The sequence below is a fragment of the Collinsella aerofaciens genome (genome assembly GCF_009876115.1).
Lineage (GTDB): Bacteria > Actinomycetota > Coriobacteriia > Coriobacteriales > Coriobacteriaceae > Collinsella > Collinsella aerofaciens_N.
The window spans coordinates 1-41,944 of sequence record NZ_WWSY01000018.1 but is presented as its reverse complement, the minus strand read 5'-3'; the positions used below and the strand labels follow the sequence as shown (position 1 = coordinate 41,944).

Sequence of the window (41,944 nt, the reverse complement as noted above, 5' to 3'; positions counted from 1 at the left end):
CGGATTCGCGCCTCAGGACTCAGCGCAACGCGTTGCGCTGAGTCCTGAGGCTGTTGCAATGAAGATGAGAATCAAGGCCATGTCCTCACCGCGCGTTCCATTTAGGGAGTCCTCGAGAAGTCGATCTCTCTGTGCGATAATCGAGCTATTGAGTCTCGCGAGTTTAGAGCTGGTGATATGCATTGAAAATCAAGATGAAAAACATCGGCAGGGTCGCTGAGGCCGATATCGAGATTAATGGTATTGCCGTGATCGCCGGGGAGAACGGGACGGGGAAAAGCACGGTTGGAAAAGCGCTTTATGCGGCCTTCAACAGCATGTCCGATTCGGAGAACAAAATCGACCGCATGAGGCGCAATAGTGTTGAGCGCGCCATCAGGAAGGCATATGTGGGAAGCCCTCTCGACTCCACGTCTCGCCACAGGCGAACTGCTGGAAGAATGAATAGTTTCATCGACAGGGTTTTTTCGGGCGAGTGCACGAGGGACGAGCTTATTGATGAGATAAAGGAGTATTACGGGGAGGAGATCTCCCGTGAGATCGAATCCGATTTCACGAATGGCGTAGCAGGAGTTGCCGATCAGATTATCGAGATCATGGATATCTCCGATGATGAGGTATTTCGTGCGATTGCGACAAACAGGTTCCGAAGCGAGTTCAACGGCCAGATCAATTCGGTTTTCGGCGAAGAGCCCGGGAAGGTCGAACTCCAGATAAAGGACGCATCTACGGTTTTCTCGGTTGCAAGTGACGAGGTGGCGGAGGTGCACGATAGGAGGGTTTTGCGATTCAGGGCGCATTATCTGGACGACCCGTTCCTGATCGATTCTCTCGGAGGACCCTACGGCCCCGCTTTTCGGTTCAAGCCCCTCCTTGGACACCAGGAGGAGCTGCGGCAAGATTTGATTCAGGCGACCATCCGTAACGATGACAGCGAGTCCTCGCTGTTCGAAGAGATCGCGAAGGAGCGACACCTGAAGGTTCTCATGGACAAGGTTTCCTCCTTATGTCCGGGGCATTTCGAGAGGAGCGAAAGTCGCGGTCACCTTACGTATCTCGAAGAGGGCTTCGCTCGGGGGTTGGAGCCTGGGAACCTTTCTGCTGGCTTGAAGACGTTCGCCATCATGAAGGTGCTCTTGAAGTCCGGCGCGCTAGATGCCGGAGGGACTATTATCCTCGATGAACCCGAGATTCATCTTCATCCTGCATGGCAGCTGGCCTTCGCCGAGATAATCGTGCTGCTCCAGAAAGAGCTCGGGATGCACGTCTTAATGAGCACCCATAGTCCATATTTCCTGAATGCGATCGAAGTGTATTCTAAGAAGCACGCTGTTGATGGATTGTGCTCATATTATCTTGCGGAGACCTGCACTGATGGACGCTCTCGCTTTGCCGATATAACCGGCTCGACTGAGGTCGCCTACGAGAAGCTGGCGGCTCCTTTTGATACGCTTGAGAGGGAGGAGTACGGCCTTGAGTAGCGACCTGTGCGCCTCCTGCCCTCATCCGAACTCTCCCGCGGTGCCAGATGGCAGCGATGGTTGCTCCCGTTGCAGGACCTGTATCCTAAGGGACTGCACGTCGACCATCTCCAAAACATCCAGAGACGGGAGCGTCTCTCTTGTGGATGACGATTTCCCTGTTGTCAATTTTGACTCTGTTAAAGAATGCTACTGCAAAAAGGTCAATAGGTGGATGCAACTCCCGCGCTCCGCCGATGCGCTGTATTGCGACCGGGAAACGTTATATCTAGTCGAATTTAAGAACGGCAGTCTGAAGGAGACGCTGGGGAAGAGGCTCAATCCCAAGGATGACGAAGAGCTTGGTATCAATCTTGGCCAAAGGGACGCCCTCATCGAGAAGTGCAAGGACAGCGTTTTGATCTGCTCGGACCTGTGGGGAAAGAGGACGAGATGGTTTCGCGAGCACTGCGTCTTTGTTTTGGTATACAACGAGGACAAGAACAAGACCGCGTTGAAGCGAGTTGCCAGTTCGATTAGGAGAAAAGCACGCTTTGGGCTTCCTGACAAATTGAAAGGGTTTTGCGTGAAGGATGTCTTGACGCTAACCGAAAAGGAGTTTTCGACATCGCTCCTTTCAACTTGGCGAGACGCAGAAGAAATCGCGGAGGTCGACGCGTAGGAGACCGAAAAGCATCCGGTGGCTATCTGCTCCCGATTTCAATCGTTCGTCTACAGTCGGTTTTCTTTCCGCTGCGACCGCCAGTTTGCGATGAGTCGCGCACCGTGTGAAGCTCAACACGGATGAAATACAAATAAAATCCCCCTTGCACTGTGTTGATAAATATTACTCGTCGAACTCATCTGAGCTGGGCCTTCTTGCATAGAACTGCCTGAACCTGAGCGTTTTCGGGTATCGCATTGCCCGATCGAGCACCATCGCGACCTTCTCAAGCTTGTCCTCGGGCGGACTCATAGCCACAGCCCTGCATGTCGTCCCGGTTGGAGCCGGGGTGAACCCTCAGGAAGCTCTGCATGAAGTAGCGCATCCGGTTCACGGGCCCCAGCGGGTTCTGGCCGTCGGGAACGCACTTGAGCAGCTTCGCGTTGTAGCGCTGGCTCTTCAGTGACAGCTTGTTGACAAGCGTCATGTGCGCGCCCTCCATGTCGTGGATGAGCGTGGAGCCGGGCGTCACACGGCCCTCGAACGTCGCCAAGGTCTTCGCCCTGCTCGTCTTGCCAAGGCCCTCCCGGATGAAGATTGAATGCCTGGTTCGTCGCAGCCGAGTGCGACACGGCCTCTACCCGAGACCATCATCTCTACACATAGCCCATCATTCGACAAGAACGCGCAGTTCGTCCTGCATAGGCGCATGGTGTCCCCCTCCGCCGCAAGAGGGGAGCAAAAGAAAGGTCCCTTTGTCACTACCGGACAAAGGGACCCCCCCCTGGGCAAACACGCTATAAAACCTTCTTGCCGAGCGGCTGAGTCTCAGGACACCGACGGCGCACCCGTAGACCTACCCATAATCCACGCCATTTCGAGCTTCTTGGTCTTCAACGTCACAATCCGATAATCATCCAGGCATCGAAATGACCTCGTCACAGGCGGCAAGCATCTCCTCGTCATGAGTGACAACGATTACAATATGGTCTCTCTTAACTTCGTGAAGCAATTTGATCAGCGCGCCTCGACTCTTCGCATCAAGTGCTGAGGTCGGTTCATCAAAAAGCATAACGTCCGGCGATTTCAACAGCTGTCTCACAATTGCAATCTTTTGCTTCTCCCCGCCGGACACCCCTCCTTTCCCGCCGTCAAGCATCGCCGCTGCCCCGTTCTCCACAGAGGCAATCATTTCGTCTAGCCCCAATATGGCAAGCATCCGATTCAGCTTATCCATCTCGTAATCATCAGAAAGCAGCGTAAGATTATCGAGAATCGTCCCCTCAACGATAGGGGGTTCTTGCTCCGTAATGCTGACTCGACACCGCCGCAATGCGTATCGGTCGATGCAACGCTGTGACACCCCGTCGTAGCGAACGGCCCCTTCTGTGTCATCTGGATATAACCCCAATATCACTGACAGCAGCGAGCTCTTCCCCGAACCATTCGGCCCCGAGATTCCATATAGCCGACCCCTGGAAAACACGAGCCCCTCAATGCTTAAAGCGACCCTTTCCGCCCCTGGATAACGTAGCTTGATGTTCTCAAGACGGATTTCCTCAATCGGATCAAGCGCCAATTTGCCATTCGCTTCAACCGGGACATCCCAAATTCTTTTCAGCCGCTCATAGCATACGCGATTAGTCTGGTAATCCCTCCCCCAGCCCAACAAATACTGTACCGCTGAGCTTAAGTTCGAATAATATCCGACGGCAGTCACGAGAAAACCCGGCAACAGTCTCCCGCCCATCACTTCAGCCGCGCCCACAACAAGAAGACATCCTTGAGCGGTGGAAGCGACCAACGCGTTGCCAAAGGTAAATCTAGACCCTACTTCCTGATTTGCTCTCATCGTTGGATAGAGCCCATTAAAAGCTTCGACCAGTACAGCGCGGAACTTATCGAACAAAGCATGTTTGCGAATGAAATCAACTTTCTCCAACTGATCTTGTAGACAGGAAAAAAACCTCGCGCTCTGCTCTTGTACGTCAAAACTTCTCTCAAACAGCCTCGCGCGTGAAACCGCATAAAAAGCGGCACTCGCTGCCGCAAGAACAAGGCAGACCACACTCAGTTTAATATTCAGGCTACCGAGAACAAACAGGGCGAACAAAAGGGTGACAACGTTGCTTGAAACCCCCACAACCGAGTTGATTACGAAGATGACAAGGTCATTAGCGTCGTGATTGATTTGCTGGTTATAATACGACGCATTGAAGCCCTCGAAGAATGCCTGGGGAAGGTGCTTCACGTGCTCAAGCGTATCCGCATTTAAGCCGAACCCCGCATGCGACTGAAGGTTGATGTACAGCATCTCTGAGCAATACACTAGTCCCGCTCGAACCGCCTGGACCGCAACCAAAATAAGGCAACAAACGAGAACGGCGGCAAAATCGGCGCTGGCCGGCATCGCCAGTTGGTTTACTACCATGCCGGTAAGAAAGGGACCCGCAAGCGCAAGCAGCCCGACCAAAACTGTTACGACAAGATAGGCGTAGAATCGACCGCCCAGTATATATTTCCTACAGAGATTAAGCATCCGCCTCATTTTGCCTCGCACCCCGTTTTGCCGCATTCATCATCTGGGAGAGCAACATTTTTTGCTCGGCATCATACCGGAAGGAAACGCAACGTTTCCCCTCACCGTTTAAGGCGTGGTTGGGGCATCCTCCCATGCACATGGGAAAAGCGAAGCACTCTTGGCATTCCGGGTCATCCGGCTCATATGCCATCCACTTAATCATGTTCTTGCTCAACATTGGCGGCTCGAAAATAGTTCCGACCCTCCGCTCCTTCATTCCAATGTCATCCCAGCACTTATACAAATCGCCGACAGGGTCAACCACGTACGAATTGATTCCAACGGCGCAACATATCCCGAAATTCGTCCCACCAAAAGGTTGAACTTTGAAGCCCCGCGCAATTGCCCTTTTATAAAACTCAGTCTCCTCATACGAGAACTCTTTTACAGTAAAGCAGTGGCTGTCGTTCGCACATACCTGATTGATATCGTCAACAGGGGCTAAATAGAAGTGAACCTTATTCATCAGGCCATTTAGCTCGAGATAATCCAATAGCTCTTGAGCGGCCTCGATGTTGGTCTTGTCGACGTTGCTCCTTATCGAAATATCGATGATGTCGGCACACTCTTTGACGTTCTTGAGAATACGTTCGTATGTAGGGCTTCCGTCGTGAAGAATCCTTCTCGAATCGTGATCCGACTTCGATCCATCTATAGTCACTTGCGCGCTCGTCACACCACATGCCGCGAGCCTCCTTGCAACATCAGGCGTCAGCAGATAGCCATTTGTCACTATCGATGCGGAATATTCACACGTTGGCCCCACGACATCTTTCAGATCCGACGTAATCCGTTCGATCATCTTCATTCCGAGCAGAGGCTCGCCGCCGTACCATCCAACTGAGAGACTTGCGATACCAGGATAGTAATCTTTCACGAACTTGGAGAGCTGTGTCAAAACCTCCTCGCCATCGTCGTGTACGCCTGTCCCTTTTCATAGCAGTAGGGACAGCAAAAGTTGCAAGCCATCGTTGGCGCAATGGTAAGGGACAGAGCAGTATTCGCAAAGCGCGCGGCGCGACTTTGCAACCTGATCTCCCCAAGCTCGTCCCTCTCCTCATTGACTAGGATGCCTCCCCTTATCAGCTCCGCGACAAGATCATCGGCATCCCGAACGTCCCCTTCTTGAATCCTTTTGAATTTCTGCGCGTATTCCGGATTTAACGACAGGATGCCGCCGGTTCGCGCATTCATGATAAGAAGACTTCCGTTATGTTCATGCACCACATTAAATTGCGACAGTTTCACTTCGCACCATCTCCATTTCCAATCAAATCCATATCGACCCTCAGACGCTGCGCATACGCCAGCGCACTACCTTCTTCGATAAAAACTGCACGAAAGCAGCAATAGACATGCGAGCGACACGATGACCGCATGGCCGCATGCAGCCATCAGGACCGTCCCGCCGGCAGCCCCGCACGCCCTCATCCAATAAGCCATGTGAACCGGGGGTAAAACGGTTGGGAAACTCATCGCGATAACAAGGCCCGCGAACGTTGCGACCAGCAAGGCTCCCGACACAAGAGATCTGATCCTGAACACCTCATATGCAACCGCAACCATCAGCGTATAAGCGGCGTCTATAACGATATTCGACAGGAGTGCCGAGGTCACATTACCAACCGTAAGGCTGTCTAGACCGCTTCCGGAGCACACGGCAAAGACCGCAGCGACACCGAGAGTAAACACGATGTAGGGGCACAGCGTATACACTTCGCAAGCCAATGTCTTTGCCGCAAACAGCTGCCAGCTGCGGAAGCCCCGAGCAATCGAAACTCCCCTTGCCGACACGCTCGTCGCATCACCGAATAGCGTCCCCGCCACAACAACAGAGACGATTGGGAAGAACACCGTATGCGCCATGGAGACGACACTTAGCCAGGAAGAGATACCCGTTGGCCCAACCCCTATCGAGAAAAGATAGCCCGGATCGGCGGAAAAGCCAAAGAACTGGCCCTCTCCCCCTGCGGAGACCCATGCGCCGGACCCGGCAAACACATAAATCCCCGCGATGCCCAAATACATCAGCGCTATTATCACGGCGAGTTTCATTCTCCTTGCGCGGAACAGTTCCGCCCTGACCGACATCCCAAGATTCATCGAACCGCCGTCCTTACAAATAGCGAGACGAGCGCAACTCCAACCGACACAAGCACAGTGCCGCCCGCATACAGCAAAACCTGAATTACACCAACATTCTGCATACTCAGGGAACACAGGTTCATCAGGTAATACACGGGCGAGAGCATGAGCAGCAAGCTGGGCTGACCGCTTCCGTATGTACTTGGGAACCACACCATCACAAATGTCGAAACCGCTATTGCAACGACGCTGCTCGCCACCACACTCCTCGTGAGCAAATACAGGGCGAAGGTAGCGGCGTACATCGAAATGAGCAGCAGCGCGATCATCAGCGCAATCGATACAAATTGGGCAAACCCTGAGCACGAGGCCCCAACGTCCCATTGGGCCATCTTGGTTAAATACAGCGCAGTCGTAGAAAGAAGATACACGGCACCGACCAGAGTGCAGTTCACCAACAGCTTCGTGATCACAATCGCCGCCTGCGACACCCCTCGCGATCTCGATACGGCGTAAGCCACGGATTCAAAGTCTCTCGACGTAGCGTAAACCGCGTAGAGAATCGTCACCGGAATCCAGACCACTGTAGACGCAAAAGACGTCCGGGCAACAGAGCCCAAAACGTCCCCTGCATCCACTAGGTTTCCAATAAAACCTATAGCCCCTCCAAGCGTATACGGGTCATCACCGGCGACCATGATCAGCACCTCAGACGAAGTCGCAGCCGCAACCACATACAGCACAGCCGCAAGCGCAATCATCAGAGCGGTCGCCGGGTGCCTGGCGAGCAACCATACCTCGCTCCGAAAAGCTGAGATGAACTCGCGTTTCATCACAGCTCGCTCTCTCGACCGATGAGCTCCGAATAAAACTCCTCAAGGCTCTTCCTATGAGAATACGCCTCCGCAACCCTCACACCTGCGGTCGAGAGCGCTTCGATTGCAATGCCCCGCCCTTCCTTTTTCTCCTCATAGCGCATAAGGACGCTGCCGTCCGGCAGAAAAGAATGTGAGGTCTCATCTCCGAGAACCGATCTCGTTCGCTCCAGATCGTCCACATGCAACACGAAACCACCGCGGCATGACTTTTCCAGCTGAGGTGCGGTCATCCTTCGAATGAGGCGACCATGACTTATGAAGAGGTAATCAGTTGCCAGCTTGTGCATCTCCTCAAGATTGTGGCTGGATACGAGAATCGTTTTACCTTGATCTTTGTTAAGATGCGTAAGGATTTTTCTTACTTCGACTATCCCCATCGGATCCAGGCCGTTTGTCGGCTCGTCCAGGATCAACAGCTCCGGATCGCCCAGCAACGCTATGGCCAGATCGAGACGCCTCCTCATTCCCATTGAGAAGTTCTTCACTTTCTTCCCGCCGGCCTCCCCCAAACCGACGGTTGATAACACACCGTCGATGGAACGATTGGTGGGAAGCCCCCACTCAATACAGCGAACGACCAAGTTGTCTCGCGCGGTCAGATTAGGATACGAAGCATTGAGGTCGGACATATAACCCAGCCTTTCCCTGCAGCTCCGTATTTCACGTCTCCCGGTTTGCCCAAACATCGAGATCGTTCCTGACGATGGCTCCGAAAGCCCCGTGATCAATCGAATTAACGTGCTCTTGCCGGCACCATTCTCCCCAATGAGTGCACACAGCTCGCCTTCCATTAAAGAGAACGAGACTGATTTAACCGCTTCAAACCCGCCATATCTCTTGGATATGGCACGCAATTCAACTGGGACTTCCCGCATGGACGACATCCTCCCCGTCAATAAAAAGGGACGACATGGCAATTGTGCGGGGTTATAGGTAACGTCGGTTCGCCCCCCATATTGCAATGCCACATCGCCCCTCAGGCGCTGCTGGCCAAAATATCTTTGAACAGTCTGTGCACGCCGTACGGCGTGCACTATCCGCTAAAAGCGGATAGTGCACTCCTGTGAAGAACACTTGGTGCTGCAGCTGCCGTGCGCGTAAAAGAAGCAATTGTTGCACATGGGCTCAGCCCCGGCTGACGGCTCGGTAATCCATTCCATTTCATTCCCCTCCTTTCGCGGTAGAAAGCCAGTTCATCTCTGCCCCCTAGAAACGGAACGTGCAGGACTGATTGGGGCACCTCTTCGTGCATCCCCCGTGCGCGTAGAAGAAGCAGTTGCCGCACGCGGGTGCAACGCCTTCCTCCGGCTCGTTAATCCAATCCATCTCTCCCTCCTTTCCTTGCATACCGAATTGATAATGTTATTCTAATTCGATATGTATCATATTTCAATATAAGCTTATTTATATATTACACAAGGTAAGCACCCCCCTGCATCCAGCACAGGAAATGACTCTCTCGTTCCCCAGTGACGCGGCGAGAAATACAGGCCACTGCAGGACGTTGAATGAACAGCCCGTGAAAACCGTTGTTTTCACGGGCTGCACCTGCTCAATACTTTTTTATTCTCCAGCCTCAGTCGTCTCTAAGATCGACCACGTAAACATGATCTGACTCCAGGACCGGGTCATCACCCGTCGCGGTCGCCCTGCTCAGCGCGTTGCGGGCGCGCCGCGTCGCCAGTTCCTCAAGTTCTCTTTCGTTGACGCGCTTAATAAGATCGCCAGGCTGGCAATCAAGCTCTACGCAAATATCCAGCAATGTCTTTAACCTAATTGCCTTCACCTTGCCATTTCGTATTTTTGAGATACTTGCCGGTGTGTGCCCGGTCGCCCGAATGATATCCGTACTCGTCTTTCCGCGTCGAAGCAATAAGCTTTCAAGCTCAATAATCAGATAGTCCATGCCGCCCCTCACACCAAATCCTCGGTCTGGTCTTGAAGCAGAGCTCCGTAGCGCCATATCGCAGAAATCGAGAAGCAGCAAACGGCCCCCAGCACAGCACCAATATCTATGGGCAGGGCCAGGTTTTCAAACATCGAATAGGCGTTCCCCAGCAAGTCGAAGGGGCCAATCACTATCGAAAGAAACCCCGGAGAAAACAAGAGGTCACCTATTGCTGCTGCAACAAACAGCCACCCGATAATCGAGATTCTTCGAGCATGCGAAAGGGTAAAGGGCGATTCGCCATGAGCCATGTCCATGCTGATTCCCCGCAGGGTCCATGTGGCCCCTCCGGAAATCAGAAGATACATCAAAGGAACCACTACGGAAACCGTCTTTGATGGATCATATAGGTTTCCTTGAGCAGCCATAAGCCCAATGGAAATAACCACCACCACCGAACAGCAACACACCGCTATAAACAGCGCCGTAAACAGAATCCCAAGCCTTCTTCCGAGAGTCATCATCTTCTGGATGGACTTATCGATCTTCTGGGCGCTATTCACCACAGCTCCTCCTAAAGCAATCAGAGGTCTTCTTACTTACTGTTTTTCCTACATTGTAACGAACTCGATAAGAAGAGGGTCGCTTCACGCCGCGCAATCCCGAACTCCAAGCGTTTCTCATCAGCATTGCCCATCTTTCGAGTCGAAATTCAAATCCAGTTTCTTATCGCATGCCAAAATCAAATCCTGATCGTGGCTTACAACAAGAATTAGCTGATTAAAGGGGTTTCGAGAGACATACTCCGTGAACTCCCGACGGCTTTCTTCGTCTAAATCATTCGTCGGCTCGTCAAACACAAGCACTTCCGGTTGCCTGCAAAGTGCTGAGATTATCCTTAGCTTCCGATACTCTCCACCAGAAAGGTCCCTACAATTCTTACCTTTTAACGATTCGACGGTTCGGCAGAAACTCGGCACAAGCTCGCAGAGATGCTCGCCCGTTCCCCGAATCGATGCCCTCTCAAGATAGTGTTCCACCGTTTCATTCGGAATAAAGAGCTTTTGCGGGCACACCGCAAACAGGTCATGTCGGATCGTCTCCATATCGAGCTCTTCATATGGCACCGACCCCAAAGCCCGATGTCCCCCAGCAGAATATAGTCCAAGAAGCACCTTCAGAAACGTGCTTTTGCCGCATCCGTTCGGCCCGGTAATGGCATAGGTTTCCCCCTCTCGACGTCCACGGAGAGATCGCGGTACAAGTAGGGCTTTCCCGCGTATCGGTACGCGATGTTGGACAACGATATGCTCTCCACGTGCCCAACCGTGAGGGTGCCGCGGTCCTCGGCGTCCTCCGTCAGAGCCCCCAATCGGTCGAACGAGGCCCTTGCGTCCTGATACGATTTGAAATAATTCAAATAATATTTGAAGCATCCGAACGCCATCGAGTAATACGAGTTCACCATTGTGAACTCGCCAATGCTCATTCTTCCGCTTAATATTTCCATTCCGGAGATCACAAGCAACGCTCCCCGGAACACAGATGAGATCAGGCCGTCGCTCGAGGTGGCCAGATTCGAGACCCTACTTGCTTTCATGTAAATCGGGTAGTACCCCTCGAATACCCCTTTGAGCGTCCGAGCGCTCTGGTCATATGCGCCATCGCACTTAATGTCAAACAACTGCGACAGCTCGCCGCTCACGGACGCGAAAAGCTTGCTCAACCCCTCCTTGTTCGCAAGCGAGCTGTTGTACAGCGGCTTTTTCAACGCCCTGAATAAAATGAAGTACGCAACAAGCGAACATGCACTTAACACCAGGAACACCGGATTGATCGAAAACAGGATGATGCATATCAACACAACCAGAACGACGTTAAGCCCGATCGTCAGGAAGTTGTTCACGACAAACGATGACACCGCATTCGAATCCGCATACACCCTCTGCGTTGTATAGGATGGATCCGCCTGCTCCCCCTTTTCCAGGGGCCCCCGTTCAAACGACTCACACGTGGTCCCCATCAGTCTCGTCGTCATCTCCAAGATGACGCGCGATACGTTCACGCCCATCGCATGCGACATGAAGGAGGCCGATATCCCTATGCCCGCAACAAAGGCCGCAAACCATACGACGCGAGATGGGTCCCTATTCGTCACGAGAAAGTCTACAAACCCACCGTTTAAGGCGGGCATGATGCACGAGAGAGCGAAATTAACCAGCATGAGAATCACGAAAAGCCGTGACCCTTTACGCCGAAACAACTCGTGAACCGTCTTCTTAAACATGCCAGCTCCCATCAAGCGGCCTTTTATCCAAAACTGAATATGTTCGCCGCTTAATCGCTCCCATATATCCCTTGTTGTTAATCCTTGCTCAAGACACTATCTCGGGCTGCGGTGCCCAGGATTCCATTTCACCTTTATATACATACGAATAGGCCCCCTATTTGCATAGGCAAGCGCGGCGATTATAACGGCAGCCACCATCAGGCCGAGAATAGCCCTTTTGTCCGGAAAAAGGGACGAGAGAAAAAGGCATATTGCGGAGAAAACTACAGACGCCCCCACCACTCGGTTTGCGCCTAGAGACTCGGCCGTCCGCTTTGCCTCCTCTAAACGCTCTCCCGATAGCAATGACATTCCGGCAAGCAATCCCGTGAGCTTGCCTCGATATATCATTATTCCGAACACCAGCAGCAGGCATGACCCCACCATTGGAACCACAACGTCCGACATCGCCATCACTCCAGTCCATTCCTTGTCATCGAATCCTTGCGGCGGCTCAGCGCATCTGGCGTCAAATGCAACCTCGTGTCAAACGGACTGCTCGCAAGCTCAATTACTTTGCATGAGCTCGAACATACCGGTTTAAACGGCATACAGTTTAGCCTCGATGGCCTACGTGATTCTCATGAACATATGCGGGGGTTCCCGGGGCTATACGACCGGGTACTAGACGCCATCGATATCACGCTGAACGAAACTTCGCTGCACCTTTCGATTGCCTTTTGTCCAACATCATTTAATGTCGACGATTTCAAACCAGTTTGCACGATGCTCCGGGACAAGCTGAAATCGTCGAGCAGGACCGACCGAATTGACCTTCGAGTCAGCCACTTATGCTCCTCGGCAGAGCCCGAAAAAACCGCACAATTCGCCCTTCAAATAATCAATACCGTCGGTTGGTCAACACGATCAACGACCTTCGATACGATCCAGGCTATCGAGGCTACTTCATGTTTGAGTGGGGCGACCCCATCGACCACTTGGTCAGATTCCCCCAGCTGCAGATGCAATTTGACCAAGTGGCCATCCACGCCAATGGCGATATCGTCGTATCCCCCTATATACCTCTCATCATTGGAAACGTTCGCAAACACAGTCTTCAGGAATACTACGATGCCGGAATGGCAACCGTTTGGGATAAACCCGTTATTACCGCGTTGGCCAATCGCATGCACTCGATTGACGAGATGGAAGAGATCTCATCGTTGATTGCAGACATCAATATGGACGGCGACCTCTATATCGACCTAATCGATGACGATCTAGGCGACCTGAGCGTCCTGTCCCAACTCTAAGGAGATGTTCCCATGTACGAGACCCCAGAAGTAGAGAAGATGGATTCCAAAACCGGCCCCATTCCCGTTGTAGTCAACTTCGCAGCCGTCGTGGATAACGTAGTTGCAGCCGTCTACGATGCCGTCGTTGCGGCCTACGCATTCTGGTACTCGGCAGATAACGACGGCACCGAGGCAAGTACGGCACAAAACTAGTCGCCAACCCATCGAGCAATCACCTCGCCTATCGCTGCATGCGATTGACTGCGCAGCCCTAGCCAACGCCCAGAGCGCCTTGAAGAGCTGCTTGTAAAATTCGCTCATTCAACAACGCGATCTCTTCACCAATCTCGGCCGGCCCGACAGAACTGCACACCAGTCGGACCGGCCAGACCCATAAAACGCTGCGTCCCGTCCACACCACACCTCACGAAACTCGCACTGCCACCACATGGGCGATTCGCGCCTCGATGTTGCGGCGCGATACTATCACGAATAGTCCCCGTCCAACAAGGCTATCCCTTCCACAGGCGTTTCAACTGTCAGTGGTAGCATTAAACTGAACGGTGAAAAATACACTAACACTAACAGCGGAGATGACGACGTCGATGCCCTTCATGCAGCTGAGCACGTCCATCGTCGGCTTCCATCGGGGCTGTTCCGACTGGGACTCCACCTTGGATTCCAGGTCCTTCTTCTCGTCTACCGCCCGCTTGACGCGCTCCTTATAGCAGTCGAGGGTCTGCTGGGCCGTGGGGTCGGCCATCTCCGCGGCTTCGATCCAGGCCCAGTGCGCCCTGGTCCACGTCCCGAGCCTCCTTCTCTGGTCGTCTCCGCCGGGGTGGCACTGCCCATTCCTGGGCAGGTACTTGGAGAGGCGCTGCTTGACGGTAACACGGTAACCTCTCCCGGGCATCGGCGGGGGCCTGGGAGAGGTCCCTGGCGCCCTCGCACTCGCAGTCGGGGACGTGGACCTCGACGATTTCGTGCAGTGCGAGCTGCTTGGCCGAAAACTCGGCGTCGCGCTTGTCGGTCTTGCGTCGCTTGTCGGCCGCGGGCCTCTGCATCTTGGAGACCGCGCCGATGACGCAGTCCACGCCGAGGCAGCGCGGCTCCCTGCAGAAGGGAAAGCCGGTGACGCCGGACTCGTAGACTGCCCCGGGCGACTCGATAGAAAGGATCGAGTCGGCGACGGAGGCGGGGTCGTAGGAGAAGGGGCTTCCCGCCGATCTCGCCCGTGAACGGATTGAAGGCGCATCCTTTGATGCTGCGGGCGTGCACCTCAAGGCCAATAGAGGCAACATGTGGCATTGTGAGCCAGTCTCGCATTGTGGCAACCTGGCTGGCTGCCGGATTTTAATGACGACGACCATTGTCAGCCTTGGCCCACGAATCAAAAGACGATACGAAGCAGGGGCTCACATTGTTCTGCTCATATCGTCTTTATGGCGCACTACCATTCACCGAAATTCGGCAACTTTTTCATTCTCTATATACATGTTTAAACAACATGTTCTACAATAGGGACAATAGAAATGGAAACTCGGGACGAGCCGTCTATCCATCTACGGCGCAGCCCCTTATTCAAAAGGACGGTGAGTGCATCCATGGAGCGTGCAAGCGGTGTTCTGATGCCCGTTTCGTCATTGCCCGGGCCTTACGGCATCGGCGGCTTTGGCCGGAACGCCTACGACTTTGTCGATTTCCTCGTATCGTGCAAACAACATTACTGGCAGATTCTGCCCCTCACGACGACGAGCTATGGCGATTCGCCCTATCAGTCGTTCTCGGCCCGCGCAGGCAACCCCAACTTTATCGACTTTGCCGAGCTTATCGAAGCTGGCTATCTAGAGCAGCGCGATATCGACGGCGTGTATCTGGGGTCTGACCCCACCAACGTCGACTACGGCGCTATCTTTGGCGGTCGCCGTCAGATTCTCGACCGTGCCGCCCAGCGCTTTGCGACTAACAAGCCTGCAGACTTTGATGACTTTATCCAGGCCAACGAGGACTGGCTCATCCCCTACTGCGAGTTTATGACCGTTAAGGAGGAGTGCGGCCTTAGGGCGTTTTGGGAGTGGCACGAGGAGCTTCGCTGCCGCGGCGGCGCCAGCAGCAAGGTTTGCGCCGACCATCCCGAGCGCATGCTGTATCACCAGATGACGCAGTACTTCTTCGATCGCCAGTGGAGCCGCCTCAAGGCCTATGCCAACGAGCGCGACATCCTTATCATCGGCGACCTGCCCATCTATGTCTCGCGCGACTCCGTCGAGATGTGGGCTACGCCCGAGCTCTTTAAGATCGACGCCGCCGGTAATCCTGTGAGTGTCGCTGGCACGCCGCCCGATCAGTTCTCTGCCACCGGCCAGTACTGGGGCAATCCCATCTATGACTGGGACGCCATGGAGGCCGACGGTTTCTCCTGGTGGGAGGGCCGCATCCGCGCCGCCCTCGACATGTACGATGTCATCCGCCTGGATCACTTCCGCGGCTTCGAGGCCTATTGGGAAGTGCCGTTCTCCTCACCCGATTCGTCCTACGGTTCGTGGACGCAGGGCCCCGGCCTCAAGTTCTTCAAGACGCTCGAGGAAAAGCTCGGCACGCTGCCCATCATCGCCGAAGACCTGGGCTTCCTAACCCCCGGCGTCATCGACATGCGCGACAACTCGGGCTTCCCCGGCATGAAGATCTTGCAGTTCGCCTTTGAGGGCACCAACTCGTACTACCTGCCGCATAATTACATCGCCAACACCGTCGCCTATGTGGGCACCCACGACAACGAGACGGCGCGCGGTTGGTTTGAGGGAACGGCCACCCCGCGTCAGCGCGAGCAGGCGGCCCTGTACACCCACCAGCAGGCCGGCGAACCCATGGCCGATGCACTCAACCGCACCATCGCCGCCAGCGTGAGCGATACCTGCATCTACACCATGCAAGACCTGCTCAATCTGGGCAACGAGGCACGCATCAACACCCCCGCCACCCTGGGCGGCAACTGGACTTGGCGCATGCTCGATGGCGCCATCACCCGCGAGCTCGAGCACAAGCTCACCGGCTGGACCGAAACCTACTTCCGCATCCCGTCGGAAGCCGAAATTGAGCTTCCCCAATAGGAGCCACCGCGCCCGACTCTACCCCACCGTGCGGACGCGTCCGTTTTCCCCGCGCGAGGCCACTTCCAATCCCTCGCGCGGGCTTCTTATGAATTGCAGACATGAAACAACCCATCACAGGAGAAAACATGCCCCAAATTAACCTCATGGAACTCGCCGAGCAGTCCTTTGGAACTTCGCTCGAGCAACTCGATGACCGTCGTATTTATAAGCTGCTGGTCAAGCTCGTGCAGGAGCGCTCTGCCGCCTGTCCGCTCAACAACGGCAAGAAAAAGCTCTACTACATCTCTGCCGAATTTTTGATCGGCAAGCTGCTCATCAACAATATGATCGACCTCGGCATCTATGACGAGGTTAAGGACCAGCTCGTCGCCGCAGGCCACGACCTCAACAAGATCGAGGAGTTTGAGGTCGAGCCTTCGCTCGGCAACGGCGGCCTGGGCCGTCTGGCCGCATGCTTCTTGGATTCCATCGCCACGCTGGGCCTTACCGGCGACGGCGTGGGCCTCAACTACCATTACGGCCTGTTCCGCCAGCGCTTTGTCGGCAACCAGCAGAAGGCCGTCCCCGACGAGTGGCTCGGCGAGCAGGACATCCTGATCGATGACGACCGCTCCTACACTGTTGAGTTCGGCGACTTTGCCGTTACCTCCAAGCTCGTCAACATCGATGTGCCCGGTTACGGCCAGCCCACCAAAAACCGCCTGCGCCTGTTCGACCTGGCAAGTGTCGACGACGGCCTGGTCCCCGGCAGCTCCATCGACTTCGACAAGACCGAAATCGCCAAGAACCTCACCTTGTTCCTCTATCCGGATGATTCCGACGAGCAGGGCCGCCTGCTTCGCATCTACCAGGAATACTTCATGGTGAGCAATGCCGCCCAGCTCCTCATCGACGAGGCCGTCGAGCGCGGCAGCAACCTGCACGATCTGGCCGACTACGCCGTGGTCCAGATCAACGACACGCACCCCACCATGGTCATTCCCGAGCTCATCCGCCTGCTCACCACCGAGCACGACATTGAGTTTGACGAGGCCGTGACCATCGTACGCTCCATGGTCGCCTACACCAACCACACGATCCTTGCCGAGGCGCTCGAGAAGTGGCCGCTCACCAGCCTGCAGAAGGTCTCCCCTGCCATCGCCGATATTATCGTCAAGCTCGATGAGATCGCCAAGGCCGAGCACGACGACCCACGCGTCGCCATCATCGACGAATACGACACCGTACACATGGCCCACATGGACATCCACTTTGGCTTCTCCATCAACGGCGTCGCTGCGCTGCACACCAAGATCCTGGAGGACACCGAGCTTCACCCGTTCTACGAGATCTATCCCGAGAAGTTCTCCAACAAGACCAACGGCATCACCTTCCGCCGCTGGATCCAGGGAGCCAACCCCGCGCTTGCCAGCCTGCTCGACGATGTGATCGGCACCGATTGGCGCAGCACCGGCGATCTGAGCAAACTCGCCAAGTTCGTTGACGACAAAGATGTTCTTGAGCGCCTGGCCGCCACCAAGGCCGAGGCCAAGGCCATCATGCGCGAGTTTATGGCGCTCGAGCAGGGCGTGACCATTCCCTCCAACGCCATCATCGACGTTCAGGTCAAGCGTATCCACGAGTACAAGCGCCAGCAGATGCTCGCGCTCTACATCATCTGGAAGTATCTCGACATCAAGAACGGCAATAAGCCTAAGCACCCCGTCACCATCATCTTTGGCGGCAAGGCGGCCCCTGCCTACACCATCGCCCAAGACATCATTCACCTGATCCTGACGCTGTCCCAGTGGATTGCAAACGACCCCGACGTGGCTCCCTACCTGCAGGTTGTCATGATCGAGAACTACAACGTCACCGCTGCCGAGCGCGTGATCCCCGCTGCTGACATCTCCGAGCAGATCAGCCTGGCCTCCAAGGAGGCGAGCGGCACCTCCAACATGAAATTCATGCTCAACGGCGCTTTAACCCTGTGCACGCTCGACGGCGCCAATGTCGAGATCGCCGAGCTCGTCGGCGACGAGAACATCTACACCTTTGGTGCCTCGTCCAAGCAGGTCGAGCAGCTCTATGCCGACGGCACCTATGACGCCGGCGCGCTCTACCGCAAGCCCGGCATCAAGCTGCTGGTGGACTCCATCACCAACCCGGCCTTTATGGCGACCGGCAACGCCGAGCGCCTGCAGCGCCTGCACGACGACATTAAGGGCAAGGACTGGTTTATGGCCCTGCTCGACATTGAAGAGTACATCCAGACCAAGGAGCGCGTGCTGGCCGACTACGAGGACCAGGATGCCTGGATGCGCAAGGCGCTGATCAACATCGCCAACGCAGGCACCTTCTCGTCCGACCGCACGATCTCCCAATACAACGACGAGATCTGGCACCTGGACTAACCCATTCCCCTTACCCATCCTCTTGAGGAACGGAGTCGTGGCAACACGGCTCCTTTTTTGTGCCCGTGCGTTGCCCCTGTGAGCCGCCTCGGCCAAACAATCTCGATCTGTAACAGATAACCGCTGGAATTGGGTCCACCTGTTACAGAATGAGACAGACGGGCAAGGCGGCTAAAAAGATCTCGATCTGTAACAGGTAACTGCCGAAATCAGTCCTTCGTGTTACAGATCGAGATAAAAGGAAAGGCAGCTCGGCGCTGTCTCGATCTGTAACATCTAGACCGACTTTGGCCCTCCTCCTGTTACAGATCAAGACAAACTGGTAGATGGACAACCCCAACACAAAGAAAGGCTCCCCTCTCGCCCAGTGGACGGGAGGGGAGCCTTATATGTGACCACGGCAAAAGGATGGCAATACCGCAGTCGCCCAAAGGGAGGGCCTGGATACACCGGGCCTAGATAAGATTCTTGCCAGACACCTTATCGAAGAGATGGGTCGCGTTCTTCTCGAACTTGAACCAGATGGGGTCGCCCGCCTTGAGCGCGCCCTTGGCCTCGAGGTCGACAACGGGGATGATCAGGACGAACTGGCCATCGGGAGCGGTCACGTGGACATGCTCGGTCGAACCCATGAGCTCGGTCACCTCGACGGTGCCCTGGAGCGCACCCTCCTCGCCCTTGTCGGCAAGCAGAATCTGCTCGGGACGTACACCAGCCGTGATCTCCTTCACGTCGCCGCCGTCCCAGTTAAGAGCAAGCTGAGCGCAGGTCTCGGGGGCCAACGCGACATTCATGTCGTCGGTCTTGACGGTAAAGCCGTTGCCCGAGCGCACCAGCTGAGCATCGAAGAAGTTCATCTGCGGCACGCCAATGAAGCCGGCGACGAAGATGTTCGCGGGATGGTTGAAGACCTCCTGCGGCGTGGCGATCTGCTGGACGACGCCGTCCTTCATAACCACGATGCGGTCACCAAGGGTCATAGCCTCGGTCTGGTCGTGGGTAACATAAATGAAAGTGCCCTTAATCTCGTGACGCAGCTTGATAAGCTCGGCACGCATCTGGTTACGCAGCTTAGCGTCCAGGTTGGACAGTGGCTCGTCCATCAGGAAGACCTTGGGATCACGCACGATGGCGCGGCCGATAGCGACACGCTGACGCTGGCCGCCCGAAAGCGCCTTGGGCTTACGGTCGAGATACTCGGTAATACCCAGAATCTCGGCAGCGGAGCGAACCTTGCGGTCAATCTCGTCCTTGGGGACCTTCTTGAGCTCAAGCGTAAACGCCATGTTCTCGTACACCGTCATGTTGGGGTACAGAGCATAGCTCTGGAACACCATGGCGATGTCGCGGTCCTTGGGAGCGACGTCGTTGACGCGCTTGCCGTCGATGAGCACGTCACCCGAGGTGATGTCCTCCAGGCCGGCGACCATACGCATCGTCGTGGACTTACCGCAGCCAGAGGGGCCAACGAGGACGATGAACTCCTGGTCGTGAACGGTGAGGTTAAAGTCCTCTACAGCGAGCACGCCGTCCTCGGTAACCTTGAGGTTGTGCTTCTTCTCCTCGGTCTTCTTCTTTTTGCCAAAGAAGCCCTTCTTTTTGGACTCGTTGTTGGGATACACCTTCTGAACATGTTTGAGAACGATCTCGGCCATGTCTTTACCTTTCGATATGCGGCGCCGCGCTGAGGGGCGCCGCAGAAACTTGCAAAACAGTTACGGCATCAGCCCTTGACGGCACCTGCCACCACGCCGTCGATGATGTACTTCTGGCAGAGGATGTACATGACGACGATGGGGACAACGACCATCATAATGCAGGCCATCATGGGGCCGAGCTCGACGTGGCCATAGCCGCCGCGGAAGTACTGGATCAAAATAGGAATGGTCTTGTACTTGGTGGAGTCGAGCGTAAGGTAGGGCAGCAGATAGTCGTTCCAGACCCACATGGTCTCGAGGATGCCAACCGAAAGATAGGTGGGCTTCATGATGGGAAGGACGATCTTAAAGAACACCTGGACCGGGTTGCAGCCGTCGATCATGGCAGCCTCCTCGATCTCGAGCGGGATGTTCTTTACAAAGCCGGCGAACATAAAGACCGCCAGGCCAGCGCCAAAGCCCAGATAGATAAAGCAGATGTTGAACGGCGTGTTAAAGCCAATGCGGTCCGCCAAATTGGACAGCGTGAACATGAGCATCTGGAAGGGCACGACCATCGAGAACACGAACAGGTAATAGAAGAAGTTCGAGATCTTGCTGTTGACACGAACCACGTACCAAGCGCACATGGAGCAGCACAGCAAGATCAGCACGACCGACGTGACCGTAATGATGAGCGAGTACATAAATGCCGAGGCAAATCCCTGCTCGTTAAGGGCGTGCACGTAGTTTGCAAGGCCGTTGAACGTCTCGGGCGTGAGCAGATCGAACGCCGTGGTGGTGCTGATTGCGGTCGCTTTCTTAAAGGAATTGAGCGCAATCATGAACACGGGGTAGATCCACGCGAGCGACAGGATCGTAAAGAAAATCGAGAGCGCGCGGTTGATAGCCTTATCGCGTTTCATTACTGCTGCACCTCCTTGGACCTCGTGGCCTTAAGCTGGATCATAGAGATAGCAACGACCAGGATGCAGAAGATAACTGCCTTGGCCTGACCGATGCCCTGCCATGCGATGCCAGCACGCGAATAGAACGTGTTGTAGATATTCAGGGCGAGCATCTCGGTGGAGTGCGCGGGGGCGCCGCCGGTAAGGGCGAGGTTCTGGTCGAACAGCTTAAAGCCGTTGGTGATGGACAGGAACAGGCAGATGGTGATGGTCGGCATCAGGTTAGGGATCTTAACCTTCCAAAATGTCTGCCATGCCGTAGCACCGTCGACCTTGGCGGCCTCGATGTAGTCGGACGGAATGGACTGCAGACCAGCGATGTAGATGATCATCATGTAGCCGACCTGCTGCCACAGGGTCAGGATGATAAGACCCCAGAAGCCAGCAGCGGAGTTAAGGGCGATAAGCTGGGCACCCACGTTGGAGAGCAGGCAGTTGATCAAAATCTGCCAAATGTAGCCCAGCACGATACCGCCGATCAGGTTAGGCATAAAGAAGATCGTACGGAAGATGTTGGTGCCCTTGAGCGCCTTGCGGGTAAGCGCCTGCGCAATGGCGAGGGCGATCACGTTGATGAGCACCGTCGACAGGAAGGCAAACGCCACCGTAAAGAAGAACGACGTGGCAAACTGCGGATCGGACAGTGCGCGCACATAGTTCTCGATACCGACAAAATGCGCGTTGTTGATGGTAATAAACTGGCAGAACGAGAGATAGAAGCCCTGGATAAAGGGGATCACGAACCCGATCATAAACGCCAGGCACGTGGGCAGCATAAAGAGCGGCCACCAGCGCTTGAGTGCTTTGCCCATAAAAGGGTCCTTTCAATATGCAGGGGGCGGGCAAACCAACGTCTGCCCGCCCCCTGTCGCTAATCAGATAGCTTGGGCAGCAACTGCTTACTCGGAAGCAGCCTTCTCAGTCTTCCAGCCATCGACGAAGGCGTTCTTGACGCCGTCCCACTTGCTGTTGTCGGCAGCATAGGCGATCAGAGCCTGCTTGAGGTTCTTCTTCCACTCCTCAGAGGGAATGTAGACGAAGTCCCAAGCAACGGTCTTCTTGCCGTCTTTGGCCATAGCAACGGCCTGCTGCGAGAAGACGTTGGTGGTCTCCTTAGCGCTCTTGAACGGGGCGGTCAGACCCATCTTGTCAGCGATGATGCTGGTGGCGGTGTCAGAAGTGACGCACCAATACATGAAGTCCTCGGTGGCCTTCTGGGCATCCTCGGAAGCCTGGGAGCTGACGCACCAGTAGTTCTCGCCGCCGGAGCACAGGCCCTGGTTCTCCTCGCCGTCAACACCGATGTAGATCGGCAGCATGCCGAGCTGGTCGTCGGTCATACCGGCCTTGGTGAGATCAGCATAGGCCCAAGAGCCGTTCTGATAGAAGACGGCCTTGCCGGTTGCGAACTCGTTGGTGGCGTCGTCGCCGGTCTTGGAGGCAAGCTGCGAAGGATCGCAGGTGGAGTCGGTGATATACAGGTCGAAGATCTGCTTAAAGTTGTCGAGATACTCGCCCTTGATCTCGTCGTCCTCCTGGTTGTGCTCCTTCTCGAACTCGTAGTAGAGCGGGAGGTTGGCGAGGTGGGTGGTGTAGCGCCAGCTGGAAGAGTCATCCATACCGGCGGAAGTGAAGGCACCGTCAACGCCGAGCTCGTCCTTGCGGGCCTGGATGTCATCGGCGCAAGCCTTCAGCTTGTCGAAGGAGTTGATGTCCTCGGCCTTGTAGCCGGCCTTCTCGAGGAGCCCCTTGTTGTAGATGATGCCGTAGCTCTCCTGAACCCAGTCGATACCCAGATCCTTACCGTCGGACTGCAGCGCCAGGGAGTCATCGATGAGCTCACCGCGGAGCTTGGTATCGGACAGGTCGGCGCAGTAGTCCTTCCAGTTCTTAAGGCCGGTGGGGCCGTTGACCTGGAACAGCGTCGGAGCGGAGCTCTTGGACATCTCGGACTTGAGCTTCTCCTCGTAGGTGTTGGAGGCGGCGGTCACGATCTTGACCTCGACGCCCTTCTCCTTCTTGTACGCCTTGGCGATCTCCTTCCACTCCTTATCGACCTCGGGCTTGAACTGGAGGAAGTAGACCTCGGCGGCGTCACCAGAGGCAGCAGAGCCGGAGCCGGCGGAGCCACCGCAGCCCACGAGGCCCAGACCAAGAACCGCAGCCGCGGAGCCAGCGAAGCCCAGGAACTGCCTTCTGCTCATTTCGTTCTTCATTACAATCCACCCTTTCACACCGTGGCGGCACCCTTTGCCGCCGCCTTCGGAGATTGGCTCGGGGACTTTGCCCCTTTTGCTGATTTGTACAATACGCTATTTGGCTAGTTGTTTGAACAAGTATTACTAGAGCGGTAGAAAAACTTCGGTGAACGGTAATTTCAACTTGATGCTTGACAAGTTTTGTATAAACAATTATTTGTTATCGAATGCAGAGAAAACGCCCGGTCAAACCGATGCATCGTCGGTTTGACCGGGCGTTTTCGCTTTGAGGGCATAAGTCTCGTCAGGCTGCGAGCTAGCCGGCTATCGCTTGGAGTTGACGCGGTAGTGGAAGATCTCGGGATGCGTGCGGGCATGCGTGACCTCGAACAAGATGCCGTCCGAGGTGTACGACTGGCTTTCCATAACGGCGACACAGTTGTATTTGCCAAGGTCCAAGTAGCTGCAGTCCTCATCGTTGGCGAGCTCGACACTCACCGTACGGCGACTCGCCATCACCTTGACGCCGCGTTTGTGCTCCAGATAGTCGTAAATTGACCTTGCGGCGATCTCGGGCGTCAGGCCTTTGGCGATCGACTCCAGAAAATAGCCGTGGTCCACCTGGCGAGCACTACCGTTAAGGCTACGGACGCGCACCACGCGAATCAACTCCTCGCCCACCTTAAAGCCCAGGCGACGAGAGAGTTGCTCAGTGCAAATCAAATGTTCAAAGGACTTAACGTCCGTCGATGCAACGGCATTGTTGCGCTTTGCAAATTCGCCAAACGACTCGACTTCCTCGAGTGCGCCCAGCATGTCGGTTTCGCCCTTGAGCCAAATAACGCGCACGCCCTTGCCGTGTATAGGCTGCACAAACATCTGGTCGGCCAGCATGCTCAAGGCGCGTCGAACGGTATTGCGCGTGCAGCCAAACTCCGCGGTCAGCTCGGCTTCGGTTGGCAGCATCTCCTGAAACGCATAGGTCCCGTTAATGATGCGCGAACGGATCTCGCGGTAGATTCCTTCGTAAATCGCTTTTGGCATGACTTCACCTCTAATGAATATGTATGGCTAGGCACGATAGCATTTCTTGGAGTTGTTCAAACCGATTATCGGTAAAGCACGGATTATTTACCGTCGACGGTTCCCCCGAAACCCAAATCGGACCGAATCAAAACCGTCAATGCGGCAAGCAGCCAGTCCTCTACAATGAGTTCATTGTTTAAACGTTCTTGCTCGCACAGCATGTTGCACCCGGAAGGCATATTATGCTGCAGAAAATCCAACGTTTTGGCGGAGCCATGTTCGCGCCCGCCATGCTGTTTTCTATATCAGGCCTCATGGTCGGCATCTCCGCCCTCGCCACGACCGTAGACATCGTCGGTGACCTCGCCGTATACGGAACGCCCTGGTACTTTTTTTGGACCATCGTCCAACGCGGATCATGGACGGTCTTCAAGCGTCTGCCGCTCCTGTTTGCCATCGCGCTGCCCATCGGCCTTGCTCAAAAGCAACCGGCGCGCTGCTGCCTCGAGGCGCTCGCGGCCTATTTTGCCTACTGCTTCTTTTTGAGTGAAATGATCGGGATCAGCGGCAATAACCTGGGCCTCATGTATCCCTCGCCCCTGGCCCCTGCCACCGGCATCACCGTCATTGACGGCATCAAGACGCTCGACACCGGCATTATCGGACCGCTGACAGTCTCGACCATCGTCGTTGCGATCCACGACCGCTTCTACGACGCCAAGGTTCCCGATTGGCTCGGTACCTTCTCGGGCTCCTCGCTGGTCTACCTCATCAGCTTTTTTGCCGTGCTCGCCCTTGCCGCCATCTCGGCCGCCATCGTGCCCTCCGTATACGCAATGACCGAAACGCTGCGCCATGCACTTACGAGCGTCGGCCCCTTCGGCGTGGGCATCTTTGTGTTTTTGGAGCGAGCGCTCGAGCCCATGGGGCTGCACCACCTGCTCTACATGCCGATCTACTACGACAACCTGGTCATTAACGACGGCATCTACGCCACGTGGAGCAGCTTGCTCCCCATCCTCTCCCATAGCACGCGCCCCCTTAATGAGCTTGCGCCGTGGGCCGGTTTTACCGCCACCGGCTGGGTCAAGCTCTTTGGCCTTCCTGCCATCGCAGCCGCGTTCTACTCCACCGCAAAACCCGAGCGCCGCGCCGGCCTCAGGGTCATCCTTGTTCCCGCCATCATCGCCTCGGTGGTTTGCGGCGTTACCGAGCCACTCGAGTTTCTCTTTATGTTCACCCACCCCGGGCTCTTTTTGCTCTACGCCGTCTTATCGTCTTGCCTTGCCACAACCATGAATCTCTTTGGCATCGTCGGCATCTTCTCGGGCGGCCTCATGGAGATGGCAGCCTTCAACTTTATTCCGCTCATGCGCACGCATGCCGGTGCCTATCTTTTGGCGCTCGGTATCGGCCTTGCCTTTAGCCTCATCTTTTTTGTTAGTTTTCGAGCACTCATCTTGATCCATGACCTTAAGACGCCGGGCCGCGAGGATCATGTCGCCAATCGCGCGGCAATCGATCGTTTAACGAAAAGCGGCTTTGCTAAAGAGCAATCTCCCAATGACGAGGTCAATAGTCGATCCGATCAAGATCACGTCCTCGCTGAGCGGGTAATTCAGCTTTTAGGTGGCGTTGGCAATATTGTGGGCGCAACCAACTGCGCCACGCGCCTGCGCGTCGAGGTCGCAGACCCTTCCATCGTTGCAGATAACGTGTCGTTTGTCGCGGTGGGCGCCAAGGGCCTCATCATTACGGGCAAGACCGCCCAGGTGATCATCGGCATCTCCGTTCCCCGCGTTAAAGAGCATTTTGACCAGATCATGGGCCTCGAGCCGGGATTTGTGCCCACCACCTCGGCCTCCCCTGCCACCAGCCCAACCCACAAGCACGGCGATATCTGTTTCTTCGACATTGACGGCACGCTCGCGTGGCAAGACCCCAGGCTCGCCCAAGACCTTCCCGAAGACGAGCGGGACCTCTCCCCCTATCCCAACGAGGCGGTTTCGCAGGCAATCCGCGAGTTCGTCGCCAACGGCAACATGGCCTTTATCTGCACAGGGCGCACCCTCAGCTGCATCCACCCCAAACTTCTTGAGCTGCCCTGGACCGGCATCGTCTGTCTTGCGGGCGGTTACGCCGAGATCAACGGACACGCAATTCGCGATCTGTCGATGACGCCCAGTATGCTGCAGCGTCTTGCCCCCTACCTTGAGCAGTCGGGCGAGGTCATCCGCTTTGAGGGCCTCAACGGCGTCGTGCGTATGAGTGCCGATGCCCCCGATGCCCCCGGATACGCGCGCACCCTGGGCGACGCAGTCACGCAGCTGCAACATTACAGTGCCTACAAGATCTTGATGTCTACATCGCTCGCCAACCACATCGCTCAAGATAAGGCACTTGAGCCGCTGCTGTGCTTTAACGAGCTCGAACTCGAGGTAACCGAAATCTCGCCCCGCGAATGCACGAAGCGCGGGGGCATCCAGTCTGTACTCGACACCCTCGACCCCCACCACGGAACCGTATACGGCATCGGCGACGCCAGCAATGACGTCTCGCTGATGAACGCCGTCGATGTCGGTATCGCCATGGGCAATGCGCCGGACTATCTCAAAAAGCGCGCCGACTACATCACCGACTCGGTCGACAAAGATGGCGTCGTCAAGGCGCTCGAGCACTTTAGGCTTATATAAGCAGCCGGCACGCGAACGCGTCCCGTTTCCCCAAATCGCCAAAACAGACGCGCCGGCAACTCCAATGTGGCAATATGGTATCTGCACACCGCAACGATGCAACCTAAGAAAGAATGCGAGAACCCGTGTCCAGTCCGTTTACCAGCTTTTTAGCCCAGCACTTTGACCAGATCAACGACTATCTGGCCACGTTCTTTGACGGACAGGCGACCTCTGCCGATATCGAGCGCTACCTGTACGCGCCGCTCTCGGCTTTTACGGCCAACGCCGGCAAGCGCCACCGCCCGCTTATCTGCATGCTCGCCGCAACCGCAGTGGGCGGCAGCTTTGAGGGCGCCCGCAGCGCCGCGGCGGCCATCGAGCATTTCCAGTCGGGTGCGCTCATCCACGACGACATCGCCGATAACGGTCAGCTGCGCCGCGGCAAGCCCTGCATGCACCTTACCGAGGGCACGGGGCTTGCCATCAACTGCGGCGACCTGGCGCTCACCATGGTCACCAAGACGGTTCTCGACGATCCAACGCTCGAGGCAGGCGTAAAGCTGCGCGTACTTCACGAGCTCACCGAGATGATCGTCCGCACCATCGAGGGTCAGGCGCTCGACTTGGGCTGGGTCCGTGACGCACGCTTCGACATCTCGGTCGACGATTACCTGGACATGGCGACGCACAAGACCGCGTACTACAGCGGAGCGACGCCGCTTGCCACCGGAGCCATCATTGGCGGAGGCAGCGAGGAGCAAATTGAGGCGCTACGCGCCTTTGGCCTGCACACGGGCCTTGCCTTCCAGATTCAAGATGATCTGCTCAACTTGATCGGTACCAAGGAGGCCGCCAACAAGGACTTCCGCACCGACATCACCGAGGGTAAGCGCACGCTCGTCGCCGTGCACGCCCTGTCTGATAAGCGCCATCACGACGAGATTGAAGCAATCCTCTCCTCGGGCACCGAGGACCCCGCGCAGCTCGCGCGCGCCGTGGAGATCTTCCAGGAGACCGGCTCTATCGATTACGCCCACACTTATGCGCTCGACCTGACCGCCAAGGCCAAAGCGGCCATCGAGGACGTTTCGCTCGACCCGCATGCACGTGAACTGTTCCTCTCCATGGCAGATTTCTTTGTGGAGCGCCTTAACTAGCGGGGGTTATAAAACCTGTCAGCAGCGTATTTAGGCACAACTTGCTACACTGTTGAGTGCATGTTTATGCATCCCTTTGCGTTGTCTATCCGACAGACGCTCAAATAGTACGAATGGTACGCCGAAAGGGGTTCGTTCATGGAACCTATTACAACGGGCATGCAAGGAGCAGCCGTCGAGGACGTGCAGTCTCGTCTCCTGCAGCTCGGCTACACGATTGATGCCGCCGAAGTCACCGACAAGTGCTTTGGAGCCACCACTGAGCAGGCCGTCAGCACCTTCAGGCTCGACAGCGGCCTTGCTGCCGGTCATGCCGTCGATATCCCCTGCTGGAGCGCCCTTGTAGACGCTTCGTATAAGCTGGGCGACCGCACCCTCTATCTGCGCATGCCCAATTTCCATGGCGCCGATGTGCAGGCCCTGCAGCGCGCTCTCAACGTTTTGGGCTTTGCCTGTGGTGAAGACGACGGCTACTTTGGTCCGCATACCGAGGCCGCCCTGCAGCAGTTCCAGGAAAATGTCGGCCTGTTTGCCGACGGCATGGCCTTCCAGGACACCTACGCCTACATCAACCGCCTGCACCATGTGTGGGAGGGCAAGCCCTCGGTCACCGAAGCCGAGTCCCGCATCGGTTTTGCTCGCGCCGCCAACGTGCTCGAGCGCTTCCAGATTGCCGTTATCGGCGAGGACCCCATCGCACGCAGTGTTGCGTCGCGCATGTGGAATATCGCCACGGCAACGACCGACAACAGCGGCATGATGCTCTGCGACTCCGAGGTCCCAACCGACGTTGACCTGGTGCTCGAGATTGCAAGCGACGAGCTGCCCGCCGACGCCGCACCGCGCGCCACGATTGCCCTCGCCGAGTGCCACAACCTGGCCCAGCGCATCCGCACTGCCAATGTCGCCGCGCAGCAGAAGCCGGCACGCATTCGCATTGAGCTAACGGGCATGACGCGCTACAACGGCACCTTCACGGCCAGCGACGCGCAGACACTCGCCGTACGCCTGCTCGATGGCGTTTGCGATGCCCTCGCAGATTAGGTAAACTAAACGAGTTGCTTTTGGGCAACACCACACATTGGGACGTAGTTCAACGGTAGAACTCCGGTTTTTGGTGCCGGCTGTTGGGGGTTCGAATCCCTCCGTCCCAGCCATTAAAATTGAGCGCCCTGAGCCCATAACGGCTCAGGGCGCTTTCTTGTGGGCAAGCGGAGGGATTCGAACCCGCAAGGAATCTACCTATATAAGACAGACGCCCCAGGCCCATAACGACCAAGAGCGCCTTGCATCTAGAATTATCAGCCCTGTTCCGAAAAGCGAGCCGCATGCAACAACCAAGTAACCACAGGCCCCGGGAGAGCGGGGACACCGGCTTAGGTTTATCGCGAGTTCCGCACGAACAGGAGGCCACTTAATGTGGCCTCCGTCGTGAGCAGGACTGTAGAGCAGGAAACCTAAGCCGGTGTCCCCGCTCTCCCGGGGCCGGCAGAATCTAGTTGTTCAGCATGCGGTCGAAGCTTCCCGAGTCGCCATCCCGATAGTCTGCGGTCATCAGAATCTCCTGCGGAATGCGCCCGCCTTCACGTAGCACGTTGCGGAACTGCACGCGCGTAACCATGGGCAGATCCTTGATCGTCGCTGCCAGGTTCTGCGGCACGCCCTGGTTGGCAGCCGCGGGCTCGCACTCGCCGCCGGCCTTCACGCGACGCTTATGCTCGGCGAGCATGGCGCGGTACATGCCGGCATGCAGGCGAATCTCAACCACATTGGCATTGCGAGCCTGCTCGACGATGCGCGCGCCCTCGCGATCGATATCACCCACGTAGTAGACGTAGTTAAAGCGATAGCCAATCTCAGCCAGATAATCATCCAGTGCGTGCGAGACGCTCGCCTTGCAGCCGCCGCCAAAAATCACGCCGCCCACCTTGGTACCAAAGAGCTTGGCATGTTTGCGTCCGCGCAGGAGCTTGACGATCTCGTCGTAGGTATCCAGGTTCTCGACCATAATGAACGGCTTGTCGGCACCCAGCGTAAAGAAGCCCGTAAAGTGCACGGGGCGATTGGGGGCGACCTTGATCGCCTGCATGCTAATGCCCTTTTCGGTCATACGTCTGATCAGGCGCTCACCGTGCTTGCCGTCAAAAGCCTTCTCGTCGTTAAAGATCTGGTAGGCACGCTGGCGGCGCGAGGCAACCGGCGTATCGGCACCTCGGTTCTGCTCGATCCAAGCCTGGATGATTGCGATTTCCTCGGCAATCTTGCGGTTGGACATCTCGTTGTGCTGAGTGCGCTGCGGAGCCTTTTTGCCGTCCTTGCCCTCGACCTTTACGATCTGTGTCTGCTGCTCCTTGATCTTAGAGAGCGCCGTAGGCGTAGGGACAACTTTGAGCAGCTGCCTGCCTAAAACGCGGGCAAGGGCAAACGCCGAGACCTCGCCGTGGACTGCCGACTTGGGCTGCTGGGCAGCGGTATCTGCTGCGGTAGACTCCGGCTTCTTCTGAGACTTGCGCTTAGAATCGCCTTGGGAATTGCGCTCGCGCTTCGGCATAGGCGCCTGCTTCTGCGGACGATCGGACTTACTCTCCTTCGCTGGCTGGCGCTTAGGCTGCCCCGATGAAACCTCGACCTTCGCATCCTCGTCCTGCGGCGTGGTCTTCTCGGCTGCAGTCTCGGCATGGGAACTGCGGCCCCCACGATGGCGACGGCGGCGAGGCTTGCTCGACGCGCCCTGCTCCGCCTGCTCATCAGTAGGCTGCTGGCCCTTGGCCTCGGCATCAACCTCAAGCTGCGGCTCAACAGGCTTCTGTTCGCGAGCCGCCGGCTCAATGGCCTTCTCGTCCTGAGTGGCCGAAGCCGGCTCGCTCTTCTCCTGACGCCTTACGGGATACGCACGCCCCGCAAAACAACGTCCGGGACGGCATGAACCCGGAGCCTTCTTGGCCAGTTCATCGGACGCGTCAGCAGCCTCGACGGAATCCTGGACCTCGCACGCAATACCTCGCTGCTCGGCCTTAAAATGGGCACCGCGGCGACGCTTGGGCTCCTGGATCTCAGCATGCTCTTGAGTGCGAGTCGGCTCCTGCATCCCGACGGACTTTTCCTCGACGGCCTCAGCATCCGTCTCACCCTTTTGAGCAACGGCGCGACGGAAGCGCTCCTGCTGGGCGCGGCGCTGCGCATCGCGCTTGCCGCCCCCGCCAAAACCGCCGCGTCCTGCCTTGGCCGTAAAGGCACGCACGACGTTCTCATCGAGCAACTCATCGGTATCGACATGCTCACGCGGAGCAGCTTCTTCCACAGCAGGCACGTCAGCGGAATCCTCGACGACAAAATCCTCGACGGACTCGGCAGGTTGCTCCTGGGCATCGCGGATCTCGGCATTGATGGTATAGAACGCCGGGCGCCCGTTAATGCCGCTACCCTCGATCTTTGTCACGATATTTGCCGCGATAAGCTCATCGCGCATCGCCTTGGTGTCACATTCCTTATCGACGGAGCGGAAAATCTGCGCCAGCGCACTCGACTTAATCTTGAGCGCCTTGCGGCAGAGCAGGTCGTAGGCAACCAGCTTGGCACGCTCGGCAGAAAGCGACGTCTGGCTGCTCAGACGTTCAGCCAGGGCATCGACATTATTTTGGTTATCGGAATATACCGTCTTGGCCACGGGGCCCCTTTCATATGCACACATATACGTCTATATGGTACAACGCGCGCCCTTATCCACGCAAAACATCTGCGAGAACACTCGAGCGTCACCCGCTTTTGCATGAAAAAAAGACCGAGCCCGCGAAGTCGCGGGCCCGGTCTTTCCAAGTCATATAGATGTGACGTTCAACTCGTCAGGTCAACTAAGCCTTGGCGGCCTCGGCGTCGACGGGAGCCTCAGCGGCAGCGGCGCGGCCGTACTCGGCCTTGCCCATCTCGGACCACTCGGGCTCCTCGTCGGGCATGGAGCCGGCCTCCTTGCCGAAGAACTCCTTGAGGCAGTTAACGGCAACGATGAGGCCCAGGACCATCAGCAGGACGGCAAAGACGAGCTGCAGGCCCTTGGTGGCTGCGACGGAGACGGCGGCCGTGGTGGCGGTAGCCGGGATGGTACCGAAGAAACCGTAGGCCTGGACGGCGGTCATGCAGCCCATGGCGCTCTGGACCAGCGAGGTGAAGGTGCAGCAGAGCAGGAAGACGACGGGCACATAGAGCATCCAGCCCTTGCGGCCGGTGCACTTGCAGAACACGGCGAGGGTGATCATGGTCATGCCGCCGAGCAGCTGGTTGGAAGCACCAAAGAGCGGCCAGATGTTGGCATAGCCACCAAAAGCGAGGGCGAGACCAGGAAGCAAGGTAACGACCGTGGCGAACCAGGGGTTGCCGAGGACCTTCATATAGCCGGCCTTGGACTCGATGGCCAGGGCATCGTTGGTCTGGGCAAAGAACTCGGAGAACGAGGTGCGGGCGATGCGGGCGACGGCGTCGAGCGAGGTCAGGGCCAGAGCGGAGACGTTCATGGTCATAAAGACGGTAGCGAGCGTGCCGTCAACACCGAAGGCCTGCATACCGCGGGAGATGCCAGCGGCGAAGATCTGGAACGGGGTGGAAGCGACACCGGCGTTGAGGGCGCCGGTACCGGCGGTGTTCATGTCGGAGAACATGATGCCGGCGACGATGATGGCAAGGATGCCGACGAAGGACTCGACGATCATGGCGCCGTAACCGACCTTGACGGCGTCCTGCTCCTTCTCGACCTGCTTAGAAGAGGTGCCGGAAGAAACGAGGCTGTGGAAACCGGAGAGAGCACCGCAAGCGACGGAGACGAACAGGACCGGGAACATCATGCCGGAGGCAGTGGAGAAGCCGGTGAAGACCGGAGCGGTGATAGTGGCCTGACCGTTGACGCCCAGGACGACGATGCCGAGGACAGCGCAGACGATCATGACGATCATCATGATGGAAGTGAGGTAGTCACGCGGGGTCTTGAGCATCTGGATGGGCATAGCGCCAGCGAAGACCAGGTAGACCATGACGACGGCGAACCACTGGAACTTATCCAGGTAGACCGGGAACTGCATACCGACGGCGAACATGAGAACCATGAGGACCACGCCGGTGACGAACTCGGCAGCGCCGGTGAGGTTGAACTTCTTCTGGGCCCAACCAAAGGCGATAGCGACGAAGGTGAACAGGATGGAGATGGTACCAGCGCAGCCGGCGGCATAGGACTTGGTGAAGTCGATGGCACCGGTAGCAGCACCAGAAGCGTCAACGGCCGGGGTGAACATGAACGTCTTGCAGACCATGTCGGTGAAGGCGGCGATGACGATGATGCAGAACAGCCAGCAGAACAGCAGGAACAGGCGACGGCCGGTCTTGCCGATGTACTTCTCGATGAGCTGAGCGAGCGACTTGCCGTTGTTCTTCATCGAAGCGTACAGGGCACCAAAGTCGTGGACGGCGCCAAAGAAGATGCCGCCGATGAGGACCCAGAGCACGACAGGCAGCCAGCCAAAGGCCATGGCGACGATCGTACCCGTGACAGGGCCAGCACCGCAGATCGAGCTGAACTGGTGCGAGAACGCGGTGAAGGCGGAGACGGGCGAGAAGCTCTTGCCGTCCTTCATGCGCTTGGCCGGCGTGAGGGCCTCTTTGTCAACGCCCCACTTGTTGGCCAGCCAGCGGCCATAGCCCAGATAGCCGCAGGCGAGCACCGCCGCGGCCACAACCATGAGCAAAACTCCGTTCATTACATTTCCTCCTCTAAAAAGAACTTCCTAGACATAAAAAATGAGGGCCGTCGGTTGCGCTCGACGGCCCTCATCTTCATCAGCCGCCCGTTATCGTACGGGCCAGCTGTATGTGCTAACCCGCATCAGATAATTACTACGCTGATAATGTTTAGCTGATGCGTGAACATGTCTAAGAAATCCTCTTCAATCATGATGTGAACGATCCGTGCGTGTTCACATCCCCCAGTGGTTGAAAAGGAGTATGAAACTTTAGTTACCTAAAGTCAACGCAAATTTGTAATGAATTTTCAACTTTTTTGAATTTCTCGGTATAAAACGCCATTGACCTCGGACTTTACCCCACGACAGTTTTTGCATGAGAGATGCCCCTGAGAGCCGCGGGAGCCGGGCGGCGCATATGAACTTTCCTGCTCTACAGTCCTGCGCAAGACGGAAAGCACATTAAGTGCTTTCCTTTGCGTGCGGAACTCGCGATAAAGTTCATATGCGCCGCCCGGCTCCCGCGGCTCTCAGGGGCTCCCATCCCAAATGTGCGGAGCAAAGCTCCGCACACCAACTTTTTCTTTCAGCTAAAGCACGCCGGAAATTCGACGCTGGCTTGTTAACCTTGCTGGACGTTGTCGACGCCAAACCAGCCCAGAAGCTATATCGATACAGAAAGGTCCCCGGACGGAGGGGCCGGATATAAGGTTTATCGCGAGTTCCGCACGCAAAGAAGGCCACTTAATGTGGCCTTCGTCTTGCGCAGGACTGTAGAGCAGGAAACCTTATATCCGGCCCCTCCGTCCGGGGACCGCGCCGTACCAGCTACAGCGTCATGTTTGGATCGGCGTCGACGTCGAACGGCGAGATTTCACCTCGGTCGAATTTACGGCGAGCGACCTCCGCAATCATGGCTGCGTTATCGGTACAGGCAGACAAGGGCGGCACCGTTACGCGAATCCCCTGACGCCCAAGCTTCTTGATCATCATCTCGCGCAGATGCGGGTTGGCCGAGACGCCGCCACCGATGCAGTATTCCTTGCATCCGGTAGCGTGCAATGCGTTTTTGGCCTTCTTGTACTGCACGTCAAAGACAGCTGCCTCAAACGAAGCTGCCAGATCGGGCAGATGAATCGTGCGCCCGGCCTTGGTCTCCTGTTCAATGTAGAGCGTCACAGCGGTTTTAAGGCCCGAAAGCGAGAAGCGATAGTCTCCTCTGCTGTTAAGCGCACGGGGGAAATCGATCGCCTTGGGGTTGCCCGTCTCGGCCAGCTTGGAAATGATGGGGCCACCGGGATAGCCCAGACCCAACGCCTTGGCTACCTTGTCGAAGGCCTCGCCCACAGCATCGTCGAGCGTCTCACCAAGGACCTCGTAGTCGCCCCATGCCTTCACGTGCACGAGCATGGTATGCCCGCCCGAGACAAGCGTGAAGATGAACGGCGGCTTGAGGTCGGGCTGCGCCAGCAAGTTGGCAAACAGGTGCCCCTCCAGATGGTTGACGCATACGAGCGGCTTACCGGCAGCGTAGGCAAAGCCTTTGGCAAAGGCAACGCCCACCACGAGGGCGCCCACCAGGCCCGGACCCTGTGTCACGCCCACGGCGGCAAGCTCGCTGGGAGCAATGGCTCCACCCTCAAGACCAAGCGATGCTGCGGCATCCTCGAGCGCCGCATCCACGACACTCACAATCACCTCAACGTGTTTGCGCGAGGCGATCTCGGGCACCACGCCGCCAAAGCGGGCATGGAAATCAATCTGTGTCGACACCTGGTTGGCCAGCATATTGCCATCCGCATCGATAATCGCCACGGCCGTCTCGTCGCAGGAACTCTCGATAGCGAGCACTAGGCGGCGGCGCTCAATTTCGGCACGCTCTCCCTCGGAGCGCCCAGGCGCAGGCAGCGGCCATACGCGCTGCTCTGCCGCCGTCGGCTCGGGCGAAGCATTGTCGACCGGAAGCACCAGGGGCAGCGGGGCCGTCATGACGATGGCATCCTTGCCGGCACCATAGTAGCCGCGGCGCCGTCCTGCCTCGGTAAAGCCCAGAGCGTTATAGAGCGCAATCGCGCCCTCATTGCCGTCCTCGACCTCGAGCGAAGCCGTGGTGCAGCCGAGCATCTGGGCATCATAGCTCACATGCGACAGCAGCTTGCGGGCAATGCCCTCACGGCGATGTGCCGGATCGACGGCGACATCCAGAATCTGCACATCACCGTCCACGACCATACCGCCGGCAAGGCCCAGTAGCTTGCCGTCGTCGTGTGCCACCCACCAACTACGCGGCGCAGCGACGTCCTCGCCCAGTTCGGACAGGAACATGCCCGGCGTCCACGCCTCGTGTCCGGCACCTTCAAAGCAGGCAGCCTCCAGCGCGCTCGCGCCCTCGGCATCCGCCGCGCCCATGGGACGGAACTGCAGATGACGACCGGCGAGCTCATCGGCAACGCCCGTAATTCCGCTCTGCGCACTCTCGGCAAGACCAAGACGCTTGCGCTCGTTTTCCTCGGCATCCGAAAGGCGCGTGTAAATCGGCAGGACGCGGGCCGGATCGCCGTCACCCGCAGCGTGCGCGAGCAGCAAGCCCTCGCCCGAAGGCCACCACAGGTCGCGCTCCACGCAGCGGGCGGTCTCGTCCTCACCCAGCAGCTTGCCATAGCGCACGAGACCGTCACCGGTCAGCTGAACCTGGTCCCAGTCCGCTGCTCGGCGCCACTCATCGAGCGCCACGGCGGCCTTGACCACGTGTTCGCGCTCAAATTGACGCTCGGGACCCTCATCGACCAGCATATACAGCGCCGGATATACCTCACCGCGCATAGCATCGGCCAAGATACCAAGCTTGCCGCGCACGCCAGCCTTCCACGCCGTCCAAGCGCAAGCGTCGAGCGTCGACACGCCCAGCAGCGGAACATTGGCACCACGCGCGAGGCCCTTGGCAGTGGAGATGCCGATGCGCACACCCGTAAAGGACCCCGGGCCGCGACCGACCACATAGCAACCAACATCGCTGCGATCCAGACCGGCTTGAGCCAGCACGCCATCAACGGTATTCACGAGCTCAACGTTGGCGTGACGGCGACACATGTGGTCGCCACTCACGAGCTTCGTCTCGCCCGTCTGCCCATCAATCCAGCTTGCCGCGCAGGCAAGCATGTCGGTCGAGGTATCGAGCGCCACCACCAGCGCGTTGTCGTTATGCAAGCTCATCTTGTACAGCCTTATCAATCAAATGGGAAAGCTCCATTGCGCGGTCACCGTGCGCCTCAAGCGTTATCGTTCGCACATCGCTGTCGCCCTCATCACGCTTGAGCGTCACCGAAAGATACTCATCCGTCAGCTCGTCCTGGAATTGTTCGCCCCATTCCAGCAGGCAAGCACCCTCATAGCCCAGCACATCGAAAATGCCCGTATCCTCGAGCTCGTAGGCATGCTCCAGGCGGTATAGATCAAAGTGAAACAGCGGAATACGACCTTGATCGTGAACGGCCATGAGCGCAAACGTAGGACTCGTAACCATATGCCCATCGCCCAGCCCGCGCGAGACGCCCTTGGTAAAGTGAGTTTTGCCCACTCCCAGGCCACCGGTCAGGATGAGCACATCGCCGTCCTCAAGGCACGGTGCAATTAGCTCGCCAAAGTACTCCGTATCGGCAGCGCAAGTCGTTTTGTAAGTACCTACCCCCAGGCGCTCCAGGGACATATATGCTCCTTATTATTCCGAGGCGTCCTCTGGTGCGGGATGTCGCTCCAGATAATCGCCCAGCATCTTAAAGTCTTCCTCCAGCAGCTCCTGCCACGCCGGATTGCGCAGCGCTGCTGCCGGATGAAAAGTGGGCATTACTACAAAATGCCCCATCTGGTGGAACCTGCCGCGCAGCTTAGTAATGCCAATCTCGGTCTTAAGCACAAAGTGCGTCGCGGGGTTGCCGAGCGTCACGATAATATCAGGCCAGATGCTTCGAATCTGCTCACGCAAAAACGGCGAGCAAGCCAGCACTTCCTCGGGACGCGGATTGCGGTTTCCCGGCGGGCGGCACTTAAGCACGTTGGCGATATAGACGTCCTCGCGTTTGAGCCCCGCCAGCGACAAAATGCCGTTGAGGTCCTCGCCTGCCGCCCCCACAAAGGGCTCGCCCTGCAAATCCTCGTTGCGACCCGGCGCCTCACCGATAAACATGACGCGAGCGCGAGGGTTTCCCACGCCAAACACGATATTGTGACGCGACTGGTAGAGCTGGCAGAGGTGACAATCGCCCAGAACGGCCTCAATTTCCTCGAGTGCGACCTCACGTGGTGCCTGATGGGTATGGCCGGGGATGTGCATGACGCCCATAGCGGCTCCTACACGTAGACCTTGTCGAGACGCATGCCAAAGCCGCAGGCGACCTCGTAGTTAATCGTTCCGCGCAGTCGGGCCATCTCGTCCATAGTGATCTCGGCATCGCCATCGCGGCCGACAATGATCATCTCGTCACCATACTCGGCCTCGGGAATCTCGTGTGCCGGGTTGGACTGAATGGCGACCATAAACTGGTCCATGCAGATATTGCCAACCTGATGCACGCGCTCGCCGCGATACAGCACATCCATACGATTGGAAAGCGTACGCGATAGGCCATCGGCATAACCGATCGGCAGCGTGCAGATCTGAACGCGCGTACGCGGTACGCGGTAGGTAAAACCGTAGCCCACGCCCTCACCCATCGCAGGGTGTGCCACGCGCGTCACACGCGCATGGACGCTCATAACGGGATCAAGCTGCATCACGCGGCCACTCAGCTCGCACGGCTGCATGCCATACAAGCCAACGCCGGCGCGGATCATATCAAAATGCATCGAGGGATCGAGCATCGAGGACGGCGTGTTGGCGCAGTGCACGATACCGCACTCAAAACCCGCATCCTTAATGGCCTGAACGGCCTCGGTAAAGCGCTGACACTGCAGCTTGTAGTCCCAGCCCGAAGGTTCATCGGCCGTGGCGAAGTGCGTAAATACGCCGTCGCACTGAATACCGCGATGGAAATTTATACCGCGGACAAAGTCGAGCACCTGCGTGTAGTGAACGCCGATACGATTCATGCCCGTCTCGATGGCGAGATGATACTTACCCACTTTGCCCGCCGCGACGGCACATTCGCCATACGCAAGAGCAAAGTCAGACGTATAGACCGAGGGCATGATATCAAACTCGAGCAACGTCGGAATGGCCTCGATAGGCGGCTCGCTTAGGATGAGGATGGGTTTCGTAATCCCGCCCTGTCGGAGCTCAACGCCCTCGTTAACCGTCGCCACGGCAAACATGTCGGCACCGGCCGAATACATGATCTTGGCGCACTCAACAGCTCCATGACCATAAGCATCGGCCTTGACCACGCAGCACAGGCGCTGACGTGGATTCAGCAAGTTCTTATAGGCCCTCGTGTTGCGGCGGAGCGCCCCGCGGTCGATCTCGACCCAGGACCAGCGCGTCAAATCGGCTTTGTTCATGATTAGTCATCCGACCCTTCGTCCATGATTCCCAGATCTTCGAGCGCATCCTTTGCCGCCAGCTCCATGGCAGGACCGATCAAGTCGATAAGATCGGTCGCGATGACGCTCTTCTCACCATACTCCGTCGCCGCGGCAAAACCGGCGTAGCTGTGAAGTGCGACGGCGTACGAATACAGCAACTCCCAACGATCCATCTCGTCGCGCATGGTGGCAAGCGTGCCGGCCAAAATACCCGCGAGAACATCACCCGAACCGGCAGTTGCCAGAGAAGCCGGACCCGAGAGCGGCAGCAGCACACGCTCAACGCCACAGATAGCCGTCGTCGGCCCCTTGGCAATGACCACCAGATTGTCGGAGCCTGCAGCCCAGACAACCTTCTGCGCAGCCGCAATCGCGGTACCAAGGTCGTTCACCTCGTCACCGGCAACCAGACGCGAAAGCTCACGATAGTGCGGCGTCATAACCAACGGCTGCTCGCGACGATACATCTCGGGATTACTATCAATACCGTCAATGGCAATCTTAGCAAGGCAGTTGAGTGCATCGGCGTCCAAAATAAGCGGCACATCAAGCTCGAGCAAGCCCGAAACCACCTGCATAGCGCCAGCAGATGTCGTCATACCGGGACCGCACAGTACACAGCTGTACTTCTTTGCAATCTCGCACACAGTCATGCGCGCAGCGGCGCCAAAGGAGCCGCGGGAATCAGACGGAATAGCAAAGACGGGAATCGAAGGAAGTGCCATGCGAATAAGATTGGCGCAGGCGTCAGGAGCCGCGACTGCCACGTAACCAGCACCCGCGCGAGCTGCAGACTTGGCCGCCATAATGGCAGCACCAGGATATTGCGCAGATCCGGCGACAATAAGCACAGAGCCACGGGAATACTTATCGATATTCGTAGGTAGTGGAGCAAAGTAATCAACTAAGTCACCGGGCTCGACAATCTCGGCGGCGTGGTCGACATCATCGATGACCTCGTCAAGACGGTCGTAAAGATTGCCGCAGATCAAATCGCCAGCATACTCAGGGCCATCAGCGCTATACAGACCAATCTTGGGCGCAATCATCGTCACCGTATGCTCGGCACGAATGCAGTCGTCATCAACAACGCCCGTCTCGGCATTCAGGCCCGAGGGGACATCAATGGATACGACACAATCGGCGCATTCATTGACCGTAGGAATCCAGATGGAGAACGGCGCACGCAGATTCCCGTGGAAACCGGTACCAAAAATGGCATCGACAACAACATCGGCCTTATCGATCAAAACCTCGAGTTCGTCACGCGAGGGGCCGACGCAAACGTGCACATCGCGGCCGGCAGTACGACGAGCAACATGACGTGCCAGAGCAGCAGGAATCTCATCCGGCTCAACCGGAGAAACGATATCGACGTCCACACCCTTATGGCTCAGAATATCGGCGGCAACCCAACCGTCGCCGCCATTATTACCAAAACCGACCAGAACGAGAACCCGATCGGGATTGAGCTTCAAGACCTCATTGGCGGCAAACTCACCCGCTAGCTCCATAAGCTCGGCCTTCGAAGTCCCTTCGCGTTCGATGATATCCTCGAGACGAACGACTTCTTCGGTACTCAAAACCGGTTTCATCTATGCTCCTAGCGTATCTTGCGAAGCATCGCCCAGGTGCTCCGTCAATGCTGAATTCTGCAGCTGCTCAAGCTCATCTAAAACAGAGCGAGCCTCTTTAAATGTCTGCGCTACGCGTTTCTTGGTGCTCACCTTTACCTCTTTTGGCTTAGGCCGAGCATCTTCGGTAATCGCGATGGCATTCGCAACGGCTAAGTCTCCTGTAAGCGTAATGGAAAGAGCGACCTCAACAACACCCAGCTCTTGAGCGATCTCGAGAGCACGGCCCGAAAGCAGCGCCTTCGGTTTGCCGAGTTTATCACGCGTAACCGAAACATCCTTGCGACCAACGCCTTGACTAAAACCCGTGCCAAGAGCTTTAAGTACCGCCTCGCGCGAAGCAAAGCGGCTGGCATAGTGAGCAGCGGGACGCGATGATGCATCACAATACGCACGCTCTTCTTCGGTAAACACACGCCGAGCAAACGACGGCGTCTTTTCAAGAATTGATTTCATACGGGAAATCTCGACGATATCAACGCCGATACCAGCTTCAGCCATGTTCACCTCCATATCGCACAGACTAAGTTATTGTAGCCCGTTCACAGAAGATGCGACAAACGAGGGTTATAAAACACAGCTACTATGTGAGACAAAAGCCCTTAAACGCAAAAAAAGGGGAGGCCGCGAGGCCTCCCCCTTCCAAGTTCGATGACGGCTCGGTGCCGTCCACCGGTCAGCGGCGCCCTGGCCTCCCACGGGCTGACCCCGCAGTACTCTCGGCGCGATGGGGCTTAGCTTCCGGGTTCGGAACGGGACCGGGCGTGCCCCCCATGCTCTGGC

The 41,944-nt window shown here is 56.9% G+C and carries 35 protein-coding genes, 1 tRNA gene and 1 rRNA gene; 10 read left to right on the top strand and 27 right to left on the bottom strand.

The window, feature by feature from the left end:
* The first annotated feature begins 182 nt into the window (after positions 1 to 182).
* On the top strand, positions 183 to 1,481 hold the full coding sequence (locus GT571_RS08515) for an ATP-binding protein (protein WP_117856218.1): 1,299 nt from the start codon (positions 183 to 185) through the stop codon (positions 1,479 to 1,481).
* Entirely contained in the window at positions 1,474 to 2,142 is a 669-nt protein-coding gene (locus GT571_RS08510; RefSeq protein WP_204987218.1) for a hypothetical protein, read from the top strand. Before GT571_RS08515 ends, GT571_RS08510 begins: the two co-directional genes overlap by 8 nt.
* Before the next feature lie 268 nt (positions 2,143 to 2,410).
* Here the strand turns inward: GT571_RS08510 and GT571_RS08505 are convergent, their stop codons facing one another.
* The 12 genes from GT571_RS08505 to GT571_RS08450 form a co-directional block, all read right to left on the bottom strand.
* Positions 2,411 to 2,677, bottom strand: a complete 267-nt coding sequence (locus GT571_RS08505; RefSeq protein WP_161156645.1) for a hypothetical protein — start codon at positions 2,675 to 2,677, stop codon at positions 2,411 to 2,413.
* 360 nt (positions 2,678 to 3,037) lie between these two features.
* Positions 3,038 to 4,663, bottom strand: coding sequence for an ATP-binding cassette domain-containing protein (locus GT571_RS08500; protein ID WP_161156643.1), 1,626 nt, complete (start codon positions 4,661 to 4,663; stop codon positions 3,038 to 3,040).
* Positions 4,656 to 5,603, bottom strand: coding sequence for a radical SAM/SPASM domain-containing protein (locus GT571_RS08495; protein WP_161156642.1), 948 nt, complete (start codon positions 5,601 to 5,603; stop codon positions 4,656 to 4,658). Before GT571_RS08495 ends, GT571_RS08500 begins: the two co-directional genes overlap by 8 nt.
* Complete coding sequence (locus GT571_RS08490) at positions 5,600 to 5,953, bottom strand: hypothetical protein (protein ID WP_161156639.1); 354 nt, start codon at positions 5,951 to 5,953, stop codon at positions 5,600 to 5,602. Before GT571_RS08490 ends, GT571_RS08495 begins: the two co-directional genes overlap by 4 nt.
* 66 nt (positions 5,954 to 6,019) lie before the next feature.
* Positions 6,020 to 6,808, bottom strand: a complete 789-nt coding sequence (locus GT571_RS08485; protein ID WP_035137757.1) for a hypothetical protein — start codon at positions 6,806 to 6,808, stop codon at positions 6,020 to 6,022.
* The gene (locus tag GT571_RS08480; RefSeq protein WP_117564851.1) at positions 6,805 to 7,623 is read right to left on the bottom strand and encodes a hypothetical protein; all 819 of its coding nucleotides are present in this window, start codon (positions 7,621 to 7,623) and stop codon (positions 6,805 to 6,807) included. The genes GT571_RS08485 and GT571_RS08480 overlap by 4 nt, the downstream gene beginning before the upstream one ends.
* On the bottom strand, positions 7,623 to 8,543 hold the full coding sequence (locus GT571_RS08475) for an ABC transporter ATP-binding protein (protein ID WP_161156637.1): 921 nt from the start codon (positions 8,541 to 8,543) through the stop codon (positions 7,623 to 7,625). The genes GT571_RS08480 and GT571_RS08475 overlap by 1 nt, the downstream gene beginning before the upstream one ends.
* A gap of 701 nt (positions 8,544 to 9,244) precedes the next feature.
* A complete protein-coding gene (locus tag GT571_RS08470; RefSeq protein WP_052044110.1) occupies positions 9,245 to 9,574 on the bottom strand; it encodes a helix-turn-helix domain-containing protein in 330 nt (109 codons plus the stop codon).
* 8 nt (positions 9,575 to 9,582) lie between these two features.
* Positions 9,583 to 10,119, bottom strand: coding sequence for a hypothetical protein (locus GT571_RS08465; RefSeq protein ID WP_035137761.1), 537 nt, complete (start codon positions 10,117 to 10,119; stop codon positions 9,583 to 9,585).
* Between the two features lie 120 nt (positions 10,120 to 10,239).
* On the bottom strand, positions 10,240 to 10,737 hold the full coding sequence (locus GT571_RS09960; protein WP_240136249.1) for an ATP-binding cassette domain-containing protein: 498 nt from the start codon (positions 10,735 to 10,737) through the stop codon (positions 10,240 to 10,242).
* Positions 10,734 to 11,843, bottom strand: coding sequence for an ABC transporter transmembrane domain-containing protein (locus GT571_RS08455; protein ID WP_161156633.1), 1,110 nt, complete (start codon positions 11,841 to 11,843; stop codon positions 10,734 to 10,736). The genes GT571_RS09960 and GT571_RS08455 overlap by 4 nt, the downstream gene beginning before the upstream one ends.
* 96 nt (positions 11,844 to 11,939) lie before the next feature.
* The gene (locus tag GT571_RS08450; RefSeq protein ID WP_161156631.1) at positions 11,940 to 12,299 is read right to left on the bottom strand and encodes a hypothetical protein; all 360 of its coding nucleotides are present in this window, start codon (positions 12,297 to 12,299) and stop codon (positions 11,940 to 11,942) included.
* A 494-nt stretch (positions 12,300 to 12,793) separates the two neighbouring features.
* On the opposite strand from GT571_RS08450, the gene GT571_RS08445 reads away from it, so the two are divergent.
* A complete protein-coding gene (locus GT571_RS08445; RefSeq protein WP_161156629.1) occupies positions 12,794 to 13,138 on the top strand; it encodes an SPASM domain-containing protein in 345 nt (114 codons plus the stop codon).
* A 12-nt stretch (positions 13,139 to 13,150) separates the two neighbouring features.
* Positions 13,151 to 13,333, top strand: a complete 183-nt coding sequence (locus GT571_RS08440) for a hypothetical protein (protein ID WP_161156627.1) — start codon at positions 13,151 to 13,153, stop codon at positions 13,331 to 13,333.
* A 319-nt stretch (positions 13,334 to 13,652) separates the two neighbouring features.
* On the opposite strand, the gene GT571_RS08435 is transcribed toward GT571_RS08440, so the two are convergent.
* Entirely contained in the window at positions 13,653 to 13,883 is a 231-nt protein-coding gene (locus GT571_RS08435) for a hypothetical protein (RefSeq protein ID WP_117564843.1), read from the bottom strand.
* A gap of 769 nt (positions 13,884 to 14,652) precedes the next feature.
* On the opposite strand from GT571_RS08435, the gene malQ reads away from it, so the two are divergent.
* Positions 14,653 to 16,230, top strand: a complete 1,578-nt coding sequence (gene malQ, locus GT571_RS08430; protein ID WP_275689649.1) for a 4-alpha-glucanotransferase — start codon at positions 14,653 to 14,655, stop codon at positions 16,228 to 16,230.
* 128 nt (positions 16,231 to 16,358) lie between these two features.
* Complete coding sequence (glgP, locus tag GT571_RS08425; RefSeq protein ID WP_240136247.1) at positions 16,359 to 18,626, top strand: glycogen/starch/alpha-glucan family phosphorylase; 2,268 nt, start codon at positions 16,359 to 16,361, stop codon at positions 18,624 to 18,626.
* Positions 18,627 to 19,081: 455 nt separating this feature from the next.
* Here the strand turns inward: glgP and GT571_RS08420 are convergent, their stop codons facing one another.
* The 5 genes from GT571_RS08420 to GT571_RS08400 all read right to left on the bottom strand — a co-directional run bounded on the left by GT571_RS08420 (position 19,082) and on the right by GT571_RS08400 (position 24,473).
* Positions 19,082 to 20,281: an ABC transporter ATP-binding protein gene (locus GT571_RS08420; RefSeq protein ID WP_161156621.1), complete on the bottom strand. Its 1,200-nt coding sequence runs from the start codon at positions 20,279 to 20,281 to the stop codon at positions 19,082 to 19,084.
* Positions 20,282 to 20,349: 68 nt separating this feature from the next.
* Positions 20,350 to 21,189, bottom strand: a complete 840-nt coding sequence (locus GT571_RS08415; RefSeq protein WP_161156618.1) for a carbohydrate ABC transporter permease — start codon at positions 21,187 to 21,189, stop codon at positions 20,350 to 20,352.
* Positions 21,189 to 22,043 (bottom strand): carbohydrate ABC transporter permease, encoded by an 855-nt coding sequence (locus GT571_RS08410; RefSeq protein ID WP_117759387.1) that lies wholly within the window; start codon positions 22,041 to 22,043, stop codon positions 21,189 to 21,191. The genes GT571_RS08415 and GT571_RS08410 overlap by 1 nt, the downstream gene beginning before the upstream one ends.
* A gap of 87 nt (positions 22,044 to 22,130) precedes the next feature.
* The gene (locus GT571_RS08405; protein WP_161156616.1) at positions 22,131 to 23,447 is read right to left on the bottom strand and encodes an ABC transporter substrate-binding protein; all 1,317 of its coding nucleotides are present in this window, start codon (positions 23,445 to 23,447) and stop codon (positions 22,131 to 22,133) included.
* A gap of 306 nt (positions 23,448 to 23,753) precedes the next feature.
* The gene (locus GT571_RS08400; protein ID WP_161156614.1) at positions 23,754 to 24,473 is read right to left on the bottom strand and encodes a GntR family transcriptional regulator; all 720 of its coding nucleotides are present in this window, start codon (positions 24,471 to 24,473) and stop codon (positions 23,754 to 23,756) included.
* Between the two features lie 224 nt (positions 24,474 to 24,697).
* On the opposite strand from GT571_RS08400, the gene GT571_RS08395 reads away from it, so the two are divergent.
* From GT571_RS08395 to GT571_RS08380, 4 genes are all read left to right on the top strand, one after another.
* On the top strand, positions 24,698 to 27,148 hold the full coding sequence (locus GT571_RS08395) for a PTS transporter subunit EIIC (RefSeq protein WP_161156612.1): 2,451 nt from the start codon (positions 24,698 to 24,700) through the stop codon (positions 27,146 to 27,148).
* 125 nt (positions 27,149 to 27,273) lie between these two features.
* Positions 27,274 to 28,287 carry a polyprenyl synthetase family protein gene (locus GT571_RS08390; RefSeq protein WP_161156610.1) on the top strand — a complete coding sequence of 338 codons (1,014 nt, stop codon included), beginning with the start codon at positions 27,274 to 27,276 and terminating at the stop codon, positions 28,285 to 28,287.
* Positions 28,288 to 28,425: 138 nt separating this feature from the next.
* Complete coding sequence (locus tag GT571_RS08385; protein ID WP_192934682.1) at positions 28,426 to 29,331, top strand: peptidoglycan-binding domain-containing protein; 906 nt, start codon at positions 28,426 to 28,428, stop codon at positions 29,329 to 29,331.
* A gap of 38 nt (positions 29,332 to 29,369) precedes the next feature.
* Positions 29,370 to 29,444 (top strand) — tRNA-Gln (locus GT571_RS08380).
* 338 nt (positions 29,445 to 29,782) lie between these two features.
* Here GT571_RS08380 and GT571_RS08375 read toward each other — a convergent pair.
* The 9 genes from GT571_RS08375 to rrf all read right to left on the bottom strand — a co-directional run.
* Complete coding sequence (locus tag GT571_RS08375) at positions 29,783 to 31,954, bottom strand: hypothetical protein (RefSeq protein ID WP_161156608.1); 2,172 nt, start codon at positions 31,952 to 31,954, stop codon at positions 29,783 to 29,785.
* Positions 31,955 to 32,138: 184 nt separating this feature from the next.
* Complete coding sequence (locus GT571_RS08370) at positions 32,139 to 34,028, bottom strand: carbon starvation CstA family protein (protein ID WP_161156606.1); 1,890 nt, start codon at positions 34,026 to 34,028, stop codon at positions 32,139 to 32,141.
* Between the two features lie 810 nt (positions 34,029 to 34,838).
* Positions 34,839 to 37,223: a tRNA (adenosine(37)-N6)-threonylcarbamoyltransferase complex transferase subunit TsaD gene (tsaD, locus tag GT571_RS08365; RefSeq protein WP_161156604.1), complete on the bottom strand. Its 2,385-nt coding sequence runs from the start codon at positions 37,221 to 37,223 to the stop codon at positions 34,839 to 34,841.
* On the bottom strand, positions 37,210 to 37,716 hold the full coding sequence (tsaE, locus tag GT571_RS08360) for a tRNA (adenosine(37)-N6)-threonylcarbamoyltransferase complex ATPase subunit type 1 TsaE (RefSeq protein ID WP_006235849.1): 507 nt from the start codon (positions 37,714 to 37,716) through the stop codon (positions 37,210 to 37,212). Before tsaE ends, tsaD begins: the two co-directional genes overlap by 14 nt.
* A gap of 12 nt (positions 37,717 to 37,728) precedes the next feature.
* A complete protein-coding gene (locus GT571_RS08355) occupies positions 37,729 to 38,349 on the bottom strand; it encodes a uracil-DNA glycosylase (protein ID WP_006235848.1) in 621 nt (206 codons plus the stop codon).
* Positions 38,350 to 38,357: 8 nt separating this feature from the next.
* On the bottom strand, positions 38,358 to 39,503 hold the full coding sequence (alr, locus tag GT571_RS08350) for an alanine racemase (RefSeq protein WP_035137770.1): 1,146 nt from the start codon (positions 39,501 to 39,503) through the stop codon (positions 38,358 to 38,360).
* A gap of 2 nt (positions 39,504 to 39,505) precedes the next feature.
* Positions 39,506 to 41,122 (bottom strand): NAD(P)H-hydrate dehydratase, encoded by a 1,617-nt coding sequence (locus tag GT571_RS08345; protein ID WP_082222952.1) that lies wholly within the window; start codon positions 41,120 to 41,122, stop codon positions 39,506 to 39,508.
* A complete protein-coding gene (gene acpS, locus GT571_RS08340) occupies positions 41,123 to 41,662 on the bottom strand; it encodes a holo-ACP synthase (protein ID WP_161156602.1) in 540 nt (179 codons plus the stop codon).
* 173 nt (positions 41,663 to 41,835) lie between these two features.
* A 5S ribosomal RNA gene (gene rrf / locus GT571_RS08335) occupies positions 41,836 to 41,944 on the bottom strand; the annotation flags it as partial.

Coding starts and splice junctions, on each gene's coding strand:
- GT571_RS08385 (WP_192934682.1), top strand. CDS start 28,426: ATGGAACCTATTACAACGGGCATGCAAGGAGCAGCCGTCGAGGACGTG.
- GT571_RS08450 (WP_161156631.1), bottom strand. CDS start 12,299: ATGGCGATGTCGGACGTTGTGGTTCCAATGGTGGGGTCATGCCTGCTG.
- GT571_RS08420 (WP_161156621.1), bottom strand. CDS start 20,281: ATGGCCGAGATCGTTCTCAAACATGTTCAGAAGGTGTATCCCAACAAC.
- GT571_RS08435 (WP_117564843.1), bottom strand. CDS start 13,883: ATGGCCGACCCCACGGCCCAGCAGACCCTCGACTGCTATAAGGAGCGC.
- GT571_RS08485 (WP_035137757.1), bottom strand. CDS start 6,808: ATGAATCTTGGGATGTCGGTCAGGGCGGAACTGTTCCGCGCAAGGAGA.
- tsaD (WP_161156604.1), bottom strand. CDS start 37,223: ATGAGCTTGCATAACGACAACGCGCTGGTGGTGGCGCTCGATACCTCG.
- GT571_RS08440 (WP_161156627.1), top strand. CDS start 13,151: ATGTACGAGACCCCAGAAGTAGAGAAGATGGATTCCAAAACCGGCCCC.
- GT571_RS08475 (WP_161156637.1), bottom strand. CDS start 8,543: ATGCGGGAAGTCCCAGTTGAATTGCGTGCCATATCCAAGAGATATGGC.
- GT571_RS08480 (WP_117564851.1), bottom strand. CDS start 7,623: ATGAAACGCGAGTTCATCTCAGCTTTTCGGAGCGAGGTATGGTTGCTC.
- GT571_RS08345 (WP_082222952.1), bottom strand. CDS start 41,122: ATGAAACCGGTTTTGAGTACCGAAGAAGTCGTTCGTCTCGAGGATATC.
- GT571_RS08455 (WP_161156633.1), bottom strand. CDS start 11,843: ATGTTTAAGAAGACGGTTCACGAGTTGTTTCGGCGTAAAGGGTCACGG.
- GT571_RS08410 (WP_117759387.1), bottom strand. CDS start 22,043: ATGGGCAAAGCACTCAAGCGCTGGTGGCCGCTCTTTATGCTGCCCACG.
- GT571_RS08405 (WP_161156616.1), bottom strand. CDS start 23,447: ATGAAGAACGAAATGAGCAGAAGGCAGTTCCTGGGCTTCGCTGGCTCC.
- GT571_RS08400 (WP_161156614.1), bottom strand. CDS start 24,473: ATGCCAAAAGCGATTTACGAAGGAATCTACCGCGAGATCCGTTCGCGC.
- GT571_RS08355 (WP_006235848.1), bottom strand. CDS start 38,349: ATGGGCGTCATGCACATCCCCGGCCATACCCATCAGGCACCACGTGAG.
- GT571_RS08445 (WP_161156629.1), top strand. CDS start 12,794: ATGTTTGAGTGGGGCGACCCCATCGACCACTTGGTCAGATTCCCCCAG.
- GT571_RS08470 (WP_052044110.1), bottom strand. CDS start 9,574: ATGGACTATCTGATTATTGAGCTTGAAAGCTTATTGCTTCGACGCGGA.
- acpS (WP_161156602.1), bottom strand. CDS start 41,662: ATGGCTGAAGCTGGTATCGGCGTTGATATCGTCGAGATTTCCCGTATG.
- GT571_RS08395 (WP_161156612.1), top strand. CDS start 24,698: ATGCTGCAGAAAATCCAACGTTTTGGCGGAGCCATGTTCGCGCCCGCC.
- malQ (WP_275689649.1), top strand. CDS start 14,653: ATGGAAACTCGGGACGAGCCGTCTATCCATCTACGGCGCAGCCCCTTA.
- GT571_RS08370 (WP_161156606.1), bottom strand. CDS start 34,028: ATGAACGGAGTTTTGCTCATGGTTGTGGCCGCGGCGGTGCTCGCCTGC.
- tsaE (WP_006235849.1), bottom strand. CDS start 37,716: ATGTCCCTGGAGCGCCTGGGGGTAGGTACTTACAAAACGACTTGCGCT.
- glgP (WP_240136247.1), top strand. CDS start 16,359: ATGCCCCAAATTAACCTCATGGAACTCGCCGAGCAGTCCTTTGGAACT.
- alr (WP_035137770.1), bottom strand. CDS start 39,503: ATGAACAAAGCCGATTTGACGCGCTGGTCCTGGGTCGAGATCGACCGC.
- GT571_RS08415 (WP_161156618.1), bottom strand. CDS start 21,189: ATGAAACGCGATAAGGCTATCAACCGCGCGCTCTCGATTTTCTTTACG.
- GT571_RS08500 (WP_161156643.1), bottom strand. CDS start 4,663: ATGCTTAATCTCTGTAGGAAATATATACTGGGCGGTCGATTCTACGCC.